Below are 55,646 nucleotides of genomic sequence, written 5' to 3'. Positions count from 1 at the left end.
GCCCAGCACCTGACGGCCGAGCTGGTCGGCCGCTTCGACGGCGACCGGATCCCCTTCTCGGCGATCTCGCTGCACGCCGAGACCTCGAGCCTGACGGCGATCGGCAACGACTACGGATTCGACCACGTCTTCGCGCGCCAGGTCACGGCCCACGCGCGCAGCGGCGACGTCGTCGTGCTGCTCTCGACCAGCGGACGCAGCGCCAACCTGCTCCACGCGGCCGAGGCCGCCCGCGCGGCGGGAGCCCGCACCTGGGCGCTGACCGGCGACGGGCCCAACCCGCTGACCGACGCGTGCGACGAGGCGATCGCGCTCGAGGGCCACGGCGCGAACGTGCAGGAGGCGCAGCTCGTGCTCGTGCACGCGCTCTGCCGGGCCTTCGAGCACCGCATCCGCGTCCGCACGGGAGCCTCCGCGTGAGCGCGCGCCTGCGGATCGCCGTCGTCGGCGACGTGATGCTCGACGTCGACCTCTCGGGGCCGGCCGAGCGGCTGAGCCCCGACGCGCCGGTGCCCGTCGTCGACGTCTCGACCCGCGGCGTGCGCGCCGGCGGTGCCGGACTCGTCGCGCGGATGCTCGCCCGCGACGGGCACGACGTCACCCTGGTGACGGCCCTGGCCGACGACACCGACGCCGACGTGGCCGAGTTGCGCGGGGCCCTCGACGGGATCCGCCTGGTCACGGGTCCCTCCGGAGCGCCGACGCCCGTCAAGACCCGCGTGGCCGCCTCCGGACAGGCCGTCGTGCGGTTCGACCGCGGATGCGAGCGCCCGCCGGTCCCCACCGTCACCGACGGGATGCTCGAGGCGCTCCAGGGCGCGGACGCCGTCGTCGTCACCGACTACGGCCGCCGCCTGACCGAGGACGAGTCGCTCCGCGCGGCTCTCGACGCTCTCGCGGTCCCCCTGGTGTGGGATCCGCACCCGCGCGGCACCGCTCCCGTCGCGGGCACGACGCTCGCGACTCCGAACCTCGCCGAGGCGACCGGGTTCTCGGGCGCGAGCGGACGCGGCGTCACCCTCGCCGAGACGGCCGCCACCACCCTGCTCGAGCGCTGGGGCTGCGGGGCCGTCGCGGTGACCATGGGCGGCAGCGGGGCTCTGGTGCGCTCGCGCGGCGCCGGTGTGCCCGTGGTGGTCCCGGCCGCCTCCGTGCCGCCGACCGATCCGTGCGGAGCGGGCGACCGCTTCGCTGCGTCGGCCGCCGTGGCCCTCGCGGGCGGAGCGACCCCCTCCCAGGCCGTGGGCGCGGCCGTCGCGGACGCGGGTGCCTACCTCCTCGCGGGAGGCGTCGCCTCGCTCGCCGCGCCGACCGACACCGCCGTGCTGCACAGCGCCGGAGTCGACGCGCTGCGCGTCGCCGAGGCCGTCCGCGGCGCGGGCGGCACGGTCGTCGCGACCGGCGGCTGCTTCGACCTGCTGCACGCGGGCCACGCCCGCACGCTCTCGGCCGCACGGGCGCTGGGCGACTGCCTGATCGTCTGCCTCAACTCGGACGACTCGGTGCGCCGCCTCAAGGGGGCGTCGCGGCCGATCATCCCCGAGGACGACAGGGTCGACCTGCTGCTCGCGCTCGAGTGCGTCGACGCGGTGCTCGTCTTCGGCGAGGACACCCCCGACGAGGCGCTGCGCCGCATCCGCCCCGACGTCTGGGTGAAGGGCGGCGACTACTCCGCCGAGTCCCTGCCCGAGACCGCGACCGTCGCCGAATGGGGCGGGCGCGTGCTCACCGTGCCGTACCACGCGGGCCGCTCGACCACCCACCTCGCCGCGGCGCTCGCCCGCGTCGGCTGATCTCTCCACTCCCGCCCCGCGACGGCGAGCCATCCGCGACCCGTCGCACCGTCACCCAGAAGGACATCATGAGTCTCACCCCCACCCCCATCGGCCGCGTCCTGATCACCGGAGGCGCCTCGGGCCTCGGCGCCGCCGTCGCGGCCGCCGTCACCGCCGCGGGCGGCACCCCGATCGTGCTCGACCGCGACGTCTCGAACGTGGCGGAGGGCGTCGCCGCCTACCAGGTGGACGTCGCGAAGACCCGCGAGGCCGAGAAGGCCGTCGTCGAGATCGCCCGCGAGCACGGCGGACTCGACGCCGTCGTCACCGCCGCCGGCATCGACCGCTGCGGCCGCCTCGTCGACGTCGACCCGCAGGAGTGGGAGCGCGTGATCTCGGTCAACCTCCTCGGCACCGCCGCGGTGGTCCGGGCGGCGCTGCCGTTCCTCACCGAGACGCACGGCCGCGTCGTCACCGTCGCCTCGTCGCTCGCGATCAAGGCCGTCTCGGACGCGACCGCGTACTGCGCGTCGAAGTTCGGCGTGCTCGGCTTCACCCGCGCCCTCGCCGCCGAGACCAAGGGCGAGATCGGCGTCACGACGCTCATCCCCTCCGGCATGAAGACGCGCTTCTTCGACGACCGCGATGCGCAGTACAAGCCGGGCCCCGACGCTCTGCTCAACGAGCCCGAGAACGTGGCGAACGCCGTCATGTTCGTCCTCGGTCAGCCGCAGGGCTGCGAGGTGCGCGAGCTCGTCATCACGCACGAGGAGGAGCCGTCCTGGCCGTGAGCCTCCTGATCCCCTAGGGGGTCTGCGCGAGGTGCCACTCCGGTCTGCGACACGCCGTCGCGGGGGTACCGGAGTGGCCTCTCGCGTCTCAGCGGGTGGCGGCGAGGACCTCGCGCACGTCCTCCAGCACGGCCTCGATCCGCACGTCCGCGACGAAGGACGGGTCGTGCTCGCAGCGCGGAGCCGTCCAGCCGACCTGCGTCGCGTCGCGACCGCAGACGGGGCACGCCGTGGTCCAGCTGAGCTGCACGCGGTGGCGCTGCCGACCCAGCGGTGCGGCGTTGATGGCGTTGCCCACCCAGAAGACGCCGACGGTGGGGGCGCCGACCGCGGCCGCGAGGTGGCGGGGTCCGCTGTCGTTGCCGAGCACGAGATCGGCGAGCGAGAGCAGCGGAGCGAGGTCGCGCAGCTCCACGCGCCCGGCCCACGACTCGGCACCGGGGGCGGCTGCGACGATCGCGTCGGCCGCGGGCACGTCGGAGTCGTCTCCGACGACGAGGACGCGCGCTCCGTCCTCGAGCAGGGCCCGGGCCACCGCGGCGAACGACTCCGACGGCCAGCGGCGGCGCGGATCGGTCGCTCCCGGGTGGATCAGCACGAGCGGGCCGTCGCCGCCCAGCACGGCGGCGAGCCGGTCGCGCCGCTCGACGTCGACGTGGAGCTCGGGCTCGAGCCGCACGGCCCCAGCGCCCGCGAGGCCGACGACCTCGAGCGCGCGCAGCATCTCGTGCTGGTAGTAGACGTAGGGGATCGTGCGCTCCAGCTCGGCGGCGTCGGGCGTGCGGCAGCCGACGGTGTGCCGGGCGCCGAGCCGCGAGAGGAACGGGTTGGAGTAGCGTCCGCCGCCGTGCAGCTGCACGGCGAGGTCGAAGGATCGCGCGCGCATGCGGGCGGTGAAGTCCTCGACGACCCGCGCATCCTCGCCCTCGCCGTCCCGGACGCCCTGGGCGACGGGGAGGACCTCGACGTCCGCCACGGGCGACACTCCGCCCTCGAGCAGGACCTTGTGCGCGGGAGTACCGAGGAGGGTGATCGTGGCGCCGGGGTAGGCGGCGGCCAGCGCATCCACGGCGGGCAGCGCGAACAGCAGGTCGCCGAGACCGCCGCCGCGCAGCACGGCGATCCTCTCGACTCCGTCGAAACGCTCTCGGAGGGGGGCGATGGCGACCACGGGGTGTTCCTCTCGGTGGTGCGGAGCCGGCGGGCCGGATCCGGGGAAGGTGCACTCCTCCCCTTCCCCGTCCGGCCCGGTCCGAAACCTCCGCGATCAGGAACGGCGCCGGATGCTCAGCGGCGCGAGCCCGAGCGTCCGGCGAAGCGGGTGTAGACCAGCAGGACGATGATCGCCCCGATGATCGAGCCGATGATGCCGGCCGGCTGGAGGAAGCCGTCGCCCGCGTCCTGCCCGAAGATCAGGAAGCCGAGGAACCCGCCGACGAACGAGCCGACGATGCCGAGCACGATGGTCATCAGGATGCTGATGTTCTGGCGTCCGGGGACGACGAGTCGCGCCAGCGCTCCGGCGATGAGACCGACGACGATGATGCTGATGATGAGACCGATCACGATGGTCACCTTCCGTTGTGCGGACCGGGTCCGCGTGGGAGCCCTGCAGTCGCGGGGCCTGAGGCAACAGTTACACCCCCAGGGAGGCCTCGGTACACCCCTGGGGGTGGGGTCGGTTCCCTGCTCCGTGCGGTAGCGTCCGACCCATGTCCCGGACCGCGCCCCTCACCGTCGCGCTCGTCGACGACTACGACGTGGTGCTGACGGGCCTCGCCCACATGTTCGACCACTACCGGCACCGCGTGCTCGTCGCCGAGATCGACGCGAACGCGACCCTGTCCGACTCCATCGACATCGTGCTGTACGACTCGTTCGCGCAGCCGGAGTCGGACCACGACGAGATCGCCGGCCTCGTCCGCAACCCGCGGGCCCGCCACGTCGTCGTCTACACCTGGAACTTCGCTCCGACGCTCGTCGCCGACGCGCTCGAGCAGGGCGTGCACGGCTACCTCTCCAAGACCCTGCCCGCCCGCGACCTCGTCGCCGCCCTCGAGCGCGTCGCCGCCGGCGAGGTCGTCGTCAGCGATCCGCCGCAGCGGGCCGGAGCGGCGCCCGGCCTCGACTGGCCGGGCCGCCACGAGGGCATCACCGACCGCGAGTCCGAGATCCTGGCGCTCATCACCCAGGGCAAGAGCAACGCCGACGTCGCCGCGCTCACCTACCTCAGCCCGAACACGGTGAAGTCCTACATCCGCAGCGTCTACGGCAAGATCGGGGCGACCAGCCGCACGCAGGCCGTGCTCTGGGGCGTCGACCACGGGTTCACGCCGGACCACCACCGCATCGACCACTGGCTCGGCGGACCCTGAGCACCGGCTCGGGGTTGCCGAGCGCTCAGCGCCCCCGTCGCAGCGTCTCGAGCGGGTACTCGCCGAACCTCTTCACGTAGGCGCCGGCGAAGCGCCCCGCGTTCAGGAACCCCCACTGCGCGGCCACCGCGGCGATGGTCGTATCGGACGGCTCCGCTCGGAGCAGCTCGTCGCGGGCGCGGTCGAGGCGCACGTCGCGGAGGTAGCCCAGCGGTGTGAGCCCGAAGTGCCGTCGGAACGCGAGCTGCAGCGCCCGCGGTGTGAGCGCCGCCGCGGTCGCGATGTCGGCGAGCGAGATCGGCGACGAGGCGAACGCGTGGACGAACTCCGCGGCGCGGAGGAGGTGCGCGTTCCGGGGCCGGAGCACCTCGTCCGGCACCTGGAACGGCCGATGCGGGAACGCGGCGAGCAGGCGCAGCGCCACCGCGCGGTCGGCCTCGGCGAGCTGCAGCGCTGTCGCCCGGCCCCGCAGCAGCCGAGAGAGGTCGCCCACGGCGTCCCACCAGGCCCCGACGTCGACCGCCCGGGGCACCGCGTGATGATCGAACAGGAGCGGGGCCGCATCGGCGCCCGTCCACTCCGCAGCGAGCTCCTGGAGGAACTCCGCGTCGATGTGGACGAGCCGCTGGTCGTACTCGCCGAAGTCGAACTCGAACGGGCGCCCGGTGGGGAACACGGCGGGGCGGGCGCGCTGCAGCGGAGTCTCCTCCCGGCCGACGTCCATCACTCCGTGACCCGCGTGCAGCCACGAGACGACGTACTCCCCCTCCGGAGCGATCTCGCCGCGGATCGACCCGCGGAACGCCGAGGTCCGGATGCTCACCCGCTCGTCGCCCAGCGCGGTGTAGCGGAAGAAGAAGGAGCCGGGCTGCGGCTCGGCACGCAATCGCGAGCCGCGGTAGCCGTCCGAGTAGAAGGCGATCGCCTCGTCGACCCGACGACTCGCCCGCTCGAAGCCGCACACCGCCGGACCGGCTGCACTCATCCCACCAGTCTGCCACCCGGGTGCCGGCCCCTCGACGGCAGAACCCCGTGACTCCTGGCCCGTCCTCGAATTCCTTCGTATACTAATGGTTATGGCACGAAGGAAGAACGAGGGCCGTCCCGAGCGGACGCCGAACCCGATGAACCCCTTCGACGGCAAGCCGGGGCTCTACAACCGGATCAACCGCGCGATCTACTCCTTCACCGGGCCCGCCCACGTCGGCATCGGCCGGCCGGAGGAGCCCTACGTCGCCCCCGCGGACCCCGTCTGCCCGCTCTGCGGCCGCCCGATGGCGCTGCACGAGATCGACCGCTCGGGCGAGCGCACGCAGCTGCACTGCCCGCGCGCCTGACGGTCCGGGCCGCCCCGCCCTTCTCCTCCTTCCGGTTGCTCCTCCTCCTCGCTCCTGCTCCTCCTCCAGAAGTTGCGGTGAGCGCGCGCCGATACCGCAGCTTCTGGAGGAGCGCGCTCACCCCTCGGCCAGCCGCCGCCGGTTCACCTTCCCCGCGTCGCTGCGCACCGGCTCCCGCTGCAGCCGCAGGGCGCGCGGCGTCCGTGCGCGCCCCAGCCGCTCCCGCGCGAACGCGAGCAGCTCCTCCGCCCCGACGTCCGCCCGGTCGATGTCCACCACCGCCTCCACCGCCTGCCCCAGGTCCTCGTCCGGCACGCCGAACGCGACGGCGCCGCGCACGTCCGGGTGCTCCTCCAGCACCCGCTCGATCTCGGCCGGGTGGATGCTCACCCCGCCGCGGAGCACCAGGTCGTCGGCACGGTCGAGCACGGTCAGCCAGCCGTCGGCGTCGAGCGATCCGAGGTCGCCGAGCGTGTCCCAGCCGTCGTCGCTCCGCCGCGACTCCCCGCCGAGGTAGCGGTACGCCGGATCCGCGCCGCGCCGCATCCAGATCGCACCCGGCCGCCCCACCGGCACCGGCGCACCGTGCGCATCGAGGATGCGCACCTCCGTTCCGCCGATCGGCCGGCCGACGCTGCCGGGCCGCTCGAGCCACTCGTCACCGCGGATCATCGTCAGCCCGTTCGACTCGCTGCCCGCGTACACCTCGACCACCGTCCGGGCGCCCAGCCAGTCGATCAGCCCGCGCTTGTCCGCCGGCGGGCAGGGCGAGCCCAGGTGCAGCACCGTCTCGAGCGAGGACACGTCGGCGTCGCGGTGCCCCGGCCACCGCAGCAGCCGGTGGATCGTCGTGGGCACCAGCAGCGCCCAGGTGACCCGGTGCTCCTGGATCGCCGCGAGCACCCTCCGCTCGTCGAACCGCGGCAGGATCACGAGCCGCTGACCCGTCAGCAGCCCGCGGAAGGCGTACGTGAAGGTGGCGGAGTGGGTGAGCGGCCCCGTGACCAGCTGCACCCCCTCGCGGGGCAGGAACGCAGCGACCGGCTGCATGGGGTCCATGACGGCGGGCGCGGCGGCGAGCACGATCTTGGGGCGGCCGGTGCTGCCGGAGGAGGCGGGCGCCTTCCACGAGGACGCGGCGGCGTCCGGCAGCGGCGCGTCGGGCAGCGCCGGGTCCGCGCGGTACCCGGCCAGCACCGACGGCACTCCGTCGAACGCGAAGCCGACGGTCAGCGCCGGGCGTGCGAGCTCGGCGATCTCCGCCCGCTCGCGCGGCGAGAGGTCCCGAGACAGGGGCAGCGGAGTCGCGCCCGCCTTCCAGACCGCCGCGCACACCACGACGAACTCGGCCGTGTTGGGGAGCGAGACGGCGACGAGCGAGTCGTGCGCCACTCCGAGCGCCAGGTACGCGCGGGCGAGCCGCGTGCTCTCGGCCTCGAGCTCGCCCGCGGTGAGGGTGCGGTCGTCCGCGATCACCACGATCCGCTCCGGGTCGGCGTCGGCGAGCGCCGTCAGGCAGCGCGAGAAGGAGCGGCGCATCAGCTCGCGAGGTGCCGTCGGTAGAGGCCCTCGTGCCGCGCGGCGACGTCGCCCCAGTCGTGCGAGAAGGCGAGCGCGCGACCGTCGCGCGGCGCCGACCCGTCGAGCGCCGCCGCGAGCGCGGCCCGGATCCCCTCGACGTCCGCCCCGTAGGCCACCGCGTCCCCGAACACCTCGCGCAGCACCGGCAGATCGCGGGCGACCACCGGCACCCCCGCGGCGAGCGCCTCCATCGCCGCGAGGCCGAAGCCCTCCTTGGTCGAGACGAAGCCGAGCACCGACGCTCCGGCGACGAGCGGCGCGACGTCCTCCTCCGCCACCGTGCCCAGCACGACGGGTGCGACCCCGAGCTCGCGGGCCCGCCGCTCGAACTCCTCGCGGTAGGGCCGGTAGTCGAAGAGCGTCTCGCCCCCGCCGAACACGAGCGCCGTGCCCGGAGCCAGGCCGGCGTGCGCCTCGAGCAGGTCGATGCTGCCCTTGCGCGGCTCGATGCCGCCGAGGGCGAGCACGTACGGGCCGAGCCGTGCGCGCCACGCCAGCGCCGCCTCGCTTCCGGACGCCGCCGCGAACCGCGCCGCGTCCACTCCGTTCGGGATCACCTCCGCCTGCCGCCCCCACCCGCTCGCCACCTCGTCGGCCACCGCCTGCGAGACGCAGAGCAGCGCCGACGGTCCGATCAGGGCGCGCTCGTGGCACGCGACGAGCGCCGGAGTCGTGAACTCGTCGAGGTGGTGCACGGTGCGCAGCAGTCCGCCCGGCCCCGCGAAGCGCGCGTCGAGCGCCGCGTTCGCCGAGATGCAGTCCTGCGCGTGCACCACGTCGGCGTCGCCGCCCAGCGCCGCGGCCATCGCGGCGAGGGAGCGGACGATGCGGTCGCCGACGCTCTCCTCGTCGCGGGCCGCGAACGGCACGACCCGCACCCGCACCGCCGGATCGACGGGACGGAAGAAGGCGTCGTCGCCGCCGCGCCCGAGCGTCCAGACCGTCACGTCGTGACCGCGGCCGGCGAGCGCCTCGGCCAGGGCGAGGGTGTGCACCACCCCGCCGCGCGGCCGGGTGGAGTACGTCAGCAGCGCGATCCGCACGGGCGGGCTCCCTCTAGTCGAGTCCCGGCGCGAGGCGCACGGCCGGGTGGTAGCTGTGCTCCGCGCGGTCGCGGAGGTGGTCCATGCTGCGGCGGGCGCGCGCCACCGCGGCCGACACATCGTCGGACGCGCTCGCGAGCCCGCCCTTGGCCCAGGTCTTCGCGACGATCTCCCCCGCCGGATCGACGACCTTGGCCTGGCCGAGGAAGCGCAGCCCGCCCAGCACCCCGGTCTGGTTCGAGGACACGAGGTACACCTGGTTCTCGGCCGCCCGCGCGCAGTCGTAGAGGTCGAACAGGTGCGCCTGGCGGTCGTTGCGGATGCGGTCGGAGCGGTCGGTGACGCTCGCGGGCCAGGCGCTCAGGCAGCAGAGGATCTCGGCGCCGTCCAGTGCCAGCGAGCGCGCCGACTCCGGGAACGTCTTGTCGAAGTCGATCATCATGCCGATCCTCCCGACCGGGCTGTCGAACGAGCCGAAACGATCTCCGGCCGCGTAGACCTCCGACTCCCCCAGCGGCAGATGGACCTTGCGGTGCGTGCCGACGACGACTCCGCCCTGCACGCAGACGGCCGTGTTGTAGCGGCGCACCTCGCCGCCCTCGAGCGCCCGCTCGGCGATGCCGAAGCACACCGTCGTGTCGCCCGCCATCCGAGCGACGGCGGCCACCTCGGGCCCGTCCACCTCGACGGCCTGCGGCAGGTCGTCCGGTCCCGGGTGGTGCAGGTCGAGCAGGTAGCCGCCGAGCGTCGCGTCGGGGAGCACGAGCAGGTCGACGCCCCTCTCGCGGGCGCCGCCGATGATCCCGGGCAGCTTCACGAGCGTGCGCTCGAGGTCGCGGCCGAAGTGGGCCGCCACCGCGGCCATCGTGATCGTCGTCATGGTCCCCACTCCCGCCTCCCGGCCCCGCGCTCGCGGCCGGTCGGCGTCACCGTACCGCGGCGCCCGCGAACCGGGACGACGGTGCCTCCGCGCGCAGCAGCCCGGCGATGTGCTCCGCATCCCGCGCGACGGCCTCGAACCGGCCGGAGCCCCAGGTGTGCAGCCACGGCAGGCCGAGGAAGTACAGGCCGGGGACGGCCGTGGCTCCGCGTCGGTGCGTCGGGTGGCCCGAGCCGTCGAAGGCCCCGACCTGCACCCAGGAGTAGTCGGAGCGGAAGCCGACGGCCCAGATCACGCTCGTGATCCCCGCCGCCGCGAGGTCGAGCTCGTCGATCTCGCGCTCCGGGCGCCAGACGGGCGTGTACCGCGCCTCCACAGGTGCCTGCACTCCCGCGCGCTCGATGTAGGCGTCGATGTCGTTCTTGATCGACTCCGCCACCGAGTCCGCGTAGTCCAGCGACGCCTCCGCCGTCGGGGCGAAGCGCAGCACACCGCCGTCGACCTTCTGCAGCCGGCCGTAGAGCCGCATGCCGTCGCGGGCGAAGGCGCGCAGATCGATGTCGCGCCCGCCGTCGCGCCCCGTGACGTAGTGGTTCGTCGACTCCCGCTTCGAGAGCCCGCCGACCTGCGCGTGCACGGGGACGTCGTAGACGCCCATGTCCGAGAGCCAGGCGACGCAGTCGCGCCCGCGGTAGAAGCGGGCGACCCGCGGAGCCGTGCCCAGCGCCAGGTGCACCTCGCGGCCCTCGAGGAAGAGGTCCTCCGCGATCTGCGCGCCGGACTGACCCGATCCGACGACGAGCACGCCGCCGTCCGGGAGGTCCGCGGCCGAGCGGTAGTCGGCCGAGTGCAGCTGCACGACGGAGTCGGGGAGGCGCTGCGCCACGGCCGGCAGCACGGGCCGGTGGTAGCCGCCCGTCGCCACGACGACGCGGTCGGCGGTGATCGTCCCGCGCGAGGTGACGACCTCGAACCCGCCGCCCTCCCGCTCGCGCATCCGCAGCACCTCGGTGCCCTCGGCGACCGGCGCGTCGAACGACTCGGCGTAGCGGCGGACCCACGCGTGCACCGCGTCGCGCGTCATGAAGCCGTCGGGGTCGTCGCCGTCGTACGGGTACCCGGGCAGCCGGCACTGCCAGTTCGGGGTGACCAGGGTGAAGTTCCGCCAGCGCCGGTCGAGCCAGTCGTGCGCGATCGTGTCGCGCTCGATCACGAGGTGGTCCACTCCGTCGTCGGTGAGGAGGCGGCTGATCGAGAGACCCGCCTGGCCCGCTCCGATCACCGCGACCTCGACGTGCCGGCCGTTCTCGAGCGCGGTCACGACGGCACCGCCGGCGGATCCATGGCCAGCACGCGGACGTGCCCGCCGTCGAAGCGGGCGGCCGCGGCGACGATGTCCGCCTCCTGCTGCATCGCGGAGGTGCAGGCGAAGCCGAACTTCGCTCGCACGCGGTCGCTCGCGATCCGCAGCGCCTCGCTCGAGCGGCCGACGAAGTCCTCGAGCGGGTAGCTCTCGCCCGCGGCGAGGTAGTCGTGCATCACCAGGCTCGGCGAGTAGCAGCGCTCCTCGGCACCGTCGGGCCAGCGGACGGAGAAGGTCATCTCAGGCATGGACGAGGCCTCCGCTCCAGACCCGGTCGATGTCGTAGGCGTCCGGGCGACGATCGCGCAGGTGGAACATGCCGCCGCGCATCGCCTCGAACGTGCCCTGCACGTCGATCTCGGCCACCGCCATCCCGGAGCCCAGCAGCGTCGTCGCGAGGATGTTGCCTCCCGGGTCGACGATCTTCGCGTTGCCGACGTAGCGCAGCGATCCGAAGGTGCCCGACTGGTTCGACGCCATCCAGAACACCTGGTTGTCGAGCGCGCGGGCGATGTCGAACTGGTTGAACCGGTAGGTCCAGCGGTCCTCCTGCAGGTTCTCGGCGGTCGCGGTGCGCGCGGCGGGCCAGGCCGAGAGCGAGGCGATGATCTCGGCGCCGTCCAGCGCCATCGAGCGCGCCGCCTCCGGGAAGGCCTTGTCGTAGCAGATCTGCAGTCCCACCCGGCCGACCGGGGTGTCGTGCACGGCGTAGCCCGGCCCCGGCGAGTACGACAGGTGCTCGCCCAGCGGCTGGTGCACCTTGCGGTAGCTGCCGTAGATCTGCCCGCCGTCCAGCAGCGCCGCCGCGTTGTAGCGGGTCTCGCCGTCCTCGTCGAGCTCGCAGAAGCCGATCGCGACGAGGAGGTCGCCCGCGATCTCACGCACGCGGCGCAGCTCCGGCCCGTCCAGCGAGATCGCCGGCGGCATCGACCGCGTGGTGGTGCGGATCGTGTCGCCGTGGTTGCCGAGCGAGGAGAGGTAGCCGCCGATCGCGGCCTCGGGCAGTGCGAGGAACTCGACCCGCTTCTCCCTCGCCTCCTCCACGAGCGCCTGGATGAGCGCGTAGTTCTGGTCGAGGTCGCGGGTGAAGTTGGCCGCGACGGATCCCACGATCGTCATGGCGAGCGCCTAGAGGTTGTAGGTGGAGTTGATGATGGCACCCTTGCGGGCGTAGTGGATGAGGGCGTCCTGCACGTCGAGCGGGTGGCACGGGATCGTGCCCTCGATCAGGTCCTCCTCGCGGAGTCCGTGCAGCGCCATGCCGAAGCGGCAGACGAAGACGCGGTTGCCCTCCTCGATGAAGGTCTTCAGCGCGTTGTTGATGTTCTGCTCGCCGGGGAAGCCGGAGTCGCCGACCGTCGGGAAGCCGCGGGTCGCCATGGCGTTGATGGTGCCCGGGCCGTAGAAGTAGACCGCCGACTCGAAGCCCTTCCGTGCCGCGCGGGTCGCCTGCAGGATCGCGACGAAGCTGACGGAGGACTCGTGCGCGATGCCGTGCACGAGGGTGAAGTACGACTGGCCGGGCTCGGCCTGGTAGTCGGGGAACACCTTCGTCGAGCCGTAGAGGTTGCTGCCGTTCGGGAGCGACGGGTGCGCGATCTCGGAGCGGGACTTCTCGATGTTGGCGGTGATCTGGTCTTCGATGTCGGACACGGGAACCTCCGGGGTTCGTCGAGGGACTGCGCCGAGAGGCGCAGGTGCGAGGGAAGGACGACTGCGCCTCAGCGCGGTGCGATGGTGGAGTGGTGCAGTGACAGGAGAGCCGGTGATGCGGTCGTGCTGTGATGCGGGCGGTGCCGGTGTCGCTCGGGGCGGATCGGGACGAGCGGAGCGACGGGGCCGGGTCGTCGAGGACGCCTCCGGGTACCGATCAGTCAAGGCCGCCCCTGTTTCCGTGTGGTTTCGAGCGGAAGAAGCCTGCGTTACACGACAGCCGTCGCGGATGTAACAGGATCGCGTTCCGGATGTCATCGATCGGAAACACCCGGCGCCTTGGATGGGTGCTCACGGCGACGGACGTCCGCGCCGCGCACCGCTCGACTCGATCGCACCGAGGAGCCCCATGACCGACCTGCAGATGCCCCGCCTGCGCACCGCCACCGCCACCGTCCCGGATGCCGACACCGACTTCGGCGCCGGCTGCGGCTCCTCCCCGAGCGACCTGCGCACCCGCGTCGACATCGCCCTGCAGGGCATCCGCGTCGACGCCCCCGTGCACCGGGAGGCGGGAGCCGGGCCCAGCGACGACGGACACGTCGTGATCGGCGGCCTCGGTGCCGCGATCCCCGTGAATCCGCGCAGCCCCTACTCCGTCACGAACGGCCGGCTGCTGCTCGACGGCGCCGATCTGGGCCTGGACGTCGAGCCCGTGAAGCGCCCCCGGTTCTACGACCTCGAGACGGCCGACGGAGTCTCCTACGAGAAGATCGCGCGGCTGCACGGCCGCAACATCCTGGCCACCACCGTCGTGCAGACCTGCATGCGCTACGACGAGGCCGAGCGCTGCCGGTTCTGCGCCATCGAGGCGTCCCTGGCGAACGACTCCACCATCGCGGTGAAGACGCCGTCGCAGCTGGCCGAGGTCGCCGAGGCGGCCGCCCGGCTCGACGGCATCCGCCAGATGGTGATGACGACCGGCACCTCCAAGGGCCGCGACCGCGGTGCCCGGCACCTCGCCCGCTGCGTCCGCGCCGTGCTCGAGGCGGTGCCGGGCCTCCCGATCCAGGTGCAGTGCGAGCCGCCCGAGGATCTCGCGGCGCTGCAGGAGCTCAAGGACGCCGGCGCCCTCTCGATCGGCATCCACATCGAGTCGATGGACGACGACATCCGCCGCCGCTGGACCCCCGGCAAGGCCCGCGTCTCGACCGAGAAGTACAAGGAGGCGTGGGCGGAGGCCGTGCGGATCTTCGGCCGCAACCAGGTCTCGACCTACCTCCTCGTCGGCCTCGGCGAGGACCCGGACCAACTCGTCGCGAGCGCCGGCGAGCTGATCGAGATGGGCGTGTACCCGTTCGTCGTCCCGTTCCGCCCTCTGAAGGGCACGCTCGCGACGGAGGTGGACCACGTCCTCCCGCCCGCCGGCTCGCTCCTCGAGACGGTCAGCGAGCAGGTGGCCGCGCTGCTGATCGCGGCGGGCATGCTCTCCTCGGGTCAGAAGGCGGGCTGCGCCGCCTGCGGCGCGTGCGGCGTGCTGAAGACCGCCGGCGCCTGATGGAGCTGTCGATCCTCGAGGGCGTGCGGAGGATCGCTCCGGCCGCTCCGCTCTCGATCGCCGTCGCCGACGAGGCCGGGACCCTCGCCTACCGGGCCCTGCGGCGAGCGGTGTTCGTCGAGGAGCAGCAGCTGTTCGACTCCGACGACCGCGACGCCCTCGACGACGACCCGCGCACGGTCGTGCTCGTCGCCCGGCTCGGCGGCGAAGTCGTCGGCGGGGTGCGCCTGGCGCCCGCGCTCGAGCAGGACCTCGGCTGGTGGACCGGCAGCCGTCTGGTGGTCCGCCGCGACGCCCGCGGGGCCGCCGGCCTGGGCGCGGCCCTCGTGCGCGCCGCGTGCGCGGAGGCGGAGTCGCGGGGCGTGATCCGCTTCGAGGCGACCGTGCAGCGGCAGAACGAGATCCTCTTCCGCCGCCTCGGCTGGGACCGCCTCGGCACCGCCGACGTCGCGGGCCTGCCTCACGTGCGGATGCGCTGGCCGATCGACCGGTTCGACCGCCTGGCCCGCGCGGCGAAGGCCTCTCTCGGCCCGCTGCTCGAGGCCTTCGCGGGGCAGCTCGGCGGCCCCGGCTTCCGCGGCGACGACGGAGCGCCGGTCCCGGGCTCGGACCTCGTCGCCGTCTGCGACGCGATCGTCCCCTCGATGGTCGAGCGGGATCCGGAGTGGGCGGGCTGGTGCTCCGTGCTCGTGAACGTGAACGACCTCACCGCCATGGGCGCGGACCCCGTGGGCCTGCTCGACGCGGTCGGCGCCCGCGATACCGACTCCGCCGCCCGCATCCTCCGCGGTCTCCGCGACGCCGCCGAGGCCTGGGGCGTGCCGCTGCTCGGCGGTCACACCCAGCTCGGCGTGCCCGCTGCGCTGTCCGTGACCGGGCTCGGCCGCACCGCGCGTCCCGTCCCCGGGTCGGCGCCGCTGGGCCACGAGCTGAGCCTGACGGTCGATGTGAGCGGCTCGTGGCGTCCCGGGTACGCGGGAGCGCAGTGGGACTCGACCTCGTGGCGCTCCCCCGACGTCCTCCGCTCCCTCGCGGCGAGCGTCGGCGCCTGCGCTCCCGACGGCGCGAAGGACGTGAGCATGGCGGGCCTCGTCGGCACCGTGGGCATGCTCGCCGAGGCGTCCGGCGGCGGTGCCGAGATCGACGTCACCGCGGTCCCCCGCCCCGCTGCGGCCGGGGTCGCCGACTGGCTCTCCTGCTTCCCCGGCTTCGCGATGCTCACCGCCGACCCTCCGGGCCGGGGGCGGATGCGCTCGCCGCACGCCGTCACCGCCCCGATCGGCCGCCTCGTCCCGGGCGAGGGCGTCGTCCTCCGCTGGCCGGACGGCGAGACCACCCGCGCGATCGCCTCCGCAGTGACGCGCCTCGGCGCGGCCTGAGCCTTCCGGGTCGCGACCCTGCCAGAGCGGAAGTGCTAGGCGTTCGAGATTTCGGCTACACCGCGGCCTGGAATGAACATCTTATGATTGCTAACGCCTACGCCTAGGCGCTGACGCATAGTCTGAATCGTCGACTACAACCACGAGACCGCGATTGTTTGAAAGCGTCTCGGCAATAATTTCGGACAGAACGTGCGACGCGCTTCCGCGCGTCCCGATCCACGATTCCTGAACGAGGGCAACGAAGAGCCCGTTTGTAAGGTATCGATCCGCATTATCCCAAGTTATTCGAGTGCCTCCATTCTTGCCCTTCGTTTCATCTCCCGCTTGCACCAGCAAGAATAATGAGAGGGGGAAATACATGCCTTTTGAGAGCCGGTTACCGTCCGGCTTATCGACAGTGGGGTTAACCAGCTTAATGTAGAACGGTTCCGCCGACAAGCGTGCTTCAGCAACCGCCTTAGGCGGCGAATCTTGTAGATCGAGCTTTTCCATCCGCGCGATCTCTGCATTTAGTTGCTTGTCCGGACGGTATCCGACTTTGCCCACACCACGCTCGGCGGACATCCGCTTATACTGCACGAGGACAAATGCCTTAGTCTGCTCTCGGTAGTAGATGAGGTCTGTGCCTGTTACTTTCTCAAGCTCCGTCTTGTCTGCATACAGAACAGTTACGCGTTGATCCGATCGTGGATCTTCAAATCTCCACACATCGTATTGGCCGCTGTCAAGTTCAATCCAGTCCGCAAACTTTTGCGCATCCGCTCGGAGAATTGCATCTTCTCTAGTCGTTGAAGAACCCAGATTAGCAAGGAATGGCACGGTCGCATCCGTATCAGCTTCCGACGGGAGCGCCGTCCGGCTATCGATTCCGGCGATTTCGAGACCCAAAGCTACGGCGTCCCGTTGCTCACGGGCTAGGGCCGGTGAAGGTCGATTATCGGCATTTCGGGTAGCCAAAACCGCGCTCAGTTGGTCGAGGATCTGACTTGCGCCAGGGCGAAGCACCTCAATCTGCGCAAGCAGAGAGGCCCATGTTGCAGGCGGGACTATTCCATTCCAAAGTCGTGCCGACGAGAAATTATCTCGCCTCCCTGTAGTCATACGACTTTCGACCTTTGACATCTCGATCGGCGGGTCGAATGCACGAAGATTGGAAACCTCCAGCAAAATATCGAAATCGCCCGAGCGTTTCTGTTTGCGAACTAAGGCAAGTCCCATAATCTCGTCAACTTGCACCAAGAGCGCAATGCGCCACGTACGTGTCGCGCGCAGAAAGTCCCCGGGGACGTTGATGCGAACAATCTCCCCTTCAACAATTCCGTCGAAGCGCTCCCACGGTTCGCGAACATCAACAACCATTCGCTTGTCGGCAGACCCCATGTGAGGATCATACACTTAGTCATCAAACTGTATATCGCTACGTCTAGATCTCGTCATTGCAAGGAAGGTAGCGCGCCTTTGCCTTCCGTGGTCGTACTGAGAGATGAAGCTAAGGTTCTCTTGTGCTCCAGTCAGATTTGCAATTGAACTTTTCTCGTTCGCAATCGATGGCGTCATGAAAAAGGCAAAGATGTGCTAGTCGCTCCAGGAATCAGGCGAAACGCGTGATGCCTTTGGATTCCTCGGCGGAAAGAGTGGCGGAGGCCTGAGACGTTAGGGAATCAAGACCGACCCGGCGGCAGCCGGTAGTTGACATCAACGCGACAGCCGATGCGACTCGAGGAACGGCACGGTGAGGAACGGCCGCCTCCCGCGCAACCCCGTCCGGCAATCCCGCGCGCCGTGTCTAGCCGCCCACCCCCGGGGTACCGGACGTGGGCAGACGCGCCCGCCGCCTCCGGCGAGCCTTGGAACGAGAGGTGACCGTGACCATCGACACCGCGACCCCCGCCGACTCCGCCACCGCGGACGACGCCCCCCGCAGCACCCCCACCACCGACACCGCGACCGCCGCCGTCGCCCGCGCCCGCGCCGCGTTCCCCGGCTGGGCCGCCACCCCGCCCGCCGAGCGCGGCGCCCTCCTGCGCGCCGCCGCCCACCGCGTCGCCGCGCGCGAAGAGGAGCTCGCCGCCCTCAACACCGACGAGACCGGCAAGCCCGCCGGCGACGCCCTGGGCGGCGTCCGCGCCGGAGTCGACACGCTCCTCCAGTACGCCGAGCTCGGCCCCCTGCACCGCGGCAAGTCGCTCCGCGGCGGCGCCCTCAACGTCGACCTCGCCCTCCCGCACCCGCGCGGAGTCGTCCTCGCGCTCACCCCGTGGAACGACCCCGTCGCCGTCGCCGCCGGCATGCTCGGCGCCGCGATCGTCTCGGGCGACGTCGTCGTGCACAAGCCCAGCGAGCGCAGCCCCGGCACCGGTGCCCTCTTCACGCGGATCCTCGCCGAGGCCCTCCCCGAGGGCGTCCTCACGCTCGTCGAGGGCGACGGCGCGGTCGGCGACGCCCTGGCCCGCACCGAGGGCGTCGCCGTCCTCGCCCACGTCGGATCCACGGCCACGGGCCGTGCGCTGGCCCGCGTCGCCGCCGTCACCGGCGCGCACGTGATCCTCGAGAACGGCGGCAACGACGCGCTCGTCGTCGACGCCGACGTCGACCCGGTCTGGGCTGCGGAGCAGGCCGCCCTCGGCGCCTTCGCCAACGCCGGCCAGATCTGCACGTCCGTCGAGCGGATCTACGTGCACCGGGCCGTCGCCGAGGCGTTCACCACCGCGCTCGTCGCCGAGGCCGAGCGCTGGAGCGCGGGCCCCCTCCCCCGCCTGGTCGACGCCCGCATGCGCGACGCCGTGCACGAGCACGTGACCGAGGCGCTCGAGTCCGGCGCCCGTGCCCTCACCGGCGGCGCGCCCGGCGACGGCACCTTCTACCCCGCCACGGTCCTCGCCGACTGCACCGACGAGATGCTCGTGATGACCGAGGAGACCTTCGGCCCGGTCGCTCCGATCGTCGTCGTCGACGACTTCGACGAGGCGCTCCTCCGCGCCGCCGCGAGCCCCTACGGCCTGGCCGCCACCGTGCTCACCGCCGACATGGAGCACGCGCACCGCGCCGCGGCGGCACTGCCGGTCGGCACCGTCAAGATCAACGCCGTCTTCGGAGGCGCCCCGGGCGGCAGCGCCCAGCCGCGCGGCACCAGCGGCTCCGGCTTCGGCTACGGCCCCGAGCTGCTGGACGAGATGACCACCACCACGGTCGTCCACTTCGGCCTCCCCGTCCTCCCCGGCGGCGCGCGATGAGCCTCGAGGGCTCCGCGCTCCAGCGGGCGAGCGCGCTGGTCGCGCACGTGCGCGAGCACCCGCCGATCGTCGCCGTCGTCGGCGACCTCATTCTCGACTCCTGGTGGCTGGGCGACGCCGAGCGAGTGACGCGCGAGGCCCCGGCCCCGGTCCTCCGCCTCGACGACGTGGTCGACGTCGCGGGCGGCGCCGCCAACACCGCGGCGAACCTGGCCGCGCTGGGCGCCGAGGTCCGCACGGTCGGAGTCGCGGGCCGCGATCCCGAGGGCGACCGCCTGATCGCGTCGCTCGAGCGCGCGGGCCTGGACACCGGGTCGATCCTCCGCACCGCCGCCGCCACCACGATCAAGACCCGCGTGGTCGGCGGCGACAGCGTCATGCTGCGCGTCGACTCCGGGCCGCACCGCCCGTCGGAGGACGAGATCGGGCAGCTCGCCGAGCTGGCCGTGCGAGCGGCCGAGGGCGCCGACGCCGTGCTCGTCTGCGACTACGGCTCCGGCATTCTCCGTACAGCCGTCGAGCGCGTGCTCGCCGGGCACCGCCCGGACCTGCTGGTGATCGACGCGCACGAGCTCGCCGACTGGGCCTTCGCCCGCCCCGACCTCGTCACGCCCAACGCCAAGGAGGCCGAGGCCCTCCTCGGCTCGACCCTCGGCCGCGGCGCGGCACGGGCGTCCGCCGTCCGCGACGCCGCCGACCAGCTCCGCGAGCGCTCCGGTGCCCGGCACGTCGTGGTCACCCTCGATCGCGAGGGCAGCCTCGCCCTCGACGAGGACGGCACGGTCAGCCGCACCTTCGCGCAGCCCGCGGAGGAGAAGCAGGCGTCCGGAGCCGGCGACACGTTCGCCGCCACCGCCACGCTCGCCCTGGCGGCGGGCCGCTCCCTCGCCACCGCCGTCGACCTCGCCCAGGCAGCGGCCGACGTCGTCGTCCAGCGCCCCGGCACCTCCGTCTGCTCCGCTGACGACCTCCTCGCCTCCCTCGCCGCCCCCGGCGCCGTGGTCCTCGGCGAGGACCGCCTCGTCGAGGTCCTCGCGGAGGAGTCGCGCCGCGGCCGCCGCATCGTCTTCACCAACGGCTGCTTCGACGTCCTGCACCGCGGGCACACCGCCTACCTCCGCCAGGCGCGCGAGCTCGGCGACGTGCTGGTGGTCGCCGTGAACGACGACGACTCCGTCCGCCGACTGAAGGGCGAGGGCCGGCCGATCAATCCCGAGGGCGATCGCGCCGGAGTCATCGCCGAGCTGGGCTGCGTCGACTACGTCACGCTCTTCAGCGGCGACACCCCCATCCCGCTGCTCGAGCGCGTGCAGCCGCACGTGTACGTGAAGGGCGGCGACTACAACCCCGACATGCTCCAGGAGGCGGTGGTCGTCCGCTCCTACGGCGGCACCGTCACCACCGTCGGCTACGTGTCCGAGCACTCCACCACCGAGATGGTGCAGCGCATCCGATCGGCGGCCCCGCGGTGACCAGCCGGCGCTGGTCGGGCCGATGGGGACGGCCTACCCTGCCCGAGGCCCCGCTGATCGACGTGCTCGTGCCGACCGTCGGGCGCCGCGCCGAGCTGGCCGCGACCCTCGCCGGTCTCGCCGCGCAGGACGATCCCCCGTTCCGCGTGATGATCAGCGATCAGTCCGACGACGCGGTCGCCGAGAACGATCCGACCGTCCTCGCGATGCTCCGCGTGCTCGAGGCGCAGGGCCGGGCGCCGTTCGTCAGCCGTCACCTCCCGCGCCGCGGTCTCGCCGAGCAGCGCCACTACCTGCTCTCCCTCTCGAACGCCCCGGCCGTCCTGTTCCTGGACGACGACGTGTGGCTCGAGCCGGGCACGCTGCTCCGCCTGCACGAGGCCCTCGAGCGCCTCGGCTGCGGCTTCGTCGGCTCCGCCGTGCAGGGTCTGTCGTACCTCGAGGACGAGCGCCCGCACGAGCAGGCGGCCTTCCAGCCGTGGGACGACGCAGTAGTGCCCGAGCGCGTGCGCCGCGGCACGCCCGAGTTCGACCGCTGGCCCCTGCACAACGCGGCGAACCTGACGCACCTCGCCGCCCGCCTCGACGTGGCCGAGGGCGACTGGCGCGCCTACCGCGTCGCGTGGCTCGGCGCCTGCGTCCTCTACCGCCGCGACGCCCTGGTGGCCAGCGGCGGCTTCGACTTCTGGGAGCAGCTGCCCCCGGAGCACAGCGGCGAGGACGTCGCCGCGCAGTGGCGCGTCATGGAGCGGTTCGGCGGCGCGGGGCTCATCCCCAGCGGCGCCGTCCACCTCGAGACACCCACGACGGTCACCGACCGGCGCGTCGACGCCTTCGACCGGCTCTTCGCCGAAGAGCACACCCCGTAACACCTGCACGGCGACGAAAGGACAGCACGATGGACGCACCCAACCCGATCCAGATCCAGAAGTACCTCTCCGGAATCGACTACCCCGCCTCGAAGGACACGATCGTCGAGACCGCAGAGAAGGAGAACGCTCCCAGCGACGTCCTCGACGCCCTGCGCGCCATCCCGGAGGGCGACTACGACGCGCCCACCGCGGTGAGCTCGGCCGTCTCGAACGTCTAACTACCACGCGAGAGGCCCCTCGCGCCCGCCGTCCGGCGGTGCGCGAGGGGCCTCTCCCCGTTCCTGAGGCGCTCAGACGGTCGCGTCCTCGCGCTCCCGCAGCACTCCCGACTCCAGGGCCTGGAACGACAGCACCTTGTAGCCCTCCGACTCGAAGAAGATCGTCGCCCGGTCCGACTCGACGCTCATGACCGTGCCGGTACCCCACTCGCGGTGCTCGACCGACTCGTCGACCGAGAGCGGAGCGTCGGCCGGCGCCGTCGAGGCCGCCTCCTGCTGCGCCTCGTGCCGCTCGCAGCCGTCGCAGTTGCCGCACCACTCCGGGCCCTCGACGCCGAAGTAGTCCAGCAGCACGCGGCGCCGGCACTGCTGCGTCTCGGCGTACGCGCGCATCATCGACAGCCGCGACTCCGCGATCCGCTCGCGGGAGGCCACGGCGTCGGCCACCGCCTGCACGGCGTCGTCGGCGCTGGCCTCGCGGGTGGGGCGGACGCCCTTCCCGGTCTCGATCAGATCGGCGTCGGCGAGATCGTTGACGAGTCGGGAGAGGGTCCGCGCCGGCTTCCCGAGCTCCTCCGCCAGCTCCGTGATCGTGCGGCCCGGCTCCGCGGTGACCGCGGCCCAGATCACGCGCAGCGCAGCCTTGTCGACCGAGCGCTTCGCGAAGAAGCGGCGCAGCCCCAGGTCCTCGGCGCGGTAGTGCAGCGCTCCGGTCGCGGGCTCGCCGTCGCGGCCGGCCCGTCCGATCTCCTGGTAATAGGCGTCGAGCGACTCCGTGGTCGTCGCGTGCAGCACGAAGCGCACGTCGGCCCGGTCGATCCCCATCCCGAACGCGGAGGTGGCGACCACGACGTCGAGCTCGCCCGCGCGCCAGCGCTCGTGCACCTCGCGTCGCTCCGACACCTTGAGCCCTGCGTGGTACGCCGCGACCGTGCGGCCCTCCGCGCCGATCTCGGCGGCGTACGTCTCGGTCTCCTTGCGCGTCGCGACGTAGACGAGTCCCGGAGCCGTCCAGCTCCGGGCCTCGTCGACCACGGCCGCGCGCTTCTCGTTCTCGCTCTCGTGGCGGTGCACGACCAAGCGGATCTCGGGCCGGTCCACGCCGTGGACCTGCACCTCGGGGTCCGTCATCCGCAGGCGCTCGATGATCTCGGCCCGCACGGGGCCGGACGCCGTCGCGGTCATCGCGAGCACCGGAGGGTCGCCCAGCTCGCCGCGCACGTCGGCGAGGCGGAGGTAGTCGGGCCGGAAGTCGTGACCCCAGCTCGAGACGCAGTGGGCTTCGTCGACGACCAGGAGCGAGACACCGGCCTTCGCGAGCCGCGCCACGTTCTCGGCCTTCGCGAGCTGCTCCGGCGCGAGGAGCACGTAGAGCGGACCGCCCTCGTCGATGCGCTCCCAGGCCCGGGCGACCGCCGCGGCGCCGAGGGAGGAGTTCACCGCGACGGCGGGAGGCGCCGCGGGTGCCGCCTCGATCGACGCGAGCTGATCGGCCTGCAGGGCGACCAGCGGAGAGACCACGAGGACGACTCCGCCGCGCTCGGCTCCCGCGATCTGGTAGACCGCCGACTTGCCGCCGCCGGTCGCCAGGACCAGCAGGGTGTCGCGTCCGGACGCCGCCGATTCGATGGCCTCGCGCTGCCCCGGCAGGAGCGACGTCCAGCCGAAGTCCTCTCGGGCGATGCGTGCGACGGGGTCGTTCCGAGACGTGTTCATGCCTTCGACGCTACGTCGAACACCCCTTCGACGGACTCCGCTTGACAGCTCGGGGGAGCTCGGTGAAGCGCTCCCACTCGTGCCGACCCGCGACGCGCCGGACGCTCCTGCGGCCCGTTTGTCAACGTCCTGCGGCGCCGTCCGCCCCGTGCTGGGCTGGAGCTCCACCGACGAGAGGAACAGCCATGGCGAACGAGGACCTCCCCGAGCAGACCACCGGAGCCGGCGCGACCGCGGGCGCCGACCCGACCGCCGTCGACGGCGCGCAGACCACCCTCCCCGGCGAGGACGCGACGGACGCCTCGATGGCGGGAGCCGCTCCGGGCGGCACCGCGATCGACCGCGGCACCTCCGATCAGGTCACCGACCTCGACAGCGGAGGCGATTCCGTCGCCGACGACGACGAGCTGCCCGACGAGACCACCGGCCCGACCACCGCCGACTGACCCGACCGGACACGCGGAAGGGCCTCCCACCCGCAGGTGGAAGGCCCTTCCCGTGCGTCGCGCTGTCAGTTCCGGACGATCACCGGATTGAACAGCGTCCCGATCCCCTCGATGTCGATCGCCACCGTGTCCCCGTTCGCGATCGGTCCGATCCCGGCAGGAGTGCCGGTGAGGATGATGTCCCCCGGCAGCAGGGTGAACACCCGCGACACGTACGCCACGATCTCGGGCACCCCGTGGATCATGTCCCCGGTGTTCCCGGACTGCACGCGGCGCCCGTTCACGCGCGTCTCCAGGGCCGCCTCGTTCCAGACGAACTCGGTCTCGATGACCGGCCCGATCGGGCAGAACGTGTCGTAGCCCTTCGCCCGCGTCCACTGGCCGTCGCTCTTCTGCAGATCGCGCGCCGTGACGTCGTTGGCGATCGTGTAGCCGAAGACGACGTCCTCGTAGTCCTCCGCGCGCACGTTGCGCGCGACGGCGCCGATCACGATCGCGAGCTCGCCCTCGTAGTCCACCTGCCGGCTGTCCGCGGGCAGGACGATCGCCTCGTCCGGTCCGATCACCGAGGTGTTGGGCTTGAGGAACATCAGCGGCTCGGCCGGGGCCTCCCCGCCCATCTCCGCCGCGTGGTCCGAGTAGTTCTTGCCGATGCCGACGACCTTCGAGCGCGGGATCACCGGGGCGAGGAGCTTCGCCTCCGAGATCGGGATGCGCTCCCCCGTCGTGTCGAACCCGGCGAACATCGGGTCCCCGGCGAGCACGACGAGGTCGTCCTCGTCGACGATCCCGAAGTGGATCGCTCCCCCGTTGTCCCCCGAGCGCTGCGTGGCGAATCGTGCGATCTTCATGCGTCCAACCTCGTCATCCATCCGTGCCGGTCCTCGCGGCGTCCGTACTGGATGCCGGTCAGCTCCTCCCGCAGCGACATCGTGAGCTCGCCGGCGGGCGCGTCCGCGTGCCCGACCGAGAAGCCCTCGCCCTTGAGCTCGGCGATCGGAGTGATGACCGCGGCGGTCCCGCACGCGAACACCTCCACCACATCGCCCGACGCCACTCCGTCGCGCCACTCGTCGATGCTCACGCGGCGCCGCTCGACGCGGTGGCCCCGGTCCTCGGCGAGCTGCAGCACGCTGTCGCGCGTGATGCCCTCGAGGATCGAGTCCGACTCCGGAGTGACGAGCGTGCCGTCCTTCTTGACCAGCACCACGTTCATGCCGCCGAGCTCCTCGATGTACTGCGACTCCTGCGAGTCGAGGAACAGCACCTGCGCGCAGCCGTGCTCGTACGCCTCCTGCTGCGGGAGGAGCGACGAGGCGTAGTTGCCGCCGGTCTTGGCGGCGCCGGTGCCGCCCTTGCCCGCGCGGGCGTAGGAGGTCGACAGCCAGATCGACACCGGAGCGACGCCGCCCGAGAAGTAGGCGCCGGCGGGGCTCGCGATCACGTAGTAGCCGACCTTCTCGGCCGCGCGCACCCCCAGGAACGCCTCCTTCGCGAACATGAAGGGCCGCAGGTACAGGCTCGTCTCGGGCTCCGAGGGCACCCAGTCGCCGTCGACCGCGATCAGCCGGCGGAGAGACTCGAGGAAGTGCTCGGTCGGCAGCTCGGGCAGGGCGAGGCGGCGGGCCGAGCGCTGCAGTCGCGCGGCATTGGCCTCAGGGCGGAACGTCCAGATGGAGCCGTCCGCGTGGCGGTAGGCCTTCATCCCCTCGAAGATCTCCTGCGCGTAGTGCAGGACCGCCGCGGCGGGGTCGAGCGCGATCGGCCCGTAGGGCTGCACGCGCGGCCGGTGCCAGCCGCCGGCGCGCGACCAGCAGATGTCGACCATGTGGTCGGTGAAGAAGACGCCGAAGCCGGGGTCGGCCAGGATCCGGTCGCGCTCCTCGGCCGAGCGCGGCTCGGGGTTCGGGGTCACCTGGAAGGCGAGGTCCTGCGGAGCGAGCGGGAGGGGGATGGTCATCAGGGGTTCTCTCTACGAAGGCGTCGGGGAGGAGGGGCCGCCGGGGCGCGGGTCAGCGCAGGCGCGCGACGACCGCGTCGCCGATCGCCGAGGTGGCGCGGGCGGAGCCGTCGCGGGACTCGATGTCGGCGGTCACCGCCGCCGTCACGCGAGCGGCCTCGTCGGTGCGGCCCAGGTGGTCCAGCAGCAGTGCCACCGACAGGATCGCGGCGGTCGGATCGGCGAGCTGCTTCCCGGCGATGTCGGGCGCGGATCCGTGGACCGGCTCGAACATGCTGGGGAACGCGCCGTCGGGGTTGATGTTGCCCGAGGCGGCGAGGCCGATGCCGCCGCTGATCGCGCCGGCCAGATCGGTCAGGATGTCGCCGAAGAGGTTGTCGGTGACGATGACGTCGAACCTAGCAGGGTCGGTCACGAGGAAGATCGTCGCCGCGTCCACATGGAGGTAGTCGACGGCCACGTCCTCGTAGGTGGCCCCCACCTCGTCCACGAGCCGCTTCCACAGCGATCCGGAGAAGACGAGCACGTTCGTCTTGTGCACGAAGGTGAGCGTCGAGCGGCGCTTCCGGGCCAGCTCGAAGGCGTGGCGCACGACGCGCTCGACGCCGTAGGCCGTGTTCACCGAGACCTCGTTCGCGATCTCGTGCGGGGTGCCCTGGCGGATCGCCCCGCCGTTGCCGACGTACGGGCCCTCGGTGCCCTCGCGGACGACCACGAAGTCGACGTCGCCCGGCGCGGACAGCGGCGAGGGCACGCCCGGGTACACGCGGGTCGGGCGCAGGTTGACGTAGTGGTCGAGCGCGAACCGCAGGCGCAGCAGCAGTCCGCGCTCGATGTTCGCGTTCTTGAGCCTCGGGTCCCCGGGCACGCCGCCGACGGCGCCCAGGAGGATCGCGTCGTGGGCCGCGATCGCCGCGAGGTCCTCGTCGGTGAGCACGTCGCCGGTCTCGAGGAAGCGGGCCGCCCCGAGCGAGAACGGGGTCTTCTCGATCACCAGGTCGGAGTCGGCGGTCACCGCGTCGAGGACCTTCACTGCCTCGGCGATCACCTCCGGTCCGATCCCGTCTCCGGGGATGACGGCGAGCTTCACGGTGCGGGGCATGGGGCATCCTCAGGCGTGCGGGGAGGGCAGAGACGACCCCAGCGTACTCTCGGGCACTCAGCTGCGGCGCAGGCGCCAGGCCGCGACGACGGCCGCGAGCAGCACGAGGCCCACTCCGATCCACGCCGACCAGCCCACTCCGGCGTCGAACGCCGCACCGGCCGAGGCCAGGAGGCTCGCCGCGGAGTCGGCGGGCAGCTCGCCCGCGACCGACACCGCACCGCCCAGGGTCTCCCCCGCGCGCTGCACCTGCCCGGCGTCGAGACCCTCGGGCAGCACCACGCCGCTGCGGTACGCCGCGGTCAGCACCGTTCCCAGCGTCGCGGTCCCGAGCACGGCGCCCAGCTCGTAGGCCGTCTCGGACACCGCCGAGGCGGCTCCGGCCTTGTCGGCGGGGGCGTTCGCGAGCACGAGCTCGTTCGAGACCGTCTCGGCCGCGCCGATGCCCAGCCCGAGGAACGCGAACGAGACCGCGACCGTCAGCGCCGTGGCCCCTCCCTCGACGGCGCTGCCGAGGGCCAGCAGCGCGTAGCCGACGGCCGACACCACGAGCCCGGCGGGCACGACGACGCGCGGAGAGATGCGGCGCGCGACGGGCACGACGCCCAGTCCCGCCACGATCATGACCGCGAGCCCCGGCACGAGCACGAGCCCCGCCTGCAGCGGCGAGAGGCCGACGACCAGCTGCAGGTGCTGCGAGACGAAGAAGAGCCCGCCGACGAGCGCGACGACGCTGAGGAGGTTGACGACGATCGCCGCGCTGAACGAGCCTCGGCGGAAGAGCGAGAGGTCGAGCATCGGCACCGCGCGGCGCTGCTGGCGCCGCACGAACAGCACGCCGCTCACCGCGCCGACGACCAGCGCGATCACGGCCACGGCGTCGATCCCGTGCTCGGCCGCCGACTTCACCGCGTAGACGATCGGGGCCATCGTGGCGAGCGAGAGGACGATGCTGACCACGTCGACCGGGCCCGGGTGCGGGTCGCGCGACTCCGGCACCAGGATCGGCGCGAGCACGACCAGCGGCAGCAGCACGGGCACCGCGAGCAGGAACACCGAGCCCCAGGGGAAGCTCTCGAGCAGGATCCCGCCCACGAGCGGCCCCACCGCCGAGCCCACCGCGAAGCCGGTGGCCCAGATCGCGATGGCGAGCCGGCGCTGATCGCGGTTCGGGAAGAGGCTGCGCAGGAGCGACAGCGTCGAGGGCATGAGCGTCGCGCCGAACAGTCCCAGCGCCGCCCGGGCTGCGATGAGCGCCCCGGCCGTCGGAGCGAAGGCCGCGGCGATCGAGACGGCCGCGAATCCGATCGCGCCGAGCACGAGCAGCCTCCGCCGGCCCACCCGGTCGCCCAGGCTTCCCATGGCGACCAGGAGGCCCGCGAGCACCAGCGGGTAGGCGTCGACGATCCACAGCAGCTCCGTGCCCGTCGGCCCCAGATCCTCGGCGATCAGCGGCAGCGCGAAGTTGAGGACGGTGTTGTCCACCGAGACCAGCAGCACCGGCAGCATCAGCACCGCGAGGGCGAGCCACGCGCGGCGGCCGACGCGGTCGGCGGCGGGCGCGGCGGAGGTGGGGGGAACGGTCACGGAGGCGGTGCGGGCGGACACGGTGGTGCTCTCTCTCGGAGTCGGGTCGCGCCGGGCGCGGAAGGGCTCGGCCGACGACTCCAGAAGTATACCGTCCAGCCGGTACAGTGACGCAAGGCCGACCGTAGGATGGGGCGCATGCCTCCCGCCTCCCCCGCCCGCGATCGCGTCCTCGATGCGTTCGAGGAGCTGCTGAACGAGCAGGGCGAGCGCGCAGCCACTCTCGACGGCGTCGCCCGCGCGGCCGGAGTCTCGAAGGGCGGGCTGCTCTACCACTTCCCCTCGAAGGACGCCCTCGTCGACGGCCTGCTCCAGCGCCTCGACGAGCGCCTGGCCGAGGACATCGAGCGCATCCGCGCGTCGGACGAGGGCGTCGTCCCGTACCTGATCCGCACGTCCTTCGCCGTCGACACCCCCTTCGACCGGACCATCCTCGCCGTCTCGCGCATCGCCCAGGGCAACGACGAGCGCGCGAGCGCCGGCCTCGCCCGCCTCCACGACAGCTGGACCGCCGTGGTCGCCGACGCGGTCGGCGATCCCCTGGTCGCCCGCGCGATCGTGCTGATGAGCGACGGGCTCTACTACAACTCCGCCCTGCTGCCCACGGGCAGGGAGCCGAGCGGCGACGTGGACGAGGTCCTCGCGATCATCGACCGCCTCCTCGCCGCACCCGGCGCCGAGCACTGACACCGGAACGACGGAGCCCGCTCCGCGAGGACTCGCGGGACGGGCTCGGAACGCGCTCGAGGAGCGGCGGGGTCACTGCTCCGTGATGTCGATCTCCTGCATGATGTCGGCGTCGATCGCGACGCGGACCTTCTCGAGCAGGCCCGCCGGTGCCGGCGAGTCGATGGTGATCACCGAGAGGGCCTTGCCGCCCGCCTCCGTGCGCGCGACCTGCATGCCCGCGATGTTGACCGAGGCCTCGCCGAACTCGCGGCCGTAGACCGCGACGATGCCGGGGCGGTCGATGTAGCTCATCACGACGTGGTGCTTCGCGATCGGCACCTCGACGTCGTAGCCGTTGATCGCGACGAGCTTCTCGACCTGCTTGGTGCCGGTCAGCGTGCCCGAGACCGAGATCTGCGAGCCGTCCGACAGGGCGCCGCTCAGCGTGATCAGGTTGCGGTACTCGTCCGAGACGGCGTCGGTGATCAGGCGCACCTCGATGCCGCGCTGCTCCGCGAGGACCGGGGCGTTCACGTACGAGACGGTCTCGGAGACGACGTTGGTGAACACGCCCTTGAGCGCCGCGAGCTTGAGCACCTTGACGTCGTAGCCGGCGAGCTCGCCGCGCACCTCGACGTCGATCGACGTGACGGGCGAGTGCGCGAGCCCGGCGAAGACCTGCCCGAGCTTCTCGACCAGCGGGATGCCGGGGCGGACGTACTCGTCGATGACGCCTCCGGCCACGTTGACGGCGTCCGGGACGAGCTCGCCCGAGAGCGCGAGGCGCACCGACTTGGCGACCGAGACGCCCGCCTTCTCCTGCGCCTCGTCGGTCGACGCTCCGAGGTGCGGAGTGACGACGACGTTCTCGAGCGCCAGCAGCGGCGAGCCGACCGGCGGCTCCTTGACGAACACGTCGAGACCGGCGCCGGCGATGGTGTCCGCGACGAGCGCGCGGTGCAGCGCGTCCTCGTCGATGAGCCCGCCGCGGGCGACGTTGACGATGTACGCGCTCGGCTTCATCAGCGCGAGCTGCTCGTCCGAGATCATGCCGGTCGTCTCGGGGGTCTTGGGCATGTGGATCGTGATGAAGTCGCTCTGCGCGAGGAGCTCCTCGAGCGACAGGAGCGTCACGCCGAGCTGCTGCGCGCGGGCGCTCGTCACGTAGGGGTCGTAGGCGACGACGTCGACGCCGAAGGCCTGCAGGCGCGCCGTGATGAGTGCGCCGATGCGACCGAGGCCGATGATGCCGACGGTCTTCTCGTAGAGCTCCGTGCCCGTGTACTTCGAGCGCTTCCACAGCCCCTGCGCGAGCGCGCTGTGCGCCGCCGGGATGTGGCGGGCGAGGCTCAGGATGTGGCCCACGGTCAGCTCGGCCGCCGAGATGATGTTGGAGGTCGGCGCGTTGACGACCATGACGCCGGCGGCGGTCGCGGCGGTGATGTCGACGTTGTCCAGACCCACGCCCGCGCGCGCGATCACCTTCAGCGAGGGCGCCGCGGCGATGGCCTCGGCGTCGACCTGCGTCGCCGAGCGGACGAGGATCGCGTCGGCGGTGCCGAGCGCCTCGAGGAGCGCGGGGCGGTCGGTGCCGTCCACGTTCCTGACCTCGAAGTCGGGACCGAGGGCGTCGACGGTGGCGGGCGAGAGTTCTTCGGCGATCAGGACGACCGGCTTTGTCACGAGTGCGCTTCCTTCGGGGAGGGGACGGTGCAGGCGCCGGACGCGGGGTCGTGGAGCCCCCGCCACTGTAGCGGAGGCCCGCCTCCCGGCCCCGCTGTGTGACGCCGGCTCAGCCGAGGGTGACGAGGCTCGCGAAGCCGAAGACCTGCTGCAGGTCCAGCGACAGCGCCGCCGAGACGCACAGCGCGGCGAGCAGGAGGCCCGCCCGGGCGGCGACCCCCCGGCGCCGACCCAGCATCAGGGCGAGGACGAAGCAGACGACGGGGAGGGCGAGCGAGAGCAGCAGCACCGTCCAGCCGGTGGCGTTCAGATCCGTGCCCAGGCCCGCCGCGTAGGCGCGGATGCCGACGAGGTTGCCGATCGCCTCCCACACGTCCCAGGCGAGGAGCGCGCCCACGACCACGGCGAGCAGGATCGTCAGGGCGAGGCCCTTCCCGTGCCCCGTCCGGCGGCCGCCGAGGGTCGCCTTCACGGCGGTGTCGTCGGTCATCCTCACGCCCCCTTCAGGAACGGCAGCGGAGCCAGCAGCACGAGCCCGGCGAGCAGCCAGAGCACGCGGGTGCGCACCCGGGAGTCGCGGGTGCCGAGCAGGACGACGGCGAACCAAGTGACGGGGGCGGCGACCGCGAGCCAGAGCCCGAGTCCGTAGAGCGCGCCGCCGAGCGGATCCCCGGCGAAGGTCGCCGTGATCGTCGCGTTCTGCCGCGTCGCGGTGATCATCCAGCCGATCGTGTACAGGAGGTAGAGCCCGGCGGTGACGCCGGTCGCCACCAGGAGGACCGAGGAGGCGGCGGCCGCCTCGGCTTCGGAGGGATCGTCGTCCTCGATCCCGTCGTCCTCGGTCTCGTCGTCCTCGAGGAGCTCCTCCGGGAGCTCGTCCTCGGTCTCGCCGTCGTGTGCCTGACGCGAGGCCGGCGCCGAGCGCACCGCCCGCGGAGGCCGTCGTCGCGTCGCGGTCTCCCCGGCCGCGAGCGTCGGGTCCTCGTCCTCGCCCGCCCAGCTGAGCGCGTCGTCGTCCCTGGCATCGATCACCCCGACACCCTAACCGCGCCCGCCTTCCAGGAGGCTCGGAGCCGCCGTCGCCCGGGCGTCACCTCGCGGACACCCCCGCGCCACCGCCCGGTCCCCCGTCCGCGCGATCCTCCTCCGATGGGGGAACGCACTGCGGCGGCCGGCGAGCGGCGCTTCGTCGCGATCGGCGACTCCTTCACCGAGGGCGTCGGCGATCCGCACCCGCGGCTGCCCAACGGAGTCAGAGGCTGGGCCGACAGAGTCGCCGACCGTCTCGCGAAGGCCGAGCCCGGCTGGGAGTACGCGAACCTCGCCATCCGCTCGAAGCGCCTCGCGCAGATCCGCGACGAGCAGCTGCAGCCCGCCCTCGCACTGCGGCCGACGCTCGTCTCCCTCTACGCGGGCGGGAACGACATCCTCGACCTCGGCACCGACATGCGCGTCCTGGTCCGCGAGTACGAGAACCTCGTCGACGCCCTGGCGACCACCGGAGCCTCGCTCGTCCTGTTCACCGGGTTCGACATCCCGGGGCTGCCCGCGCCGCGGATGTTCGTCCGCCGCAACCGGATCTACAACAGCGCCGTCCGCCGCATCGCCCGCGAGCGCGGCGCGATCCTCGTCGACTACTGGCGCATGCAGGCGTTCCGCGAGCCGATGATGTGGTCGTCCGACCGGATGCACCTCTCCAAGCGCGGCCACCGCTACCTGGCAGCTCGCGTGCTCGAGATCCTCGGCGTCCCGCACACGATCTCGGCGGGTCCGTGGGAGGCGCCCGAGCCGCTGACCCCCCGGGAGTGGCTGCGCGACCAGCACCGCTGGACCGCCGACTGGCTGCTCCCGCTCGTCGGACGCAAGATCCGCCGGGTCACTCTCGGCGACGGCCTGCAGCCGCGCTGGCCGGACCCGGTGCGCGTGCCGCCGAAGGGCGGTCTGCGCCGCCTCGCCCGCGACTCCGGCAGCTGAGTCTCCTCCCGGTCAGCCCAGCAGCGGCGGGACCGTCGCGAGCAGCAGTGCGAACGCGAGCATCACGATGGGCGCGGCACGGCCCGCTCCGGGGTTCGACGGTGCCGCTCTGCGCGCGCTGCCGGGCAGAGCACGGCGATCGATCGCCGGCACTCCCCCGCGCACCGACAGCGGCCCCTCCTCGAGGTCGCCCGGCCAGAGCTCCACCAGCATCCGGCGGCTGCGACCCAGCGCGGCGTCGGAGGCGCGCGCCACGGCCAGCGGCAGCGCGTTCGCCTGCGACGAGCCGATCCCGGCCGCCGCTCCTGCCGCGATCACGACGGCGGCGGGGACGAGCAGCACTTCGGCCCCCGACAGTGCGAACGCCGAGAGGGCGATCAGCACGCCCCCGAGGGCGAGGACGAGCCCGAGCAGCGAGAGCACCCCGAACAGCCCGGAGCGAATCCCGAGCCCGCGGCTCGCCGCCCTCGCGCGGGCGTCGGCGCGCTCGGCGGCGGAGGGAGCGAGGATCCGCGCGAGATCGGCCGGGGACCGCGCGTCCTCCGGCAGCCGCACGTCGTGCGGCAGGTCGGCCGTCTCCTCGAGGTCGCGGCGGTCGAAGTCCCCCGGCACCGGCCACGCGGCGCGGGTGAACCGCAGCGCCGCCCGTGCCGAGTGCCGGCGGAGCCCCACGGCGGTCACGACCAGCGTCGTCACCGCGATCAGGGCGAGCGCGAGCGCCGCGAGGGTGCGCAGCAGCGGTGGCGAGGACTCCAGGATCCCTCCCGTCAGCAGCGCGAGCGCGGCCGCGAGGCCCGCCCCCGCCAGCGCGCACAGCACGACTCCCGCCGACACCCCGAACGACAGCCCGTCCCGGAGGGCCGCGGCCGTCTCGTCCCACTGCCGCAGCCGCCGCGCCCGTCGCTCCATCCGCCCCACGCTACCTCCCGGACGCGAGGGAACCCCGACCCGTCGAGGGAGCCCGCAGGAGCGGGTTCCTTCGACGGTCCGGGGTTCCCTCGGTCCGTCCGACGTCAGTGCGTCAGCGCGCGACGCTGCCGTCGGTGTAGTCGGTGTCGGTCTGCTTCCAGGCGAACAGCTTGCGCAGCTCGCGGCCGGTCGCCTCGATCGGGTGCTGCTCGCCCTTGGCGCGCAGCTCCTGGAACTCGGGCGCTCCGGCGTCCTGGTCGGCGATGAAGCGCTTCGCGAACGCGCCGCTCTGGATGTCGCCGAGGACCGCCTGCATGTTCGCCTTGACGCTGGGGTCGATGACGCGGGGGCCCGAGACGTAGTCGCCGTACTCGGCGGTGTCCGAGACGGACCAGCGCTGCTTGGCGATGCCGCCCTCCCACATCAGGTCGACGATCAGCTTGAGCTCGTGGAGCACCTCGAAGTAGGCGATCTCGGGCTGGTAGCCGGCCTCGACGAGGGTCTCGAAGCCGTACTGGACGAGCTGCGACGTGCCGCCGCAGAGCACGGCCTGCTCGCCGAACAGGTCGGTCTCGGTCTCCTCGGTGAAGGTCGTCTTGATGACGCCCGCGCGGGTTCCTCCGATGGCCTTCGCGTAGGACTTCGCGGTCTCCCAGGCGGTGCCCGACGCGTCGTTCTCGACGGCGATGATGTCCGGGATGCCGCGGCCGGCGACGAACTCGCGGCGCACGGTGTGGCCGGGGGCCTTGGGCGCGATGAGGATCACGTCGACGCCCGCGGGCGCCTCGATGTAGCCGAAGCGGATGTTGAAGCCGTGCGCGAAGGCGAGCGTCTTGCCCTCGGTCAGCTTGTCGGCGATCTGCTCGCTGTAGATCGCGCGCTGGTGCTGGTCCGGCGCGAGGATCATGATCAGGTCGGCCCAGTCGGCGGCGTCGGCGACGCTCTTGACCTCGAAGCCGTCGTCCTCGGCCTTGGCGGTCGACTTCGACCCGTCCTTGAGCGCGATGACGACCTGGACGCCGGAGTCGCGGAGGTTCTGCGCGTGGGCGTGGCCCTGCGAGCCGTAGCCGACGATGGCGACCTTCTTGGCCTGGATGATCGAGAGATCGGCGTCGGTGTCGTAAATGAGCTCGGTCACGTGGTGTGTCCTTTTCTGTAGAGGAGTGGTCGCGGTCAGTTCTTGAAGACGCGCTCGGTGATCGACTTCGAGCCGCGCCCGATGGCGAGCAGGCCCGACTGCGCGATCTCCTTGATGCCGTAGGGCTCGATGACGCGGAGGAAGGCGTTGGTCTTGCCGGAGTCGCCCGTCACCTCGATGACGAGCGCGTCGGTCGCGACGTCCACCACGCGGGCACGGAAGAGGTTCACGGCCTCCAGCACCTGCGAGCGGGTGACGTTGTCGACGCGCACCTTCACGAGCAGGTGCTCGCGGTGCACCGACTGGTCGGGGTCGAGCTCGACGATCTTGATCACGTTGACGAGCTTGTTGAGCTGCTTCGTGACCTGCTCGAGCGGGAGGTCCTCGACGTCGACGGCGACCGTGATGCGCGAGAGTCCGTCGAGCTCGGTCGGGCCCACGGCGAGCGACTCGATGTTGAATCCGCGGCGGGCGAAGAGCCCGGCGACACGGGTGAGCAGTCCCGGCTTGTCCTCGACGAGCAGGGAGAGAACGTGGTGCGTCATGCGGTCTACTCCTCGTCGTCCCAGGTCGGGCTGTGGTCTCTGGCGTACTGGACATAGCTGTTCGAAACGCCCTGGGGCACCATCGGCCACACCATCGAGTCGCGGCTGACCACGAAGTCGATGACCACGGGGCGGTCGTTCGTCGCGATGGCGAGGCGGATCGCGTCGTCGATCTCCTCCGGCTTCGTGACCCGGATGCCGAGAGCGCCGTACGCGTCGGCCAGCTTCACGAAGTCGGGCACGCGCACGGTGTCGTGTCCCGTGTTGAGGTCGGTGTTGGAGTAGCGGCCCTCGTAGAAGAGGGTCTGCCACTGCCGCACCATGCCGAGCGAGGAGTTGTTGATCACCGCGACCTTGATCGGGATGTCGTTGATCGTGCAGGTGGCGAGCTCCTGATTGGTCATCTGGAAGCAGCCGTCGCCGTCGATCGCCCACACGACGCGGTCGGGCTCGCCGACCTTCGCGCCCATGGCGGCCGGGACGGAGTAGCCCATCGTGCCGGCGCCGCCCGAGTTCAGCCACGAGTTCGGGCGCTCGTACTTGATGAACTGCGCGGCCCACATCTGGTGCTGGCCGACTCCGGAGGCGAAGACGCCCTCGGGCCCGGTGAGCTCGCCGATCCGCTTGATCACGTACTGCGGCGAGAGCTGGCCGTCGGTCGGCTCCGTGTAGCCGAGCGGGAACTCCTCCTGGAGGCCCTTGAGGTAGGACCACCACTCGGAGGTGTCGGGCGCGCCGCCGTCGATCGCCTTCGCGAACGCGTCGGTGAGGTCGGGCAGCACGTCCTTGAGGTCGCCCACGATCGGCACGTCGGCGGTGCGGATCTTGGAGATCTCGGCGGGGTCGATGTCGACATGCACGACCTTGGCGTGCGGGGCGAAGAGCGCCGCCTTGCCGGTCACGCGGTCGTCGAAGCGCGAGCCGAGCGCGAGGATCAGGTCGGCCTCCTGCAGCGCCAGCACCGCGGGGACGGTGCCGTGCATGCCGGGCATGCCGAGGTGCTGCTCGTGCGAATCCGGGAAGGCTCCGCGGGCCATCAGCGTGGTGACCACCGGGGCGCCGGACGCCTCGGCGAACGCGAGGAGCTCGGCGGAGGCGCGGGCGCGGATGATGCCGCCGCCGACGTAGAGCACCGGCTTCTTCGACTCGGCGAGCAGCTGGGCCGCGGCCTGGATCTGCTTGCCGTGCGCCTTGGTGACGGGCCGGTAGCCGGGCAGGTCGATCTTCGGCGGCCAGAGGAACGGCGCCTCGTTCTGCTGCGCGTCCTTCGTGATGTCGACGAGCACGGGGCCGGGGCGCCCGGTCGTCGCGATGAGGGCGGCGGAGGCGAGCGCCTGCGGGATGTCCTCGGGGCGCGTGACCAGGATCGAGTGCTTCGTGATCGGCATGGTGATGCCGACGATGTCCGCTTCCTGGAAGGCGTCGGTGCCCATCAGCGTCGAGAAGACCTGGCCGGTGATGGCGAGCATCGGGACGGAGTCCATGTAGGCGTCCGCGATCGCCGTGACGAGGTTCGTCGCTCCGGGGCCGGACGTCGCGATGCAGACGCCGAGCTTGCCGGTCGCCGAGGCGTAGCCCTCGGCGGCGTGGCCGGCGCCCTGCTCGTGGCGGACCAGGATGTGGCGGATCTTCGACGAGTCCATCAGCGGGTCGTAGACCGGGAGGATCGCGCCTCCGGGCAGACCGAAGACGTCCTCGATGCCGAGCATCTCGAGCGAGCGGACGACCGCCTGCGCTCCGGTGAGGGTCTCGGCCTCGGGGGCCGGGGCCGCACCGGACGCGGCGGGACGGGGTGGCTGGGGCGTCGGTGCGGGATGCACGGCGGACGGGTCCGGGGTCATGCGGGTGTCGATTCCTTCGAGAGGGAGTGCGGCGGCGGGTTCCGGACCGCGAGGTCCGGAACCCGGGAGGCGCGAGTGCGCGGCCGGCCGGAGCGGGCCGGGGTCACCCGGTGGTGGCGCCCACGGCCGCCGAGCGCACGAGCTTGGCGTACTTGGCGAGGACACCGCGGGTGTAGCGCGGAGGAAGGGGGGCCCAGCCTTCTCGGCGGGCGGCGAGCTCGGAGTCGTCGACAAGTAGGTCGATCGAGCGAGCGGCGATGTCGACCCGAATCGGGTCCCCATCGCGGACGAATGCGATGGGACCTGCGTCCACCGATTCGGGTGCGATGTGTCCGATGCACAGGCCGGTTGTGCCGCCTGAGAATCGTCCGTCGGTCAAGAGTAGTACATCTTTTCCGAGGCCTGCGCCCTTGATGGCGGCGGTGATCGCGAGCATCTCGCGCATCCCCGGGCCGCCCTTGGGGCCCTCGTAGCGGATGACCACCACGTCGCCCTTCTCGATCTCGCCGTTCGTCAGCGCGTCCATCGCGGCGCGCTCGCGCTCGAACACGCGGGCGGGGCCCTCGAACACGGAGGCGTCGAAGCCGGCGGTCTTGACGACCGCGCCCTCGGGGGCGAGCGAGCCCTTGAGGATCGTGAGGCCGCCGGTCGCGTGGATCGGGTTGTCGAGCGTGCGGATGACCTCGCCGTCCAACGGGGCGATGTCCATGGCCGCGAGGTTCTCGGCGACGGTCTTCCCGGTGACGGTCAGGCAGTCGCCGTGCAGGAGGCCGGCGTCCAGCAGCGCCTTCATCACGGCGGGCACGCCGCCGTGGCGGTCGACGTCGTTCATGACGTACTTGCCGAACGGCTTGAGGTCGCCGATGTGCGGGATGGTGTCGCCGATGCGGTTGAAGTCGTCGATCGTGAGGTCGACCTCGGCCTCGTTGGCGATCGCGAGCAGGTGCAGGATGACGTTGGTCGAGCCGCCGAAGGCCATCGCGACGGCGATCGCGTTCTCGAACGCCTCCTTCGTCAGGATGTCGCGCGCGGTGGTGCCGTTGCGCAGCATCTCGACCACGGCCTCGCCCGACTTGCGGGCGAAGTAGTCGCGGCGGCGATCGGCCGCGGCGGGCGAGGCGGAGCCGGGCAGGCTCATGCCGAGCGCCTCGGCGACGCTGGCCATGGTGTTCGCGGTGTACATGCCGCCGCACGAGCCCTCGCCCGGGGCGAAGGCGCACTCGATGCGCTTGGCGTCCTCCTCGGACATGATGCCGGCCTTCACTCCGCCGACCGCCTCGAAGGAGTCGATGATCGTGATGTCCTTCTCGGTGCCGTCCGAGAGCTTGACCCAGCCCGGGGCGATGGAGCCCGCGTAGACGAAGACGGCGGCGAGGTCCAGGCGCGCGGCGGCCATGAGCATGCCGGGCAGCGACTTGTCGCAGCCGGCGAGCATGACGGTGCCGTCGAGGCGCTCGGCCATCATCACGGTCTCGACGGAGTCGGCGATGACCTCGCGCGAGACGAGCGAGAAGTGCATGCCCTCGTGGCCCATCGAGATGCCGTCGGACACCGAGATGGTGCCGAACTGCAGCGGATACCCGCCGCCCGAGTGGACGCCCTCCTTGGCGGAGCGCGCGAGGCGCTCGAGGGAGAGGTTGCAGGGGGTGATCTCGTTCCAGGAGGACGCGATCCCGATCTGGGGCTTCTCCCAATCGTCGTCGCCCATTCCGACGGCGCGGAGCATCCCGCGCGACGTCGTGGCCTCGATGCCGTCCGTGACGGTGCGCGAACGAGGCTTCCAATCGATTTCCGGCATGTGACGAGGCTACCGCCTCGAGACCCCTGCTCCGGCGCTCACCGGACCCGCGATCACCCGGGCGTCAGGCCGGTGCGCCGCGGAACTCAGCCAGCAGCGACAGCACGTGCGCGACCTGCTCGGGGCCCCGGACGCGGTATGCGGCCGAGGTGGTGCCCGGTCCGCTCTTCACCCCGACGTCGCCGGAGCGCATCACGGCGAAGGCGTCCTCGTCGGTCACGTCGTCGCCGGCGTAGAGCACCGCGGTCGCCCCGGTGTAGCGGCGGAGGTGCTCGACCGCCTCTCCCTTGGTCGTGGAGCGCACCGAGAACTCGAGCACGTTCTTGCCCTCGCGCACGTGCACGCCCGCGACCTCGGCGCGCGCCTCCGACAGGGCGACGACGTGGGCGACCCGGCTGTGCTTGTCGGTGGCGAGGCGGGTGTGCAGCGCGAACCCGGCCGGCTTGTCCTCGATCCACACGTTGTCGATCCCGCGGGCGATGCCCTTGAGCACGCCCTCGAGGCGGTCGACCTTGGCGAGCTCGACGGGGTCCAGGCGCACGGCGTCCTCGTCGGGGTCGAGGCGGATCTCGACGCCGTGCGAGCCGACCAGCAGCGCCTCGTCGGGCAGCTGGGACACCTCCTCCAGGCTCTCGAGCGCGCGGCCGGACACGAGGGCGACGCGGGTACCGGGCAGGGCCAGCAGGCGCAGGACCGCCTCGCGGGCCTCGGGCAGGGCACGGGCGCGGGCCGGGTCGTCGACCTCGGGCGCGAGCGTGCCATCGAAGTCGAGGGCGACCAGCAGCCGTCCCGTCGCCGCCAGCTCGCGCAGGGCAAGGACGAGGCGGTCGGGGACTCCGGGCAGGTGCGGGTCGACGGGCGACGGGGTCACGGTGCTCATCGCGCCTCCGCCTCCTTGCCGCGCTCGGAGTCCTCGCGGTGCTCGGCCTCCTGGCCGACGGGCGCCTCCTGGCCGCGCGCCGCGGGGTGCACGTCGAGCTGCTGGCCCTTCGCGTGCTCGGCGAGCGCCGCGAGGAAGCTCTCGGACCAGCGGGAGACGTCGTTCTCGAGCACGCGGCGCCGCAGTGCGCGCATCCGCCGCGTCTTCTCGGAGCGCGGCATGCGGGCCGCCGCCTCCATCGCGTCCTTCAGCCCCGAGATGTCGTGGGGATTGATCTGCACGGCCTGCTTGAGCTCGTCGGCGGCGCCGGTGAACTCGCTCAGCACCAGCACTCCGTCGTTGTCGAAGCGCGAGGCCACGTACTCCTTCGCGACCAGGTTCATCCCGTCGCGCAGCGCCGTGACGAGCATCACGTCGGCGGCGAGGTAGAGCGCCACCATCTCCTCGCGGGGGTAGCCGTGGTGCAGGTAGCTGATCGCCGGGTGCCCGATCTTGCCGTAGTCGCCGTTGATGCGGCCGACCTGCAGCTCGATGTCGTCGCGCAGCTGACGGTAGGTGTCGACGCGCTCGCGGCTCGGGCTCGCGACCTGCACGAGCACGGCGTCCTCGGTGCTCAGCCGACCGTCGGCCAGGAGCTCGCCGAAGGCCTTCAGGCGGTGGCCGATGCCCTTGGTGTAGTCGAGGCGGTCGACGCCGAGCATGATGATCTCGGGGTTGCCGAGCTCGTCGCGGATCTCGCGGGCGCGGGCCTGGATCTCCGGGGTGCGGGCCATCGCCTCGAAGAAGGCGGAGTCGATCGAGATCGGGAAGTGGCGGGCGACGACGGGGCGGACGCTCGCCCCGCGGCGCGAGCGGTTGACGCGGCGCGTCCCCTCGACCGCCTCCTCCTCGACCGGCACCTCGACGACGGTGCTGCGGGTGTCGTAGCCGAGCAGCCGGCGGACCGCGCGGAGGAAGCTGCCCGCATCGCCCTGGCGCTGGAAGCCGATCACGTCGGCGCCCAGCAGGCCCTCGACGATCTGCTTGCGCCAGGGCAGCTGGGCGAAGATCCCGTAGGGCGGGAACGGGATGTGGTTGAAGAAGCCGATGGTGACGTCGGGGCGGAGCTCGCGGAGCATCTTGGGCACGAGCTGCAGCTGGTAGTCCTGCACCCAGACCACGCCGTCCTGCTCGGTCACCACGGCGGCGGCCTCGGCGAAGCGCCGGTTGACCCGCACGTAGGCGTCCCACCAGTCGCGGTGGTACGTGGGCGGCGCGATGACGTCGTGGTAGAGCGGCCAGAGCGTGTCGTTCGAGAAGCCCTCGTAGTAGTCCTCGAGCTCCTGCGCGCTCAGCGCGACGGGGACGATCAGCACGCCGTCGTTCTCGAACGGGGCGACGACCTCGTCGGCGACGCCGGGCCAGCCGACCCAGGCGCCCTCGTTCGCGCGCATGACCGGCTCGAGCGCCGTGACGAGTCCGCCGGGGGACGTCTTCCAGGACGCGGTGCCGTCCTCGGCCGTCACGCGGTCGACGGGGAGCCGGTTGGACACCACCACGAACGCGTTGCGCGGTGCCGGAGCACCGTCCGAAGGATCGGGGACTGAGTGCTCGGAGATGGTGTACCCCTCGTCGAATCGGGTCGTCGTGGACCCCAGGAGGCTACCAGCCCCTCTCGAACGGGTGCCGGACAGGAGGTGTCCTCCCGTTGCTCAGCCCTGGGCCAGAGCGAGGGCGAGCGTCGCTCCTGCGACGGTCGGCACGACGGCGACGAGACCGAGCAGCGCGTACTGCGTCCACGAGATCCGCACCCCCATCGCGGTCAGGCGCTGGTGCCAGAGGAGGGTGGCGAGCGAGGCCCACGGAGTGATCAGCGGACCGGCGTTCACGCCGATCAGCAGCGCGACCAGACGCGCCGGATCCGCGGCGACCGGCTCCAGGGCGAGGTACGCGGGCAGGTTGTCGACGAGGTTCGCGGCGACGGCGCCCGAGCCGGCGAGACGCAGCAGGTCGACGGCTCCGGAGCCCTGCCCCGCGACCACGGCGAGCGCCGCCCCGAGCCCGAGCTGGTGCGCCGCCTCCATCGCGACGAAGAGGCCCGCGGCGAAGACGACGAGCTGCCACGGGAGGAGCGACGGCCGCAGCGCCGCGGGCCGCCGCACCGCGAACAGCACGACCAGGGCGAGGGCGGCGACGGCGGCGGGGATCCACACCTCGACCCCCGACACCAGCGCGGGCAGCAGCAGGAGCACCACCAGACCGGACCCCGTGAGCAGCACCCGGTCCTCCACCGGCGTCCGCTCCCCGGCCCGGTAGCGGCCCGAGAGCTCGCGCCGGTACCGGACGGCGAGCACGATCACCGGGACCACCGCCGCGACGAGCGCGGGTGCGGCCGTCAGCGCCGCGAACTCCAGCGGCCCGTCGACGCCGAGGCGCCGCTCGGCGAGCAGGTTCGTCAGGTTCGAGACGGGCAGCAGGAGCGACCCGCAGTTGGCCAGCCACACGGTCGCCATCGCGAAGGGAAGGGGCGGCACTCCCACGTGCGCCGCGAGCAGCACGACGACCGGGGTCAGCAGCACCGCGGTCGTGTCCAGCGACAGGAAGACGGTGCAGAGGATCGCGAGGACGACGACGAGGAGCCAGAGCACCGCCGTGCGTCCGCGGCCCCACGACGCGGCCCGCTCGGCGACCACGGTGAACACGCCCGCCTCGGACGCCAGCTCGGCGACGACGGTGACCGCCACGACGAAGGCGAGGATCGGACCCGTGCGCTCGACGAGCTCGCCGAGCGCCTCCGGCGGCAGGACTCCCGTGAGCACCGCCACCGCCCCGAGGGCGAGCAGGAGTGCTCCGATGAGTGCCGTGCGCATCCTGCTGCTCCCTCTGCTGGTCCCGCTCGCGGGCAGCCCACCGTAGCTGCCGCCCCCCGTGCGCCCTGTCAACCGCTCCGGGCGCACCGACGACACCGGTAGCGTCGTCTCGAACACCGGGAGGCAATCGATGCGCAAGTTCATCCTCAACTCGAGCGTCATCAGCGCGCTGGTCGGCGGCTGGTCGATCCTTCAGACGACCCGCAAAGGGCCGCGCGACTGGCGACTCGCCCTGCAGTGGGTCAGCTGGGCGATCGCCGTGGCCGTCGCCTTCGGCTCCGTCTCGTACGACTCGAAGGAGCTCGCCAAGGAGGCGAAGGGCAAGAAGCGCGATCGCTGATCGCTGATCGCGCCCGCCGAGGCCCTCCGACGCGCCGTTCGCCGACCGGCGCGGCGTGTCAGGGGGCCTCTCGGCTGTTCCCCGGCGAGACTGGAGTGAGTCGTCAGCCGCACGGGATCGGGGTTCGTCATGAGGTTTCGTCTGAGGCGCCGCCAGCCGGCCCCCGAGGTCGTCGCGGCTCCCGCTCTCACCCAGGACGAGCTGTTCGCCGTGGTCCATGAGCGCCTCGCGTCGTTCGTGGGCTCCGAGGGCGCCTGGGTCGTCACCCGGCGCAGTCACGACGACCGCGACCCGATCTTCCACGGCATGCTCGCCCGCTCCCTCGCGCACGAGCTCGCCGCCGCGATCCAGGCCGAGCAGCTGCGTGCCGGCGCTCCCGAGAGCGCGAACCCCGTCACCTCGGCCATCCCGGTCATGCGCGCTTCGACCCCGCCGGTCGCGCCCGAGCCCGCGGCGCTCACCTGGGACCCGCAGCCGATCGCCGTCTGGGCCGAGCCCGACGCCCCGGCCGCCGCCCCGGTCGACGCGACCCGCTAGGCCCGAGCCCCCCTCCCCTGATCGAGCAGCCCTCTCCGCTGATCGGGCAGCCCGCGCAGCGGGCGTCTCGAGATCACCCCACTCCGGGCGCGATGGGTCTCGATACGCGTTTCCGGCGCTGCTCGACCGGCAAGGGGTCACCCCCGGCGCTCAGATCTGCTTCCAGCCCTCCGGGCCGCCGCTGCCCGCGGGGTACTCGTCCAGCGGCACCGCGCCCGAGCGCCACGCGTCGAGGGCGGGCTGCACGATGCGCCAGCACTCCTCCGCCGCGTCGCCGCGCACCGAGAGCGAGGGGTCGTCGTCGAGGATCCCCGACAGCACCTCGCCGTAGGCCAGGAGCTCCCCCTCGCCGAAGGTCGCCTCGAGCGACGCGCGCTCCAGCGTGTAGGGGTCTCCGGGACCGTTGATGTTCAGCTCGAGCGCCATCTTGTCCGGTGCGAGGAACAGCCGCAGCACCGAGGGCTCCTCCGTGCCGTGGAAGCCGCTGGGCAGGTGCGGCACCGGCTTGAAGCGGATGACCACCTCGCGGCGCCGCTCCCCCAGCGCCTTCCCCGAGCGGAGCGTGAAGGGGACCCCCGCCCAGCGCCAGGTGTCGATCTCGACGGTCAGCTCGGCGAGCGTCTCGGTGCCGCGCTCCGGGTCGACGCCCGGCTCCGAGGCGTAGGCCGGGAGCTCGCGGCCGTCGACCGAGCCCGCCCCGTAGCGCGCGCGACGCGAGCCGTCCTCCTCGCGGATCCGCGTGGCGCGCAGGACGATGCCCTTCGCGTCGCGCAGGTCGGCGGCGTCGAGCGTCGAGGGCGCCTCCATGGCGACGACGGCGAGCACCTGGAGCAGGTGGCTCTGGATCATGTCGATGAGGGCGCCGGCGCCGTCGTAGTAGCCGGCCCGTCCCTCCAGCCCGAGCTGCTCGTCGTAGACGATCGCGACGCTCTCGATGTGCTCGGCCGACCACAGCGGCTCGAGGATCCGGTTCGCGAAGCGCAGTCCGAGGAGGTTCATGACGGTCGCGCGGCCGAGGAAGTGGTCCACCCGGTGCACGCGCTCCTCCGGGACGAGCGCGGCGAGGCGCTCGTTCAGGGCGCGAGCGCTGGCCTCGTCGACGCCGAACGGCTTCTCGAGAGCGAGGACGGTCCCCTCGGGCAGTCCGTGCACCGCGAGGGCGTCGCAGGCCTTCGCCGCGATGGCGGGCGGCAGGGCGAAGTAGATCGCCACGGGACCCTCGCAGCTCGCGAGCAGTGCGGCGAGCGCCTCCGGATCGGTCACGTCGATCTGCACGTAGCGCGTGCCGGCGACCATCTCGTCGGCACCGGTGCCGCTCGTGGCGACGGTGCCGAGGGAGGAGGAGAGCACCTCGTGCCAGTGCTCCTGCGTCCAGTCCTCCCGGCCCGCCCCGACGAGGTGCAGGCGGCGATCGGGCTCCCGGGTCAGCAGCTGACCGACGGCCGGGAGGAGGAGGCGGGAGGACAGGTCCCCCGTCGCCCCGAGGATGAGCAGAGTCGAGACCGAGTGCGTCATGCGGCTCACCCTACGGCGCGGCTCGGACCGGATGCTCCGCCTTGACGGGGAGCGCTCGGCTCCTGCTGAGAGGATCCAGGCATGGTCTCCCCGATCGAGGACTACGCGGTCCTCTCCGACTGCCGCACCGCCGCTCTCGTCTCCCGCGACGGCGGCATCGACTGGCTCTGCCTCCCCCGCTTCGACTCCCCCTCCGTCTTCGGCGCCCTGCTCGGGGGCGACGACCAGGGCCGGTGGTCGCTGCGGCCGACCGACGCCGGCGCCCGGGTCGAGCGCCGCTACCTCGGCGACACCCTCGCCCTGGTGACGCGGTGGACCACGTCGACCGGAGTCGTCGAGGTCACCGACGTGATGCCGCTGCGCGACGACCGGGCCGAGCTCGTGCGCCGGGTGCGCGGCGTCTCGGGCACCGTCCGGATGCGGCAGGAGCTGCGGCTCCGCTTCGACTACGCCCGGGTCGTGCCGTGGGTGCGCCAGGAGGGGACCGACGAGGCACCGCTGCTGGTCGCCGTCGCCGGTCCGGACGCGGTCGTCGTGCGCGGCATGCGGCTCACGGCCACCGACCACGTGCACTCCGCCGAGTTCGACGTCGCCGAGGGGTCGAGCATCGACCTCTCCATGGCCTGGTTCCCCTCGCACCACCGCTGGCCGAAGGCCCTCGACGTCGATCGCGCCCTCGAGAGCACGCTCGCCTGGTGGTCGGAGTGGGCGGGGACGATCCGCTACGACGGCCCGTACCGCGACGCGGTCGTGCGCTCGCTGCTCACCCTCCGGGCACTGACCGACGACGAGACGGGCGGCATCGTCGCCGCCGCGACCACCTCGCTCCCGGAGGAGTTCGGCGGCAGCCGCAACTGGGACTACCGCTACGTCTGGCTGCGCGACGCCTCCCTGACCCTGCAGGCGCTGCTCGCGCACGGCTTCGAGCAGGAGGCGCAGAAGTGGCGAGCGTGGCTCCTCCGCGCCGTCGCGGGCGACCCGGCCGACGTCCAGATCATGTACGGCATCGCGGGCGAGCGCGATCTGTCCGAGCGCACGATGCCCAGCCTGCCCGGCTACGACGGCGCCTCCCCCGTCCGCATCGGCAACGGGGCGGTCGACCAGTACCAGGCCGACGTGATCGGCGAGGTGATGGTCGCTCTGCACGAGGCGCGGACGGCCGGAGTGGACGAGACCCGCTTCTCGTGGCCGCTGCAGCGCGCGCTGCTGGGGTTCGTCGAGCAGAACTGGCGTCGGCCGGACAACGGCATCTGGGAGATCCGCGGTGAACCGCGCCACTTCACCCACTCGCGCGTCATGATCTGGGCGGCCCTGGACCGCGGGGTCCGCGGCGTGCGCGAGAACGGCCTCCCCGGGCCGGTCGAGACCTGGGAGGCGCTGCGCGACGAGGTGCGCGCCGAGATCGACGCCCAGGGCTACGACGCGGAGCGCGGCCACTTCGTGCAGTCCTACGGATCGACCGAGGTCGACGCGTCCCTGCTCGTCCTGCCGATGGTCGGCTACCTCGACGCCGACGACCCGCGGATGACCGGCACCGTCGCCGAGATGGAGCGGACGCTCCTGCACGACGGGCTGCTGCACCGCTACCGCACCGAGTCCTCGGTCGACGGCCTGCCCGGCGGGGAGCACCCGTTCCTCGCCTGCTCGTTCTGGCTCGTGCACCAGTACGCGTCCTCCGGACGCCTGGACGACGCCCGCGCGCTGATGGACCGGCTGGTCGGGCTCGCGAACGACGTCGGTCTGCTCGCGGAGGAGTACGACGTCGAGAACCACCGGCACGCGGGCAACACCCCGCAGGCGCTCTCGCACCTCGCCCTCGTGCAGGCCGCCGACGCGATCGCGGACGCTCGATGAGCCCACGACGGCGCCGGCCGCTCCGCCTCGTGCTCCTCGTCCTCGGCGCTCTCCTGGCGGTCGCCGTGCTCGGATTCCTCGTGTGGTCCTCGATCGTGAGCGGGCCCGACGAGGAGGCCCTCGAGCGCGTCAGGGCGGACACCGGCGTCAGCGTCGAGCGCACCGACTCCGCGATCGTGATGACGCCGACCGGCGACTCCTCGGGCGAGGGCCTCGTCTTCGTCCCCGGCGCGAAGGTCGACGCCGCGTCCTACGAGGCGACGCTCGCTCCGCTCGTCGAGGAGGGCGCGACCGTCGTCATCACCCGGCCGATCCTGAACCTGGCCTTCTTCGACCTGCGCTCGCTCGAGAGCTTCACCGATCAGGCGGAGGGTGTGGACGAGTGGTTAGTCGGCGGGCACTCGCTGGGCGGAGTGAAGGCGTGCCAGTGGGCCGAGGGCGACGACGTCGCGGGTCTCGTGCTGCTCGGCAGCTACTGCGCGAACGACCTGTCCGGCTCCGGCACGGCGGTCCTGAGCGTCAGCGGCTCCGAGGACGGGCTGAGCACCCCCGAGAAGGTCGCCGCCGCGCGCGACCTGCTGCCCGACTCCGCCCTCGTGGTCGAGATCGAGGGCGCGAACCACGCCGCCTTCGGCTGGTACGGCGCCCAGGCGGGCGACGGCACGGCGACGATCGGGCACGAGGAGTCGGACGCGCAGCTCGCGGCGGCGCTCACCGCGTTCCTCGAGTCCGAGCGCTGATCGGGAGCGACCCCGCGGCACCCGCTTGACCTCGAGCGCGCTCGAAGTCCTAGGGTGGCGCCATGTCCACCACCCGCATCGCCGAGGCGCCCGCCGCCCCGGCCCTGTCCATCTCCGAGGTCGCCTCGGCGACCGGTCTCACCGTGCACACGCTGCGCTACTACGAGCGCGTCGGGCTGATGCTCGAGCCCGTCGAGCGCGCCTCGTCGCGGCACCGGCGCTACAGCGCCTCGGACGTCGGGTGGGTCGACTTCCTGACCAAGCTCCGCGCGACGGGGATGCCCATCGCGCGCATCCGCGAGTACGCGGGGCTGCTCAGGATCGGTCCTGCGAGCGAGCCCGAGCGCCTCGCCCTCCTCCAGGCGCACCGCGCCGAGGTGGAGGAGCAGCTCGCGCGCACCCGCAGGAGTCTCGCCGCGATCGACTACAAGATCGCGGCCTACCAGGAGAGGACCACCTCGTGAAGCACACCATCCTCGGCTCCGGGAACCCCGGAACCGCCCTCGACGTCTCCCGCCTCGGCCTGGGCGCCATGGGCATGTCCGCCTTCTACTCGGGCGCCGGGAGCGACGACGCGGAGTCCGTCCGCACGCTGCACCGCGCCGTCGACCTCGGCGTCGTGTTCATCGACACCGCCGAGATCTACGGCCCGTTCCTCAACGAGGAGCTCGTCGGGCGCGCGCTCGCCGACCGCCGCGACGAGGTCGTGATCGCCAGCAAGTTCGGCATGATCCAGCACCGCGGCTCCGGCGAGCGCGGTCTCGACGGCTCGCCCGAGAACCTCCGCCTCGCCGTCGAGGGCTCGCTGCAGCGACTCGGCACCGACCGCATCGACCTCTACTACCAGCACCGGATGGACCCGGGCGTGCCGATCGAGGACACCGCCGGCGCGTTCGCCGAGCTGATCCAGGAGGGCAAGATCCTCGCCTACGGTCTGTCCGAGGCGGCGCCCGCGACGATCCGCCGCGCCCACGCCGTGCACCCGGTCACCGCCGTGCAGTCCGAGTACTCGCTCTGGACGCGCGACCCGGAGGCGGAGGTGCTGCCCCTGCTGCGCGAGCTCGGCATCGGCTTCGTGCCCTACTCGCCGCTCGGGCGCGGCTTCCTGACGGGGGCGATCCGCTCGGTCGACGAGCTGGGCGACGACGACTTCCGCCGCTCGAACCCCCGGTTCGCCGACGGGAACCTCGAGGCGAACATCCGCATCGTGGAGGAGGTCGACCGGGTCGCCGCCGAGGTCGGCGCCACCTCGGCGCAGGTCGCCCTGGCCTGGCTGCTCGCACAGGGGGAGGGCATCGCGCCGATCCCGGGCACCAAGCGCGTCTCGCGCATCGAGGAGAACGCGGCGGCGGATGCGCTCGAGCTGACCGCGGCGCAGCTCGCGGCGCTCTCGGCCATCGAGCCGCCCGTGGGCGACCGCTACGCCGACATGTCGTCGATCGACCGCTAGGCGCGATGGAACCGGCCCGTCACCGCGAGATGCCACTCCAGTACGTCCGACACCCGCGTGTCGCGTACCCGAGTGGCATCCCGCGGACGGGGCCGGAGCGCTCAGTCCTGCGTGCGCGTCTCGCGCAGGTCGATCAGACCGGTGAACAGCGCGCCGCGCTCGTTCGACGCCGCGTCTCCCGAGAACAGGTTGTCCGGAGTCGCGTGCTGGCGCGGCACCGGGCGGGCAGCGCCGTTGGCTCCCGGCTCCTGCCGCTCCATCTCGACGCGCTGACGGGGCAGGGCCACGGGATCGTTCTCGTGCAGCCACTGCACGAGCCGCTCCCGCACGTAGCAGCGGAGATCGAAGAGCGTGGGCGCGTCCTTCGCGGTGACGAGCACGCGGATCCGCACGAAGCCGCCGACCGCGTCGGTCACCTGCAGCACGCTGACGCGGTGGTCCCAGAGCTCGGTCTCCTCGAGGATCCGGTGCAGCTCCTCGCGCATCTCGTCGGGCCGCACGCGCCAGTCGAGATCGAGCTCGACCGCTCCGAGCAGCTCCGACCCCGTGCGGGTCCAGTTCTGGAACGGCATCGTGGTGAAGTGGTTCGTGGGCAGCACGAGACGGCGGTCGTCCCAGAGGTGCACGACGACGTAGGTGAGGGTGATCTCCTCGATGCGGCCCCACTCCCCCTCGACGATCACGACGTCGTCCAGGCGGATCGCGTCGCTGAAGGCGAGCTGCACGCCCGCGAAGATGTTCGTCAGGCTCGATTGCGCGGCGAGGCCGGCCACGATCGAGAGCACTCCGGCCGACGCGAGGAGGCTGGCTCCCGCCGTGCGGGCCTGCGGGAAGGTGAGGAGCGCCGCTCCGATGGCCACGACCACGACCGCCGCGACCGCGACGCGGCGGATGATCGTCATCTGCGTCCGCAGCCGCCGGGCGCGCCGGTTGTCGACGGTGTCGGTGCGGTAGCGCTCGGCACCCAGGTCCTCGAGGAACACGATGAGGGCGCCGACCAGCCAGGCCGATGCGCCGATCGTCGCGATCTGGAAGATCCGGTCGACGAGCTCGGGAGCGAGATCGCCCGACACGGTGGCGGCGAGGGCCACCCAGACCGCGATCGTGAGCAGGAGCACGCGGAACGGGATGCGGACGCGGCGGATGAGCAGCCGCGCCCAGGTCTTGCGCTTGCCGATGGTGCGGATCACGAGGGCGACCACGGCGGTCACGACCACGGCGATCACCACGGCGATGGCGACGGCGAGGGCGATGCCGCCGATCTCGGGGAGGACGTCTTCGGGCACGTCGGTCCTTTCGTCTGGAGGGAGGGATCGCGCGAGCGGACAGCCTGCCACGGACGAGCCGGGTGCCGGTGTGCGCCGGGACGACGTCAGGGGGACGCCCAGCACGGTGCGGGCCCGCGCACAGCGGACCCGATCGGGTGCGGGCCCACGAGCACGGAGAGGGCCGGCGGCCGCTCGCGCGTGGGGCGACCGCGCCCCGGAACGACGAAACGCCCGCCGGAGGGGCGGGCGTCTCGGGTGGTGCACCCCCTCGGACTTGAACCGAGAACCCACTGATTAAGAGTCAGTTGCTCTGCCGATTGAGCTAGAGGTGCGTGGCGATGCTGCCTGGCCGGAGAAAAATGCTTTCCGAACCGAGGAATCACATTAGCAGTGGCTCCCCCCTCCTCGTCAAATCGAGACGCGGCGGATCTCGGCGCACCCCCTCGGCACCGCTGCGCGAGGGACCTGCTCAGTATCGTGGAGCCGTGACTCCGAGCCTCGACGACGACCTCCGCCTCGCCCTCCGACTCGCCGACGCGGCCGATGCCGTCTCGAGCGAGCGCTTCCTCGCGCGGGACCTCGAGGTGACGACCAAGCCCGACCGCACCCCGGTCACCGACGCCGACCGGGCCGTCGAGGAGGCGCTGCGCGCGCTCCTCGCCCAAGAGCGTCCCGAGGACTCGATCCTCGGGGAGGAGTTCGGCACCTCGGGCGACGCGGCGCGGCAGTGGATCCTCGATCCGATCGACGGCACCGCCCACTTCCTGCGCGGAGTCCCGATCTGGGCCACGCTCATCTCGCTCGCCGTCGACGGCGTCCCGGTCGTGGGAGTCGTCTCGGCACCGGCCCTCGGCAAGCGCTGGTGGGCGGCGAAGGGCTCCGGGGCGTGGACCGACGAGAGCGCCGGCGCCGTCGGGCGCATCGAGCTCCCCGACGAGCTGCGCGGGGTGCTGGCCGCCCCTGCCGCGCAGCAGCCGCGGCGCATCCGGGTGTCGGGCATCGCCGACCTCGCCGAGGCGACGTTCAGCTACAACAGCATCCAGCAGTGGGACGGCGCCGGGAGGCTCGACCAACTGCTCGAGCTCGCCCGCGGCGTCTGGCGCGACCGCGCCTACGGCGACGCGTGGGGCTACATGCTCGTCGCCGAGGGCCTGCTCGACGGTGCGGGCGAGTTCGACGTCAAGCCGTACGATCTCGCCGCGCTCGTCCCCATCGTCGAGGAGGCGGGAGGCCGCTTCACCTCCGCCGACGGGGAGCCCGGCCCCTGGCACGGCAGCTCGCTCGCCACCAACGGACTGCTGCACGACGAGATCCTCGCGATCGTGGCGGAGCGATGAGGCGGGTCCTCCCCTCCCTCGCCGTCGCGGCCCTGGCGCTCGCCCTGGCGTCCTGCTCCTCGGTCGTCGGCTCCGAGGCGCCCGATGCCGTCCGCGACGAGGCCGGAGCGGTCGTGACCGCGGGTGTCGTCGACCCGTTCTCCCTCCGCAAGGGCGACTGCCTCCTCTCCCCGGACGGGGACAGGATCGCCGATGTCGAGCTCGTCCCGTGCGGCGAGGTCCACGACCTCGAGGTCTTCCACGTCTTCGACCAGCCCGGCGAGGAGTACACGAGCCGCAACACGCTCCTCGCGCAGGCGAAAGCGGCGTGCGACATCGAGTTCCCGAACACGATCGGCATCTCGTACGGCGCATCCGCGCTCGAGTACCGCAGCATCGTCCCCTCCGAGGTGAGCTGGAGGCACGGCGACCGCGCCATCGCCTGCGCGGTCTTCGACCCCACGACCGGCCCCGCCACGGGCACCCTCTTCGGCGCAGCGCGCTGAGGCGGAGCCCGCGATCGACGGCCGTCAATCCCCGACCGGGACCCGTTGACAGCCGCCACCCGGCGGCGCACTGTGTGAGGACCCGAGAACGGCCCGGGGGGCGCCGGACGTAGCGACGAGGAGCCGTCCATGCACCACGAGCACGCCGCCGATCAGCCGGAGCGGCCCGGCACCGCGGAGAGGGAGTTCGCCCCCGCGGACACGCTCTTCGACCGCATCCGGCACGAAGCGGCGCTCGTCGCCGCGGCCGAGGCTCTCGAGCCACTCGGCCACCCGGTCTGGGCCGGCCTGCTGCGCGACTACACGATCGCCTCCGACCGGGTGCTGTCCGTCCACGGGGACGCCGAGGCCGCGACCCTGGGCTGGCTCAAGCCCCGGGGCATCATCTCGCTGCTCGTCACGGAGGAGTGCAGCGACCGCCACACCGTCGAGCACCTGGCCGCCGCCCTCGCCGCGATGAACGCGGTGACCCTGACCGTCGACGACGAGCGCTCCGAGCGCCTGCGGCCGGTGATCGACGCAGTCGTGGCGGTCCTCCCGGATGCCGTGGCCGAACTGCCCGTCCGAGCGCAGTCCGACTACCCGCCGGGTGCCGCCGCCGCGGTCCTCACTCCGATCGCTCTGTACCGCTCCTGGGCGCCGCCGACGCTTCTGAACGGGCCGGCGCGCGACGAGGCGGACCGGGTCGCGACGCTCACCCTCTACGGGCGCGTGCGGCAACTCGACGTCCGACCGGGCTGAGCGCGGCCCGCGGGGGGACGAGGGCGGCGCAGACAGCAGGAAGGCCCCGTCTCCCTCTCGGGAGCGGGGCCTCTGCCTCGACGTGTGCGACGACGACCGGTGGTGGAGATGGGGGGAATTGAACCCCCGTCCATCGCTGTGATTCTGCGCCTTCTACGGGTGTAGCCAGTGAAAGCGTTCTACTCGGCCCCGACCGTTACCACTGACGCATCGGTCGACGGGCCCAGCCCGAGTTCGAGTCCCGCGTCGCCCTCAGGCGTAACGACGCAGCAAGTCCTCTAAATGACGCCAGGACCCGGGGCGAGGACGCACCCTCGGGCTGACGGACTATCGACTCTGCTTAGGCAGCGAGAGCGAAGTCGGTGCGCTTCTGTTCGGCACCTGTGTTTTTCAGAGATCGTTAACGAGATAACCCTGAATCCTCGACCCGCTTCTCGCAGTTTCGCAGGCGATGTCGAAACCGATCATCCCCGCGAGCACTCGGTGCGGATGCCGTGAGGCACCGCCTGGAGTGGGTCGTCGTCGCACACTGTCGAGTTGTGGATCCGCTGCGCCTCGCAAGGAGCGGCGGCTGCCGCGAGCGGATGGACCGCAGTGGCAGGTGACCATTCTAGCCGCTCCGGCGAGCCCGTGGGGCCCGCAGCCGACCTCCGTCAGGACTCCGAGCGCGCCGTCACCCGGCGGCGGCGCAGATCGAGGAGACCGAGCACGAGCGCCACGGCGATCAGCCCCAGAGTCACGAAGGCGCCGTTGCGGAAGGCGTCGTGATACGCCACGAGCCCCTCCGTCATGCCCGCCTCGCTGGCGAGCGTCGCGAAGAAGACGGCCGAGGCGCAGGCCGTGCCGACCGCGGTGCCGAGGCGCTGGCCGAGCTGCCCCACGGAGCCCGCGACTCCGCCCTGCTCCGGCGATATCTCGGCCAGCGTCAGCGTCTGATTCGGCGAGACGACGAAACCGCCGCCCGCTCCGGCGACCAGCATGGCCGCGGCCATGCCGTACGCCGCGGTGCCGGCGGGCATCAGCTCGGCCGCCAGCAGCACCAGGGCGAAGCCGACGATCACCAGGACGATGCCCAGCACGACGAGCGAGCGGCCGTACGTCTGCACCAGCTTGCCGCCGTACCACGCGGTCAGTGCCGAGGTGAGGGCGAAGGGGATGCTCACCATGCCGGCGAACACCGGCGCGAGCCCGAGGCCCTGCTGCAGGAACAGCGTCGTCAGGAGGAACGTGGCCGGGATCGCGGCGAAGTAGGCGGTCGCCAGGAGGATCCCGTTGCGGTACGAGCTCGTGCGGAAGATCCGGAAGTCGATCACCGGGGTGCGTCCGAGCGACGAGTAGTGCGCCTCCCAGCGCACGAAGACGGCTGCGGCCGCCACCGCGAGCACCAGCCAGAACCATCGGTACGGCGAATCGGAGGACGCCCCGGTGGTCAGCAGGAACGGGAGCATGAAGGCGAAGATCGCCACGCCCAGGAGCAGCAGCCCGACGGGATCGAGCGAGGTGTCCCCCGCCGGCTTCCGCTGCACCCGCGGCAGGAGCCGCCAGGCGAGGACCAGCGCGGCCACGCCCAGCGGGATGTTCATCCAGAACAGCAGGCGCCAGCCGTCCTGCTCTCCCCCGATCGCGATGAGCAGGCCGCCCAGCGTCGGACCGAACGCCGTCGACAGCCCGATCACCGCACCGAACACCCCGAACGCCCTCGCCCGTTCGGCGCCGGTGAAGAGCTGCTGCACGAGACCGAGCACCTGCGGCATCTGGATGCCCGCTGCGATCCCCTGCAGGAAGCGGGCGACGACGAGCAGCTCGATCGACGGCGCGACGGCGCAGAGCAGGCTCGTGAGAGTGAAGACGGTGAGACCGATCAGGAAGAGCAGCCGTCGCGAGCGGATGTCGCCCAGGCGACCGGCCGGCACGAGCGAGAGACCGAACGCGAGCGCGTATCCCGCGACGATCAGCTGCAGCTGACTCGCGTCCGCCGAGAGCGACTTCTCGATCGACGGCAGGCCGACGTTGACCTTCGAGAGGTCCAGGATCGTGAAGGCCGCGACCGAGACGGCCACGGCGAACGCCCGCCAGCGGGTCCTCTCCTCGGCGGCGGTGCGCGGTGCGTCGGGAGAGTTCTCGGAGGCGGTCACGCCCTCCAGTCTTCCAGGGCCCGCGGGTGCGGCGAGCGGCTTGCGCCCGACCGGCCGCGCGGCCTAGTCGCCCAGGCGGCGGCGCGTCGCCATGGCGCGGTCGGCCTCGCGGCGGTCCTGGCGCTCGCGGAGCACCTGCCGCTTGTCGTAGTCCTTCTTGCCCTTGGCGACCGCGAGCTCGACCTTCGCCTTGCCGTCGCTGAAGTAGAGCGAGAGCGGGATCAGCGTGTACCCGCCCTCCTTCACCTTGTTGTGGATCTTGAGGATCTGCGCCTTGTGCAGCAGCAGCTTGCGCTTGCGGCGGGGCGGGTGGTTCGTCCAGGTGCCCTGCGCCCACTCGTTGATGTGGACGGCGTCGAGCCAGGCCTCCCCGCCGTCCACGAAGGCGTAGCCGTCGACGAGCGAGGCGCGTCCGGCGCGCAGCGACTTGACCTCGGTGCCCGTGAGCACGAGGCCGGCCTCGTAGGTGTCCTCGATGAGGTAGTCGTGGCGCGCCTTGCGATTGGTCGCGACGACCTTCTGTCCCTGTTCCCTGGGCACGGCGGCTCCTTGAGTCCGAGAGCGATGATGGGCCGCCCCGTTCGGAGCAGCCCATCAGTATACGCGCGTCGTCG

General features: G+C 72.2%; 54 protein-coding genes, 1 tRNA gene and 1 other RNA gene (1 of these 56 running past the window's edge). 23 read left to right on the top strand and 33 right to left on the bottom strand.

All coding sequences use genetic code 11. The features are described 5' to 3' along the window. From IOC53_RS08605 to IOC53_RS08595, 3 genes are all read left to right on the top strand, one after another. Positions 1-420, top strand: partial view of an SIS domain-containing protein gene (locus tag IOC53_RS08605; RefSeq protein ID WP_207404733.1) — the 3' portion only. The gene continues 201 nt to the left of window position 1, outside the view; the window shows 420 of its 621 coding nt (coding positions 202-621); the start codon falls outside the window, past its left edge; its stop codon occupies positions 418-420. 8 nt (positions 421-428) lie between these two features. Continuing rightward, positions 429-1,793, top strand: coding sequence for a PfkB family carbohydrate kinase (locus tag IOC53_RS08600; protein ID WP_207404772.1), 1,365 nt, complete (start codon positions 429-431; stop codon positions 1,791-1,793). Between the two features lie 68 nt (positions 1,794-1,861). Beyond that, positions 1,862-2,566: an SDR family oxidoreductase gene (locus IOC53_RS08595; protein WP_207404731.1), complete on the top strand. Its 705-nt coding sequence runs from the start codon at positions 1,862-1,864 to the stop codon at positions 2,564-2,566. Positions 2,567-2,654: 88 nt separating this feature from the next. Here the strand turns inward: IOC53_RS08595 and IOC53_RS08590 are convergent, their stop codons facing one another. Together IOC53_RS08590 and IOC53_RS08585 are read right to left on the bottom strand one after the other, a co-directional pair. After that, on the bottom strand, positions 2,655-3,737 hold the full coding sequence (locus IOC53_RS08590) for a glycosyltransferase family 9 protein (protein ID WP_207404729.1): 1,083 nt from the start codon (positions 3,735-3,737) through the stop codon (positions 2,655-2,657). Positions 3,738-3,853: 116 nt separating this feature from the next. Then, complete coding sequence (locus IOC53_RS08585) at positions 3,854-4,132, bottom strand: GlsB/YeaQ/YmgE family stress response membrane protein (RefSeq protein ID WP_207404727.1); 279 nt, start codon at positions 4,130-4,132, stop codon at positions 3,854-3,856. 146 nt (positions 4,133-4,278) lie between these two features. Between IOC53_RS08585 and IOC53_RS08580 the strand changes: the two genes are divergently transcribed. Then, a complete protein-coding gene (locus tag IOC53_RS08580) occupies positions 4,279-4,941 on the top strand; it encodes a response regulator transcription factor (RefSeq protein WP_207404725.1) in 663 nt (220 codons plus the stop codon). A gap of 25 nt (positions 4,942-4,966) precedes the next feature. Here IOC53_RS08580 and IOC53_RS08575 read toward each other — a convergent pair whose 3' ends face one another. After that, a complete protein-coding gene (locus IOC53_RS08575; RefSeq protein WP_207404723.1) occupies positions 4,967-5,926 on the bottom strand; it encodes an AraC family transcriptional regulator in 960 nt (319 codons plus the stop codon). Between the two features lie 91 nt (positions 5,927-6,017). Here IOC53_RS08575 and IOC53_RS08570 point away from each other — a divergent pair, with 91 nt between their 5' ends. Next, positions 6,018-6,278, top strand: a complete 261-nt coding sequence (locus IOC53_RS08570) for a hypothetical protein (protein ID WP_242683101.1) — start codon at positions 6,018-6,020, stop codon at positions 6,276-6,278. 117 nt (positions 6,279-6,395) lie between these two features. Here the strand turns inward: IOC53_RS08570 and IOC53_RS08565 are convergent, their stop codons facing one another. From IOC53_RS08565 to IOC53_RS19450, 7 genes are read right to left on the bottom strand one after another with little or no spacing between them, the layout of a single operon-like run. Next, entirely contained in the window at positions 6,396-7,817 is a 1,422-nt protein-coding gene (locus IOC53_RS08565; RefSeq protein ID WP_207404721.1) for an AMP-binding protein, read from the bottom strand. Next, entirely contained in the window at positions 7,817-8,902 is a 1,086-nt protein-coding gene (locus IOC53_RS08560; RefSeq protein ID WP_207404719.1) for an MSMEG_0565 family glycosyltransferase, read from the bottom strand. The genes IOC53_RS08565 and IOC53_RS08560 overlap by 1 nt, the downstream gene beginning before the upstream one ends. Before the next feature lie 13 nt (positions 8,903-8,915). Beyond that, on the bottom strand, positions 8,916-9,782 hold the full coding sequence (locus IOC53_RS08555; protein WP_242683100.1) for a carbon-nitrogen hydrolase family protein: 867 nt from the start codon (positions 9,780-9,782) through the stop codon (positions 8,916-8,918). Between the two features lie 46 nt (positions 9,783-9,828). Further along, positions 9,829-11,103, bottom strand: coding sequence for an MSMEG_0569 family flavin-dependent oxidoreductase (locus tag IOC53_RS08550; RefSeq protein WP_207404717.1), 1,275 nt, complete (start codon positions 11,101-11,103; stop codon positions 9,829-9,831). Next, positions 11,100-11,393: an MSMEG_0570 family nitrogen starvation response protein gene (locus tag IOC53_RS08545; RefSeq protein WP_207404715.1), complete on the bottom strand. Its 294-nt coding sequence runs from the start codon at positions 11,391-11,393 to the stop codon at positions 11,100-11,102. Before IOC53_RS08545 ends, IOC53_RS08550 begins: the two co-directional genes overlap by 4 nt. Further along, positions 11,386-12,264: a carbon-nitrogen hydrolase family protein gene (locus IOC53_RS08540; RefSeq protein ID WP_207404713.1), complete on the bottom strand. Its 879-nt coding sequence runs from the start codon at positions 12,262-12,264 to the stop codon at positions 11,386-11,388. The genes IOC53_RS08545 and IOC53_RS08540 overlap by 8 nt, the downstream gene beginning before the upstream one ends. Before the next feature lie 9 nt (positions 12,265-12,273). Continuing rightward, on the bottom strand, positions 12,274-12,798 hold the full coding sequence (locus tag IOC53_RS19450) for an MSMEG_0572/Sll0783 family nitrogen starvation response protein (RefSeq protein ID WP_056867650.1): 525 nt from the start codon (positions 12,796-12,798) through the stop codon (positions 12,274-12,276). A gap of 409 nt (positions 12,799-13,207) precedes the next feature. On the opposite strand from IOC53_RS19450, the gene IOC53_RS08530 reads away from it, so the two are divergent. Both IOC53_RS08530 and IOC53_RS08525 read left to right on the top strand, forming a co-directional pair. Beyond that, entirely contained in the window at positions 13,208-14,356 is a 1,149-nt protein-coding gene (locus tag IOC53_RS08530; RefSeq protein WP_242683099.1) for an MSMEG_0568 family radical SAM protein, read from the top strand. After that, the gene (locus IOC53_RS08525) at positions 14,356-15,735 is read left to right on the top strand and encodes an MSMEG_0567/sll0787 family protein (RefSeq protein WP_207404709.1); all 1,380 of its coding nucleotides are present in this window, start codon (positions 14,356-14,358) and stop codon (positions 15,733-15,735) included. The genes IOC53_RS08530 and IOC53_RS08525 overlap by 1 nt, the downstream gene beginning before the upstream one ends. 90 nt (positions 15,736-15,825) lie before the next feature. Here the strand turns inward: IOC53_RS08525 and IOC53_RS08520 are convergent, their stop codons facing one another. Further along, positions 15,826-17,118 (bottom strand): hypothetical protein, encoded by a 1,293-nt coding sequence (locus IOC53_RS08520; RefSeq protein ID WP_207404707.1) that lies wholly within the window; start codon positions 17,116-17,118, stop codon positions 15,826-15,828. 485 nt (positions 17,119-17,603) lie between these two features. On the opposite strand from IOC53_RS08520, the gene IOC53_RS08515 reads away from it, so the two are divergent. Genes IOC53_RS08515 through IOC53_RS08500 form a run of 4 tightly spaced genes read left to right on the top strand, consistent with a single transcriptional unit; the run spans position 17,604 to position 21,533 of the window. After that, positions 17,604-18,971, top strand: coding sequence for an aldehyde dehydrogenase family protein (locus tag IOC53_RS08515; RefSeq protein ID WP_307786119.1), 1,368 nt, complete (start codon positions 17,604-17,606; stop codon positions 18,969-18,971). Next, a complete protein-coding gene (rfaE2, locus tag IOC53_RS08510) occupies positions 18,968-20,443 on the top strand; it encodes a D-glycero-beta-D-manno-heptose 1-phosphate adenylyltransferase (RefSeq protein WP_207404703.1) in 1,476 nt (491 codons plus the stop codon). Before IOC53_RS08515 ends, rfaE2 begins: the two co-directional genes overlap by 4 nt. Then, positions 20,440-21,312, top strand: a complete 873-nt coding sequence (locus IOC53_RS08505; RefSeq protein WP_307786118.1) for a glycosyltransferase family 2 protein — start codon at positions 20,440-20,442, stop codon at positions 21,310-21,312. Before rfaE2 ends, IOC53_RS08505 begins: the two co-directional genes overlap by 4 nt. A 29-nt stretch (positions 21,313-21,341) precedes the next feature. Beyond that, positions 21,342-21,533 carry a DUF2795 domain-containing protein gene (locus IOC53_RS08500; protein WP_055793540.1) on the top strand — a complete coding sequence of 64 codons (192 nt, stop codon included), beginning with the start codon at positions 21,342-21,344 and terminating at the stop codon, positions 21,531-21,533. 72 nt (positions 21,534-21,605) lie between these two features. On the opposite strand, the gene IOC53_RS08495 is transcribed toward IOC53_RS08500, so the two are convergent. Further along, entirely contained in the window at positions 21,606-23,249 is a 1,644-nt protein-coding gene (locus IOC53_RS08495) for a RecQ family ATP-dependent DNA helicase (protein ID WP_207404701.1), read from the bottom strand. 185 nt (positions 23,250-23,434) lie between these two features. On the opposite strand from IOC53_RS08495, the gene IOC53_RS08490 reads away from it, so the two are divergent. Then, positions 23,435-23,695: a hypothetical protein gene (locus tag IOC53_RS08490; protein WP_207404699.1), complete on the top strand. Its 261-nt coding sequence runs from the start codon at positions 23,435-23,437 to the stop codon at positions 23,693-23,695. A 65-nt stretch (positions 23,696-23,760) separates the two neighbouring features. Here IOC53_RS08490 and IOC53_RS08485 read toward each other — a convergent pair whose 3' ends face one another. From IOC53_RS08485 to IOC53_RS08470, 4 genes are read right to left on the bottom strand one after another with little or no spacing between them, the layout of a single operon-like run. Next, positions 23,761-24,546, bottom strand: a complete 786-nt coding sequence (locus tag IOC53_RS08485) for a fumarylacetoacetate hydrolase family protein (protein ID WP_207404697.1) — start codon at positions 24,544-24,546, stop codon at positions 23,761-23,763. Next, positions 24,543-25,655, bottom strand: coding sequence for a branched-chain amino acid aminotransferase (locus IOC53_RS08480; protein WP_207404695.1), 1,113 nt, complete (start codon positions 25,653-25,655; stop codon positions 24,543-24,545). The genes IOC53_RS08485 and IOC53_RS08480 overlap by 4 nt, the downstream gene beginning before the upstream one ends. A gap of 52 nt (positions 25,656-25,707) precedes the next feature. Next, positions 25,708-26,757 (bottom strand): 3-isopropylmalate dehydrogenase, encoded by a 1,050-nt coding sequence (locus IOC53_RS08475; protein WP_207404693.1) that lies wholly within the window; start codon positions 26,755-26,757, stop codon positions 25,708-25,710. A gap of 57 nt (positions 26,758-26,814) precedes the next feature. Continuing rightward, a complete protein-coding gene (locus IOC53_RS08470) occupies positions 26,815-28,365 on the bottom strand; it encodes an MFS transporter (RefSeq protein ID WP_307786117.1) in 1,551 nt (516 codons plus the stop codon). Between the two features lie 117 nt (positions 28,366-28,482). Between IOC53_RS08470 and IOC53_RS08465 the strand changes: the two genes are divergently transcribed. Further along, positions 28,483-29,031, top strand: a complete 549-nt coding sequence (locus IOC53_RS08465; protein ID WP_207404691.1) for a TetR/AcrR family transcriptional regulator — start codon at positions 28,483-28,485, stop codon at positions 29,029-29,031. A gap of 72 nt (positions 29,032-29,103) precedes the next feature. Here the strand turns inward: IOC53_RS08465 and serA are convergent, their stop codons facing one another. From serA to IOC53_RS08450, 3 genes are all read right to left on the bottom strand, one after another. Further along, positions 29,104-30,696 carry a phosphoglycerate dehydrogenase gene (serA, locus tag IOC53_RS08460; RefSeq protein ID WP_207404689.1) on the bottom strand — a complete coding sequence of 531 codons (1,593 nt, stop codon included), beginning with the start codon at positions 30,694-30,696 and terminating at the stop codon, positions 29,104-29,106. A gap of 109 nt (positions 30,697-30,805) precedes the next feature. Then, complete coding sequence (locus tag IOC53_RS08455) at positions 30,806-31,186, bottom strand: hypothetical protein (RefSeq protein WP_207404687.1); 381 nt, start codon at positions 31,184-31,186, stop codon at positions 30,806-30,808. Between the two features lie 2 nt (positions 31,187-31,188). Then, positions 31,189-31,728: a DNA polymerase III subunit gamma/tau gene (locus tag IOC53_RS08450; protein WP_207404685.1), complete on the bottom strand. Its 540-nt coding sequence runs from the start codon at positions 31,726-31,728 to the stop codon at positions 31,189-31,191. Positions 31,729-31,845: 117 nt separating this feature from the next. Here IOC53_RS08450 and IOC53_RS08445 point away from each other — a divergent pair, with 117 nt between their 5' ends. Further along, positions 31,846-32,670 carry an SGNH/GDSL hydrolase family protein gene (locus IOC53_RS08445; RefSeq protein WP_207404683.1) on the top strand — a complete coding sequence of 275 codons (825 nt, stop codon included), beginning with the start codon at positions 31,846-31,848 and terminating at the stop codon, positions 32,668-32,670. 12 nt (positions 32,671-32,682) lie between these two features. Here IOC53_RS08445 and IOC53_RS08440 read toward each other — a convergent pair whose 3' ends face one another. From IOC53_RS08440 to IOC53_RS08405, 8 genes are all read right to left on the bottom strand, one after another. Next, positions 32,683-33,579 carry a hypothetical protein gene (locus IOC53_RS08440; RefSeq protein ID WP_207404681.1) on the bottom strand — a complete coding sequence of 299 codons (897 nt, stop codon included), beginning with the start codon at positions 33,577-33,579 and terminating at the stop codon, positions 32,683-32,685. A gap of 112 nt (positions 33,580-33,691) precedes the next feature. Continuing rightward, positions 33,692-34,717, bottom strand: coding sequence for a ketol-acid reductoisomerase (ilvC, locus tag IOC53_RS08435; protein ID WP_207404679.1), 1,026 nt, complete (start codon positions 34,715-34,717; stop codon positions 33,692-33,694). Between the two features lie 35 nt (positions 34,718-34,752). Further along, positions 34,753-35,262: an acetolactate synthase small subunit gene (ilvN, locus tag IOC53_RS08430; RefSeq protein ID WP_055793566.1), complete on the bottom strand. Its 510-nt coding sequence runs from the start codon at positions 35,260-35,262 to the stop codon at positions 34,753-34,755. Between the two features lie 5 nt (positions 35,263-35,267). Continuing rightward, complete coding sequence (locus IOC53_RS08425) at positions 35,268-37,103, bottom strand: acetolactate synthase large subunit (RefSeq protein ID WP_207404677.1); 1,836 nt, start codon at positions 37,101-37,103, stop codon at positions 35,268-35,270. A 103-nt stretch (positions 37,104-37,206) separates the two neighbouring features. Further along, positions 37,207-38,901: a dihydroxy-acid dehydratase gene (gene ilvD, locus IOC53_RS08420; RefSeq protein WP_207404676.1), complete on the bottom strand. Its 1,695-nt coding sequence runs from the start codon at positions 38,899-38,901 to the stop codon at positions 37,207-37,209. A gap of 64 nt (positions 38,902-38,965) precedes the next feature. After that, positions 38,966-39,781 carry a trehalose-phosphatase gene (otsB, locus tag IOC53_RS08415; RefSeq protein ID WP_207404674.1) on the bottom strand — a complete coding sequence of 272 codons (816 nt, stop codon included), beginning with the start codon at positions 39,779-39,781 and terminating at the stop codon, positions 38,966-38,968. Next, positions 39,778-41,319 carry a trehalose-6-phosphate synthase gene (locus tag IOC53_RS08410; RefSeq protein WP_307786116.1) on the bottom strand — a complete coding sequence of 514 codons (1,542 nt, stop codon included), beginning with the start codon at positions 41,317-41,319 and terminating at the stop codon, positions 39,778-39,780. Before IOC53_RS08410 ends, otsB begins: the two co-directional genes overlap by 4 nt. Positions 41,320-41,472: 153 nt before the next feature. After that, on the bottom strand, positions 41,473-42,630 hold the full coding sequence (locus IOC53_RS08405) for an SLC13 family permease (RefSeq protein WP_207404672.1): 1,158 nt from the start codon (positions 42,628-42,630) through the stop codon (positions 41,473-41,475). A 130-nt stretch (positions 42,631-42,760) separates the two neighbouring features. Between IOC53_RS08405 and IOC53_RS08400 the strand changes: the two genes are divergently transcribed. Together IOC53_RS08400 and IOC53_RS08395 are read left to right on the top strand one after the other, a co-directional pair. Beyond that, complete coding sequence (locus IOC53_RS08400) at positions 42,761-42,970, top strand: hypothetical protein (RefSeq protein WP_207404669.1); 210 nt, start codon at positions 42,761-42,763, stop codon at positions 42,968-42,970. A gap of 129 nt (positions 42,971-43,099) precedes the next feature. After that, on the top strand, positions 43,100-43,507 hold the full coding sequence (locus tag IOC53_RS08395; RefSeq protein ID WP_207404667.1) for a hypothetical protein: 408 nt from the start codon (positions 43,100-43,102) through the stop codon (positions 43,505-43,507). 150 nt (positions 43,508-43,657) lie between these two features. On the opposite strand, the gene IOC53_RS08390 is transcribed toward IOC53_RS08395, so the two are convergent. Further along, complete coding sequence (locus tag IOC53_RS08390) at positions 43,658-45,022, bottom strand: glucose-6-phosphate dehydrogenase (RefSeq protein ID WP_242683098.1); 1,365 nt, start codon at positions 45,020-45,022, stop codon at positions 43,658-43,660. Positions 45,023-45,103: 81 nt separating this feature from the next. On the opposite strand from IOC53_RS08390, the gene IOC53_RS08385 reads away from it, so the two are divergent. From IOC53_RS08385 to IOC53_RS08370, 4 genes are all read left to right on the top strand, one after another. Continuing rightward, positions 45,104-46,876, top strand: a complete 1,773-nt coding sequence (locus tag IOC53_RS08385; RefSeq protein WP_207404662.1) for a glycoside hydrolase family 15 protein — start codon at positions 45,104-45,106, stop codon at positions 46,874-46,876. Next, on the top strand, positions 46,873-47,616 hold the full coding sequence (locus tag IOC53_RS08380) for an alpha/beta hydrolase (protein WP_207404660.1): 744 nt from the start codon (positions 46,873-46,875) through the stop codon (positions 47,614-47,616). Before IOC53_RS08385 ends, IOC53_RS08380 begins: the two co-directional genes overlap by 4 nt. 62 nt (positions 47,617-47,678) lie before the next feature. Beyond that, the gene (locus IOC53_RS08375; protein WP_207404658.1) at positions 47,679-48,080 is read left to right on the top strand and encodes a MerR family transcriptional regulator; all 402 of its coding nucleotides are present in this window, start codon (positions 47,679-47,681) and stop codon (positions 48,078-48,080) included. Then, positions 48,077-49,066 carry an aldo/keto reductase gene (locus IOC53_RS08370; protein WP_307786115.1) on the top strand — a complete coding sequence of 330 codons (990 nt, stop codon included), beginning with the start codon at positions 48,077-48,079 and terminating at the stop codon, positions 49,064-49,066. The genes IOC53_RS08375 and IOC53_RS08370 overlap by 4 nt, the downstream gene beginning before the upstream one ends. 101 nt (positions 49,067-49,167) lie before the next feature. On the opposite strand, the gene IOC53_RS08365 is transcribed toward IOC53_RS08370, so the two are convergent. Then, entirely contained in the window at positions 49,168-50,352 is a 1,185-nt protein-coding gene (locus tag IOC53_RS08365) for a mechanosensitive ion channel family protein (protein WP_207404656.1), read from the bottom strand. Between the two features lie 238 nt (positions 50,353-50,590). Continuing rightward, positions 50,591-50,666, bottom strand: a tRNA-Lys gene (locus IOC53_RS08360). A gap of 153 nt (positions 50,667-50,819) precedes the next feature. On the opposite strand from IOC53_RS08360, the gene IOC53_RS08355 reads away from it, so the two are divergent. The 3 genes from IOC53_RS08355 to IOC53_RS08345 all read left to right on the top strand — a co-directional run bounded on the left by IOC53_RS08355 (position 50,820) and on the right by IOC53_RS08345 (position 52,897). Beyond that, the gene (locus IOC53_RS08355; protein WP_307786114.1) at positions 50,820-51,671 is read left to right on the top strand and encodes an inositol monophosphatase family protein; all 852 of its coding nucleotides are present in this window, start codon (positions 50,820-50,822) and stop codon (positions 51,669-51,671) included. Next, complete coding sequence (locus tag IOC53_RS08350) at positions 51,668-52,156, top strand: septum formation family protein (protein WP_207404652.1); 489 nt, start codon at positions 51,668-51,670, stop codon at positions 52,154-52,156. The genes IOC53_RS08355 and IOC53_RS08350 overlap by 4 nt, the downstream gene beginning before the upstream one ends. 129 nt (positions 52,157-52,285) lie before the next feature. Then, the gene (locus IOC53_RS08345) at positions 52,286-52,897 is read left to right on the top strand and encodes a hypothetical protein (protein ID WP_207404650.1); all 612 of its coding nucleotides are present in this window, start codon (positions 52,286-52,288) and stop codon (positions 52,895-52,897) included. 100 nt (positions 52,898-52,997) lie between these two features. On the opposite strand, the gene ssrA is transcribed toward IOC53_RS08345, so the two are convergent. The 3 genes from ssrA to smpB all read right to left on the bottom strand — a co-directional run bounded on the left by ssrA (position 52,998) and on the right by smpB (position 55,572). After that, positions 52,998-53,369, bottom strand: a transfer-messenger RNA (tmRNA) gene (ssrA, locus tag IOC53_RS08340). A 181-nt stretch (positions 53,370-53,550) separates the two neighbouring features. Continuing rightward, entirely contained in the window at positions 53,551-55,041 is a 1,491-nt protein-coding gene (locus tag IOC53_RS08335; RefSeq protein ID WP_374070529.1) for an MFS transporter, read from the bottom strand. 54 nt (positions 55,042-55,095) lie between these two features. Then, the gene (smpB, locus tag IOC53_RS08330) at positions 55,096-55,572 is read right to left on the bottom strand and encodes an SsrA-binding protein SmpB (RefSeq protein WP_068252130.1); all 477 of its coding nucleotides are present in this window, start codon (positions 55,570-55,572) and stop codon (positions 55,096-55,098) included. Positions 55,573-55,646: the final 74 nt, after the last annotated feature.

Origin of the sequence: Rathayibacter sp. SD072 (assembly GCF_017355185.1) — a bacterium.
In the GTDB taxonomy this organism is placed as follows: domain Bacteria; phylum Actinomycetota; class Actinomycetes; order Actinomycetales; family Microbacteriaceae; genus Rathayibacter.
The sequence above is the reverse complement of the archived record's forward strand: the minus strand, read 5'-3'. Positions and strand labels throughout refer to the sequence as shown.

Coding starts and splice junctions, on each gene's coding strand:
- IOC53_RS08595 (WP_207404731.1), top strand. CDS start 1,862: ATGAGTCTCACCCCCACCCCCATCGGCCGCGTCCTGATCACCGGAGGC.
- IOC53_RS08580 (WP_207404725.1), top strand. CDS start 4,279: ATGTCCCGGACCGCGCCCCTCACCGTCGCGCTCGTCGACGACTACGAC.
- IOC53_RS08575 (WP_207404723.1), bottom strand. CDS start 5,926: ATGAGTGCAGCCGGTCCGGCGGTGTGCGGCTTCGAGCGGGCGAGTCGT.
- IOC53_RS08570 (WP_242683101.1), top strand. CDS start 6,018: ATGGCACGAAGGAAGAACGAGGGCCGTCCCGAGCGGACGCCGAACCCG.
- IOC53_RS08565 (WP_207404721.1), bottom strand. CDS start 7,817: ATGCGCCGCTCCTTCTCGCGCTGCCTGACGGCGCTCGCCGACGCCGAC.
- IOC53_RS08555 (WP_242683100.1), bottom strand. CDS start 9,782: ATGACGACGATCACGATGGCCGCGGTGGCGGCCCACTTCGGCCGCGAC.
- IOC53_RS08545 (WP_207404715.1), bottom strand. CDS start 11,393: ATGCCTGAGATGACCTTCTCCGTCCGCTGGCCCGACGGTGCCGAGGAG.
- IOC53_RS08540 (WP_207404713.1), bottom strand. CDS start 12,264: ATGACGATCGTGGGATCCGTCGCGGCCAACTTCACCCGCGACCTCGAC.
- IOC53_RS08530 (WP_242683099.1), top strand. CDS start 13,208: ATGACCGACCTGCAGATGCCCCGCCTGCGCACCGCCACCGCCACCGTC.
- IOC53_RS08525 (WP_207404709.1), top strand. CDS start 14,356: ATGGAGCTGTCGATCCTCGAGGGCGTGCGGAGGATCGCTCCGGCCGCT.
- IOC53_RS08520 (WP_207404707.1), bottom strand. CDS start 17,118: ATGGGGTCTGCCGACAAGCGAATGGTTGTTGATGTTCGCGAACCGTGG.
- rfaE2 (WP_207404703.1), top strand. CDS start 18,968: ATGAGCCTCGAGGGCTCCGCGCTCCAGCGGGCGAGCGCGCTGGTCGCG.
- IOC53_RS08500 (WP_055793540.1), top strand. CDS start 21,342: ATGGACGCACCCAACCCGATCCAGATCCAGAAGTACCTCTCCGGAATC.
- IOC53_RS08495 (WP_207404701.1), bottom strand. CDS start 23,249: ATGAACACGTCTCGGAACGACCCCGTCGCACGCATCGCCCGAGAGGAC.
- IOC53_RS08490 (WP_207404699.1), top strand. CDS start 23,435: ATGGCGAACGAGGACCTCCCCGAGCAGACCACCGGAGCCGGCGCGACC.
- IOC53_RS08485 (WP_207404697.1), bottom strand. CDS start 24,546: ATGAAGATCGCACGATTCGCCACGCAGCGCTCGGGGGACAACGGGGGA.
- IOC53_RS08480 (WP_207404695.1), bottom strand. CDS start 25,655: ATGACCATCCCCCTCCCGCTCGCTCCGCAGGACCTCGCCTTCCAGGTG.
- IOC53_RS08475 (WP_207404693.1), bottom strand. CDS start 26,757: ATGCCCCGCACCGTGAAGCTCGCCGTCATCCCCGGAGACGGGATCGGA.
- IOC53_RS08465 (WP_207404691.1), top strand. CDS start 28,483: ATGCCTCCCGCCTCCCCCGCCCGCGATCGCGTCCTCGATGCGTTCGAG.
- IOC53_RS08455 (WP_207404687.1), bottom strand. CDS start 31,186: ATGACCGACGACACCGCCGTGAAGGCGACCCTCGGCGGCCGCCGGACG.
- IOC53_RS08445 (WP_207404683.1), top strand. CDS start 31,846: ATGGGGGAACGCACTGCGGCGGCCGGCGAGCGGCGCTTCGTCGCGATC.
- IOC53_RS08440 (WP_207404681.1), bottom strand. CDS start 33,579: ATGGAGCGACGGGCGCGGCGGCTGCGGCAGTGGGACGAGACGGCCGCG.
- ilvN (WP_055793566.1), bottom strand. CDS start 35,262: ATGACGCACCACGTTCTCTCCCTGCTCGTCGAGGACAAGCCGGGACTG.
- IOC53_RS08425 (WP_207404677.1), bottom strand. CDS start 37,103: ATGACCCCGGACCCGTCCGCCGTGCATCCCGCACCGACGCCCCAGCCA.
- ilvD (WP_207404676.1), bottom strand. CDS start 38,901: ATGCCGGAAATCGATTGGAAGCCTCGTTCGCGCACCGTCACGGACGGC.
- otsB (WP_207404674.1), bottom strand. CDS start 39,781: ATGAGCACCGTGACCCCGTCGCCCGTCGACCCGCACCTGCCCGGAGTC.
- IOC53_RS08405 (WP_207404672.1), bottom strand. CDS start 42,630: ATGCGCACGGCACTCATCGGAGCACTCCTGCTCGCCCTCGGGGCGGTG.
- IOC53_RS08400 (WP_207404669.1), top strand. CDS start 42,761: ATGCGCAAGTTCATCCTCAACTCGAGCGTCATCAGCGCGCTGGTCGGC.
- IOC53_RS08395 (WP_207404667.1), top strand. CDS start 43,100: ATGAGGTTTCGTCTGAGGCGCCGCCAGCCGGCCCCCGAGGTCGTCGCG.
- IOC53_RS08390 (WP_242683098.1), bottom strand. CDS start 45,022: ATGACGCACTCGGTCTCGACTCTGCTCATCCTCGGGGCGACGGGGGAC.
- IOC53_RS08385 (WP_207404662.1), top strand. CDS start 45,104: ATGGTCTCCCCGATCGAGGACTACGCGGTCCTCTCCGACTGCCGCACC.
- IOC53_RS08380 (WP_207404660.1), top strand. CDS start 46,873: ATGAGCCCACGACGGCGCCGGCCGCTCCGCCTCGTGCTCCTCGTCCTC.
- IOC53_RS08375 (WP_207404658.1), top strand. CDS start 47,679: ATGTCCACCACCCGCATCGCCGAGGCGCCCGCCGCCCCGGCCCTGTCC.
- IOC53_RS08350 (WP_207404652.1), top strand. CDS start 51,668: ATGAGGCGGGTCCTCCCCTCCCTCGCCGTCGCGGCCCTGGCGCTCGCC.
- IOC53_RS08345 (WP_207404650.1), top strand. CDS start 52,286: ATGCACCACGAGCACGCCGCCGATCAGCCGGAGCGGCCCGGCACCGCG.